This is a genomic window from Desulforhopalus singaporensis, from assembly GCF_900104445.1.
GTDB lineage: Bacteria > Desulfobacterota > Desulfobulbia > Desulfobulbales > Desulfocapsaceae > Desulforhopalus_A > Desulforhopalus_A singaporensis.
Genome location: NZ_FNJI01000010.1, coordinates 57,672 through 115,342, shown reverse-complemented (window position 1 = coordinate 115,342; position 57,671 = coordinate 57,672). Strand labels below are relative to the sequence as shown.

General features: G+C 51.0%; 48 protein-coding genes (2 of these 48 cut by a window edge). 23 read left to right on the top strand and 25 right to left on the bottom strand.

The annotated features are described in order from the left end of the window. A protein-coding gene (gene sppA, locus BLQ17_RS08940) for a signal peptide peptidase SppA (RefSeq protein WP_092221988.1) crosses the window boundary here: on the bottom strand, positions 1-554 show its 5' end (the start). 1,291 nt of this gene lie to the left of the window's left edge; the window shows 554 of its 1,845 coding nt (coding positions 1-554); its start codon is at positions 552-554; the stop codon falls past the left edge of the window. 169 nt (positions 555-723) lie between these two features. Next, the gene (dinB, locus tag BLQ17_RS08935) at positions 724-1,809 is read right to left on the bottom strand and encodes a DNA polymerase IV (protein ID WP_092222045.1); all 1,086 of its coding nucleotides are present in this window, start codon (positions 1,807-1,809) and stop codon (positions 724-726) included. 397 nt (positions 1,810-2,206) lie between these two features. Between dinB and BLQ17_RS08930 the strand changes: the two genes are divergently transcribed. The 5 genes from BLQ17_RS08930 to BLQ17_RS08910 all read left to right on the top strand — a co-directional run bounded on the left by BLQ17_RS08930 (position 2,207) and on the right by BLQ17_RS08910 (position 7,325). Then, positions 2,207-2,872 (top strand): Crp/Fnr family transcriptional regulator, encoded by a 666-nt coding sequence (locus tag BLQ17_RS08930; RefSeq protein ID WP_092221986.1) that lies wholly within the window; start codon positions 2,207-2,209, stop codon positions 2,870-2,872. Positions 2,873-3,145: 273 nt separating this feature from the next. After that, a complete protein-coding gene (locus tag BLQ17_RS08925) occupies positions 3,146-4,066 on the top strand; it encodes a glycosyltransferase family 2 protein (RefSeq protein WP_176761153.1) in 921 nt (306 codons plus the stop codon). 24 nt (positions 4,067-4,090) lie between these two features. Beyond that, complete coding sequence (locus BLQ17_RS08920; protein ID WP_092221982.1) at positions 4,091-6,145, top strand: HAD family hydrolase; 2,055 nt, start codon at positions 4,091-4,093, stop codon at positions 6,143-6,145. Next, positions 6,142-6,384, top strand: coding sequence for a hypothetical protein (locus BLQ17_RS08915; RefSeq protein WP_092221980.1), 243 nt, complete (start codon positions 6,142-6,144; stop codon positions 6,382-6,384). Before BLQ17_RS08920 ends, BLQ17_RS08915 begins: the two co-directional genes overlap by 4 nt. Before the next feature lie 56 nt (positions 6,385-6,440). Next, positions 6,441-7,325 carry a DMT family transporter gene (locus BLQ17_RS08910; RefSeq protein ID WP_092221978.1) on the top strand — a complete coding sequence of 295 codons (885 nt, stop codon included), beginning with the start codon at positions 6,441-6,443 and terminating at the stop codon, positions 7,323-7,325. A 34-nt stretch (positions 7,326-7,359) separates the two neighbouring features. Here the strand turns inward: BLQ17_RS08910 and lepA are convergent, their stop codons facing one another. Further along, positions 7,360-9,156 carry a translation elongation factor 4 gene (lepA, locus tag BLQ17_RS08905; RefSeq protein WP_092221976.1) on the bottom strand — a complete coding sequence of 599 codons (1,797 nt, stop codon included), beginning with the start codon at positions 9,154-9,156 and terminating at the stop codon, positions 7,360-7,362. Between the two features lie 272 nt (positions 9,157-9,428). Here lepA and BLQ17_RS08900 point away from each other — a divergent pair, with 272 nt between their 5' ends. The 3 genes from BLQ17_RS08900 to greA all read left to right on the top strand — a co-directional run bounded on the left by BLQ17_RS08900 (position 9,429) and on the right by greA (position 15,248). Continuing rightward, on the top strand, positions 9,429-10,448 hold the full coding sequence (locus BLQ17_RS08900) for a sigma-70 family RNA polymerase sigma factor (RefSeq protein ID WP_092222043.1): 1,020 nt from the start codon (positions 9,429-9,431) through the stop codon (positions 10,446-10,448). 217 nt (positions 10,449-10,665) lie between these two features. Then, positions 10,666-14,679, top strand: a complete 4,014-nt coding sequence (locus tag BLQ17_RS08895; RefSeq protein WP_092221974.1) for a tetratricopeptide repeat protein — start codon at positions 10,666-10,668, stop codon at positions 14,677-14,679. Between the two features lie 83 nt (positions 14,680-14,762). Further along, positions 14,763-15,248, top strand: coding sequence for a transcription elongation factor GreA (gene greA / locus BLQ17_RS08890; RefSeq protein ID WP_092221972.1), 486 nt, complete (start codon positions 14,763-14,765; stop codon positions 15,246-15,248). A 52-nt stretch (positions 15,249-15,300) separates the two neighbouring features. On the opposite strand, the gene BLQ17_RS08885 is transcribed toward greA, so the two are convergent. Beyond that, entirely contained in the window at positions 15,301-15,891 is a 591-nt protein-coding gene (locus tag BLQ17_RS08885) for a TetR/AcrR family transcriptional regulator (RefSeq protein WP_092221970.1), read from the bottom strand. Between the two features lie 182 nt (positions 15,892-16,073). Between BLQ17_RS08885 and purD the strand changes: the two genes are divergently transcribed. After that, positions 16,074-17,852: a phosphoribosylamine--glycine ligase gene (purD, locus tag BLQ17_RS08880; protein WP_092221968.1), complete on the top strand. Its 1,779-nt coding sequence runs from the start codon at positions 16,074-16,076 to the stop codon at positions 17,850-17,852. Further along, complete coding sequence (locus tag BLQ17_RS08875) at positions 17,839-18,477, top strand: L-threonylcarbamoyladenylate synthase (RefSeq protein WP_092221966.1); 639 nt, start codon at positions 17,839-17,841, stop codon at positions 18,475-18,477. The genes purD and BLQ17_RS08875 overlap by 14 nt, the downstream gene beginning before the upstream one ends. A gap of 80 nt (positions 18,478-18,557) precedes the next feature. Here the strand turns inward: BLQ17_RS08875 and ettA are convergent, their stop codons facing one another. The 6 genes from ettA to BLQ17_RS08845 form a co-directional block, all read right to left on the bottom strand. After that, complete coding sequence (gene ettA, locus BLQ17_RS08870; protein WP_092221964.1) at positions 18,558-20,243, bottom strand: energy-dependent translational throttle protein EttA; 1,686 nt, start codon at positions 20,241-20,243, stop codon at positions 18,558-18,560. 177 nt (positions 20,244-20,420) lie between these two features. Beyond that, positions 20,421-21,224, bottom strand: coding sequence for a 4Fe-4S dicluster domain-containing protein (locus BLQ17_RS08865; RefSeq protein ID WP_092221962.1), 804 nt, complete (start codon positions 21,222-21,224; stop codon positions 20,421-20,423). Between the two features lie 33 nt (positions 21,225-21,257). Then, complete coding sequence (locus tag BLQ17_RS08860; RefSeq protein ID WP_092221960.1) at positions 21,258-23,501, bottom strand: molybdopterin-containing oxidoreductase family protein; 2,244 nt, start codon at positions 23,499-23,501, stop codon at positions 21,258-21,260. 1 nt (position 23,502) lies between these two features. Continuing rightward, a complete protein-coding gene (locus BLQ17_RS08855) occupies positions 23,503-24,066 on the bottom strand; it encodes a TorD/DmsD family molecular chaperone (protein WP_092221958.1) in 564 nt (187 codons plus the stop codon). A gap of 316 nt (positions 24,067-24,382) precedes the next feature. Next, a complete protein-coding gene (locus BLQ17_RS08850; protein WP_092221956.1) occupies positions 24,383-25,690 on the bottom strand; it encodes a M18 family aminopeptidase in 1,308 nt (435 codons plus the stop codon). Positions 25,691-25,714: 24 nt separating this feature from the next. Continuing rightward, a complete protein-coding gene (locus BLQ17_RS08845) occupies positions 25,715-26,737 on the bottom strand; it encodes a hypothetical protein (RefSeq protein ID WP_092221954.1) in 1,023 nt (340 codons plus the stop codon). Between the two features lie 294 nt (positions 26,738-27,031). Between BLQ17_RS08845 and BLQ17_RS08840 the strand changes: the two genes are divergently transcribed. Then, positions 27,032-27,961, top strand: coding sequence for a manganese-dependent inorganic pyrophosphatase (locus BLQ17_RS08840; protein ID WP_092221952.1), 930 nt, complete (start codon positions 27,032-27,034; stop codon positions 27,959-27,961). 127 nt (positions 27,962-28,088) lie between these two features. Here the strand turns inward: BLQ17_RS08840 and BLQ17_RS08835 are convergent, their stop codons facing one another. The 13 genes from BLQ17_RS08835 to BLQ17_RS08775 all read right to left on the bottom strand — a co-directional run bounded on the left by BLQ17_RS08835 (position 28,089) and on the right by BLQ17_RS08775 (position 40,456). Next, the gene (locus BLQ17_RS08835; protein WP_143005473.1) at positions 28,089-28,919 is read right to left on the bottom strand and encodes a bifunctional UDP-sugar hydrolase/5'-nucleotidase; all 831 of its coding nucleotides are present in this window, start codon (positions 28,917-28,919) and stop codon (positions 28,089-28,091) included. A gap of 368 nt (positions 28,920-29,287) precedes the next feature. Then, complete coding sequence (locus BLQ17_RS22185) at positions 29,288-30,022, bottom strand: TlyA family RNA methyltransferase (RefSeq protein ID WP_176761152.1); 735 nt, start codon at positions 30,020-30,022, stop codon at positions 29,288-29,290. A 24-nt stretch (positions 30,023-30,046) separates the two neighbouring features. Next, positions 30,047-31,135, bottom strand: a complete 1,089-nt coding sequence (locus tag BLQ17_RS22180; RefSeq protein WP_176761151.1) for a tetratricopeptide repeat protein — start codon at positions 31,133-31,135, stop codon at positions 30,047-30,049. Between the two features lie 33 nt (positions 31,136-31,168). Next, positions 31,169-32,464: a PD40 domain-containing protein gene (locus BLQ17_RS08820; RefSeq protein ID WP_092221944.1), complete on the bottom strand. Its 1,296-nt coding sequence runs from the start codon at positions 32,462-32,464 to the stop codon at positions 31,169-31,171. A 24-nt stretch (positions 32,465-32,488) separates the two neighbouring features. Continuing rightward, a complete protein-coding gene (locus BLQ17_RS08815) occupies positions 32,489-33,340 on the bottom strand; it encodes an energy transducer TonB (protein ID WP_143005472.1) in 852 nt (283 codons plus the stop codon). Between the two features lie 35 nt (positions 33,341-33,375). Further along, positions 33,376-33,792, bottom strand: coding sequence for a protein TolR (tolR, locus tag BLQ17_RS08810; RefSeq protein ID WP_092221941.1), 417 nt, complete (start codon positions 33,790-33,792; stop codon positions 33,376-33,378). A 4-nt stretch (positions 33,793-33,796) separates the two neighbouring features. Further along, positions 33,797-34,498, bottom strand: a complete 702-nt coding sequence (gene tolQ, locus BLQ17_RS08805; RefSeq protein WP_092221939.1) for a protein TolQ — start codon at positions 34,496-34,498, stop codon at positions 33,797-33,799. A gap of 225 nt (positions 34,499-34,723) precedes the next feature. Further along, positions 34,724-35,167 (bottom strand): 3-hydroxyacyl-ACP dehydratase FabZ family protein, encoded by a 444-nt coding sequence (locus BLQ17_RS08800; protein ID WP_092221937.1) that lies wholly within the window; start codon positions 35,165-35,167, stop codon positions 34,724-34,726. 1 nt (position 35,168) lies between these two features. Beyond that, positions 35,169-35,909 (bottom strand): SDR family oxidoreductase, encoded by a 741-nt coding sequence (locus tag BLQ17_RS08795; RefSeq protein ID WP_092221935.1) that lies wholly within the window; start codon positions 35,907-35,909, stop codon positions 35,169-35,171. 76 nt (positions 35,910-35,985) lie between these two features. After that, on the bottom strand, positions 35,986-37,389 hold the full coding sequence (locus BLQ17_RS08790) for a phytoene desaturase family protein (RefSeq protein ID WP_092221933.1): 1,404 nt from the start codon (positions 37,387-37,389) through the stop codon (positions 35,986-35,988). A 30-nt stretch (positions 37,390-37,419) separates the two neighbouring features. Continuing rightward, entirely contained in the window at positions 37,420-38,811 is a 1,392-nt protein-coding gene (locus BLQ17_RS08785; protein WP_092221931.1) for a phytoene desaturase family protein, read from the bottom strand. 4 nt (positions 38,812-38,815) lie between these two features. Beyond that, complete coding sequence (locus BLQ17_RS08780; protein WP_092221929.1) at positions 38,816-39,067, bottom strand: acyl carrier protein; 252 nt, start codon at positions 39,065-39,067, stop codon at positions 38,816-38,818. Between the two features lie 153 nt (positions 39,068-39,220). Next, positions 39,221-40,456, bottom strand: coding sequence for a beta-ketoacyl-[acyl-carrier-protein] synthase family protein (locus BLQ17_RS08775; RefSeq protein WP_092221927.1), 1,236 nt, complete (start codon positions 40,454-40,456; stop codon positions 39,221-39,223). 444 nt (positions 40,457-40,900) lie between these two features. Between BLQ17_RS08775 and BLQ17_RS08770 the strand changes: the two genes are divergently transcribed. Continuing rightward, the gene (locus BLQ17_RS08770) at positions 40,901-41,905 is read left to right on the top strand and encodes a tRNA dihydrouridine synthase (RefSeq protein WP_092221925.1); all 1,005 of its coding nucleotides are present in this window, start codon (positions 40,901-40,903) and stop codon (positions 41,903-41,905) included. Positions 41,906-41,929: 24 nt separating this feature from the next. Next, positions 41,930-42,286, top strand: a complete 357-nt coding sequence (locus BLQ17_RS08765; RefSeq protein WP_092221923.1) for a phasin family protein — start codon at positions 41,930-41,932, stop codon at positions 42,284-42,286. Between the two features lie 12 nt (positions 42,287-42,298). On the opposite strand, the gene murJ is transcribed toward BLQ17_RS08765, so the two are convergent. Next, positions 42,299-43,897, bottom strand: a complete 1,599-nt coding sequence (gene murJ / locus BLQ17_RS08760; protein ID WP_092221921.1) for a murein biosynthesis integral membrane protein MurJ — start codon at positions 43,895-43,897, stop codon at positions 42,299-42,301. A 274-nt stretch (positions 43,898-44,171) separates the two neighbouring features. On the opposite strand from murJ, the gene fusA reads away from it, so the two are divergent. After that, on the top strand, positions 44,172-46,235 hold the full coding sequence (fusA, locus tag BLQ17_RS08755; RefSeq protein WP_092221919.1) for an elongation factor G: 2,064 nt from the start codon (positions 44,172-44,174) through the stop codon (positions 46,233-46,235). Beyond that, positions 46,225-46,758, top strand: a complete 534-nt coding sequence (locus BLQ17_RS08750) for a MogA/MoaB family molybdenum cofactor biosynthesis protein (RefSeq protein WP_092221916.1) — start codon at positions 46,225-46,227, stop codon at positions 46,756-46,758. The genes fusA and BLQ17_RS08750 overlap by 11 nt, the downstream gene beginning before the upstream one ends. A gap of 104 nt (positions 46,759-46,862) precedes the next feature. On the opposite strand, the gene purM is transcribed toward BLQ17_RS08750, so the two are convergent. Further along, positions 46,863-47,915, bottom strand: coding sequence for a phosphoribosylformylglycinamidine cyclo-ligase (gene purM / locus BLQ17_RS08745; protein WP_092222041.1), 1,053 nt, complete (start codon positions 47,913-47,915; stop codon positions 46,863-46,865). 193 nt (positions 47,916-48,108) lie between these two features. Between purM and BLQ17_RS08740 the strand changes: the two genes are divergently transcribed. The 8 genes from BLQ17_RS08740 to BLQ17_RS08705 form a co-directional block, all read left to right on the top strand. Continuing rightward, entirely contained in the window at positions 48,109-48,309 is a 201-nt protein-coding gene (locus tag BLQ17_RS08740) for a DUF2065 domain-containing protein (RefSeq protein WP_092221914.1), read from the top strand. A 229-nt stretch (positions 48,310-48,538) separates the two neighbouring features. Further along, the gene (gene mgtE, locus BLQ17_RS08735) at positions 48,539-49,927 is read left to right on the top strand and encodes a magnesium transporter (protein ID WP_245695072.1); all 1,389 of its coding nucleotides are present in this window, start codon (positions 48,539-48,541) and stop codon (positions 49,925-49,927) included. A gap of 328 nt (positions 49,928-50,255) precedes the next feature. Then, positions 50,256-51,260: a multiheme c-type cytochrome gene (locus BLQ17_RS08730; protein ID WP_176761150.1), complete on the top strand. Its 1,005-nt coding sequence runs from the start codon at positions 50,256-50,258 to the stop codon at positions 51,258-51,260. A gap of 1 nt (position 51,261) precedes the next feature. Next, complete coding sequence (locus BLQ17_RS08725) at positions 51,262-52,473, top strand: U32 family peptidase (protein WP_092221910.1); 1,212 nt, start codon at positions 51,262-51,264, stop codon at positions 52,471-52,473. Next, positions 52,470-53,915 (top strand): SDR family oxidoreductase, encoded by a 1,446-nt coding sequence (locus BLQ17_RS08720; RefSeq protein ID WP_092221908.1) that lies wholly within the window; start codon positions 52,470-52,472, stop codon positions 53,913-53,915. Before BLQ17_RS08725 ends, BLQ17_RS08720 begins: the two co-directional genes overlap by 4 nt. Positions 53,916-53,928: 13 nt before the next feature. Continuing rightward, the gene (locus BLQ17_RS08715; protein WP_092221906.1) at positions 53,929-55,389 is read left to right on the top strand and encodes an aspartate aminotransferase family protein; all 1,461 of its coding nucleotides are present in this window, start codon (positions 53,929-53,931) and stop codon (positions 55,387-55,389) included. Beyond that, positions 55,389-57,365 (top strand): efflux RND transporter permease subunit, encoded by a 1,977-nt coding sequence (locus tag BLQ17_RS08710; RefSeq protein WP_092221904.1) that lies wholly within the window; start codon positions 55,389-55,391, stop codon positions 57,363-57,365. The genes BLQ17_RS08715 and BLQ17_RS08710 overlap by 1 nt, the downstream gene beginning before the upstream one ends. Next, positions 57,358-57,671, top strand: partial view of a hypothetical protein gene (locus BLQ17_RS08705; RefSeq protein WP_092221902.1) — the 5' portion only. The gene runs 733 nt beyond the window's last position; 314 of the gene's 1,047 nt are visible here — the first part of the coding sequence; it begins with the start codon at positions 57,358-57,360; the stop codon falls past the right edge of the window. The genes BLQ17_RS08710 and BLQ17_RS08705 overlap by 8 nt, the downstream gene beginning before the upstream one ends.

The following is a 57,671-nucleotide window of genomic DNA, read 5'->3' as shown; positions in this document are numbered from 1 at the left end:
CCCATTCCGTGTATGTCTACCGCCCCCATTGGGTTTATTACGATGGTGTCGGCAAAGGAGGCAAGAAAATATCGAGATTGGGTATAGAGGTTATCCGCTACGATAACGAGCTTGCCCTGCTTTCTGAATTCGGTAAGCGCCGCTCCTATGGTTTCCAGCTGGCCAAGGCCGGCTGTGCCCATATTCCGCAGGTTAAGGAGTATGGCTGCGATACTGTCGTCTTTTTCGGCATTCTTGATAATGTCGAGGATCTCCTGCATGGATGTCTGCGGATTGTTCTGAGGGGAACCAAAAAGCGAAGTGGTAAATAATTTTTCAAAAGAGCTGATAATGCTTTTCTGCTCGACAAGATCCCCTGAAATGTCCAGCCGAACAATGGAGTCGGCGGGAACTCCCGGGCGGGGAGAGTAGGAATAATCAACGGGCAAAAAGGGTACGATGATCACGAGCAGTAAAAGAAAAAACAGAATATTGAGAATGCTGTTCCTGATAAATGTGAAGAATCTTCCGATATAGCGAAGAACGTTTATTATGGCCAAAAGCAGGTTTTTCATTGATTTTTCCGGGTGTTGTTTTTGATGGGTTCATGACTCTTTTGTAACTGATGGTATCTGTCAGGGGCATCCCGCTCAAGTATTTTTTACAATAATAATTTGTATATCAAGATGGTGATGAACCTGCGGTTCCTTAATGTTTGTTTTAACGGTTTGTTTTTTCGGGATTTTATCGATATCTGTCCATGAATGGGAGATAGAGCTGTACCGGCACCTTTTTTGGGCCGGTAAGTTTTGAAAGGGTCAGGCCGAGCAGTCTCACTTTCCTGGTTCCGGCCTGGGTGGCATGGAGAAGACGAGGCAGCAGGTGATCGATTTCATCCCGCCCCTGTATCGGCCTGGGCACCGTAACACTTCTGGTTATCGTTTCAAAATTGTCGTACCGAACCTTCAGGGTGAGGGTGCAGCCGCAGGTATGCTTGGTGTCCATGGCCCGGACCAGTTTTTCCGAGAGGTCCCCAAGAATGGTTGAAATTTCAGAGAGGTCGCTGGTATCGCTTGACAGCGTTGTCTCGCTGCCCAGTGACTTTCTCTGGCGGCTGGGTTCTACCCGCCTTGTATCTTTGCCCCGTGCGATATCATAAAAAAAGCTGCCGGCCTTGCCAAAGTGGAAAATAAGGGAATCCCGGGATCTTTTGGCCAGGTCTTCCCCGGTTTTTATGCCGAGCTTGACCATTTTCTGTTCCGTTACCCTGCCGACCCCGAAAAATTTACCAACAGGCAGGGTGTTGATAAATGCTATGGCTTGCTCCGGGGGAATCGTCGCTATACCGTCCGGTTTGTTGATCTCCGATGCCACTTTGGCAAGAAATTTATTACAGGAGACACCGGCTGAAGCGGTAAGGTTGAGTTTTTCCCGGATCTGCTGCCGGATCCGGCGGGCAATCAAGGTTGCTGAATCGTGATATGGGTTGTCGGTGACATCGAGGAACGCTTCATCAAGGGAGAGCGGTTCCACCAGGTCGGTGTATTCTCGGAAAATATCCATCACCTGGTTCGACACCTCCTTGTAACGATCCATTCTCGGTCTTACAAAAACAGCATGGGGACAGAGCGTTGCCGCCTTCCGGCACGGCATGGCCGAATGGACCCCGAAGGATCTGGCTTCATACGAACAGGCGGCGACAACTCCTCTTGAATGTGGGTTTCCGCCGACGATAACCGGTTTGCCGCGGTATGCCGGCGTGTCTCTTTGTTCCACGCTGGCATAGAAGGCATCCATGTCGATATGGATTATTTTGCGGTTCGGGCTCATGGCCTGCGGTGAGGTTCTGGTTCTCTTTGTTCCACGCTGGCATAGAAGGCATCCATGTCGATATGGATTATTTTGCGGTTCGGGCTCATGGTCTGCGGTGAGGTTCTGGTCCTGATTATTTCTGTCCGGCCACTTTTTCAGGAAGTGCGTGTAAAAAAGATAAAAAATAAGTATAATGTTTCTTTCTTGTGTCATGTAACAGTCTGTTCAGACAAAGAATTTTTGTTGGCGTCTGAAAAGTTACTGAAATTGCGCCTCCGGTGTTGTCGTGATATGCGGAGTTGACAGTGTCAGACAAGCTTTGCTGTCGGCTGAGATTATATGACCATGAGTGCGGCTCATTGAGCAATAAAAAGATGACTGCTTCCGGTATAAACTACTATTTCGTTTACCTGCAATGACAAAAAAAACAACCATTGAAAACAGCGGCTTCTTTGCCGGACTGCCGTCCTCCCAGATAGATGAGCTTGCGGCAATAGCCATAGAAAAGACCTACCAGAGGGGGGAGACAATTTTTTTTGAAGGAGATATAAGCGTCGGTTTTTACATGGTGGCCGAAGGCAGGGTCAAGATTTTTAAAATATCCCCCTCGGGCAAGGAACATATCCTCCACATCTTCGGTGCGGGGGAGCCCTTTGGCGAAGTTCCCGTTTTCCACGGTAAACCTTTTCCGGCCACCGCTGAAGCACTGCAAAACAGCCGTACGTTGTTTTTTCCGAGAAAAGAGTTCGTTGCCCTGGTTGAAAGAAATCCCGCCATCGCCTTGAACATGCTTGCCGTTTTATCAATGAGGCTGAGGCGATTCGCAACCCAGATCGAAAATCTTTCATTAAAAGAGGTTCCCGCACGTCTGGCCAGTTATCTTTTATACCTCAGTGAAGAGCAGGGCAGTGAGGAATCGGTTACACTTGATATCTCAAAAGGTCAGCTCGCATCTCTTCTTGGCACCATACCGGAAACCCTGTCGAGAATTTTTTCCAGGATGAGTACAGAGGGGCTTATTGCTGTTGAAGGACGGCAGATCCACCTGCTTGATCTTGAGGGGTTGATGGACAAAGACTGACAACCGTTAAGGCTCATGCTGACACGGCAGCCAGGTGTGGCGGGAAAGCGGCGTGTCTCTTATACCTGCGGGAAACCGGACACAACAAGTAACTCTTGACTTGATGCCGCTAATTCATTAGGTAGGGCGTGTCCGCAGTAATCAAGACCGGTCGGTGCAGAAGCGGTTTCCAGGCTCTCGAATACGGTCCCAGGAAAAGATGAAAACAAACCGTACCAGGGGGTAGTCGTTATCGTTTGGATGGGTAGTTTTGATGATTTGGAGGAAAAAACGGTGAAACCAGATTCGCCACTTATCTCGGTGATTATTCCGGCTTACAATCATGAAAAATTTATCGGCGAAGCAGTGGAGAGCGTCCTGCGTCAGACGATTGCTGATTTAGAGCTCATTGTGATAGATGACGGTTCGACCGACAATACCGGCAAGGTGGTTAAGAGCTACAGCGACCGGCGGTTGAGCTATTACCATCAGGAAAATCAGGACGCCTACAACACTATTAATCGCGGTCTCTCGATGGTGCGGGGAAAGTACGTCGCTATTTTGAATTCCGACGATGTCTATACCCGGGACCGGTTTGAAAAAATAGTGGCTTACCAGAAAAAAACGGGGGCCCAATGTGTAATAACCGATGTGATTCCGATTTCCGACGATGGACAGATCTTTCAGGATCCTGATTTCGGCTGGAACCGGTGGCACAGCGGCAACAGAAAATGCTACTTTGAGTCGGGCGACATCTATGCCGCTTTTTTAAACGGCAATTTCATGGTTACTACCTCCAACCTGTTCATGACCGCGGAGGCTGCGGAAAAAGTAGGAAAGTTCTGTTCTCTGAGGTATCTGCACGACTACGACTACATCTTCAGGATGATGCTGGCCTATCCCGAGTCGGTGCACTACATGGCCGATGACAAACTCCTCTACTACCGGATTCATCCCGGCAACACCCTTGGCGAGGCGGCTATTATAGGCCGCGAGCAGGATCAGCAGCTGATACGTAAATATATGGCGGCCAAGGTCGGGCAGCAAGACCGGCTTTACGCCGAAACCGGCGGCCAGAGGCTCATTGACCTGGGCAACGAACTGCATGACGTCAGGTCCCAGCTGGAACCGGCGGTCATGCCGGGAGTCCGGCCAGCGTTAAAAACACTGATCATGAGTCTGCGGGCGTGGCTGGCCAAAAAACTGCCCTCATAACAACAAGAGGCTCTCGTTACATCTATGGCTTTTGAAACACACTATTCCTTACGTTCGCTGATTGGTGCGGGAAAGAACAGAAGTGCACACAAGAAAGTTTTTTCCTTTGATCTTTTCGACACCCTGCTTATTCGCAGAATTCATGATCCTGACCTGGTCAAGCTGCCGGTAGCAAGATATATCTCCCGGCTGGCAGCACGGGCGCGGATTTCCGTAGGCTGGCAGAGCGTGCAGCGTCAGAGAGATCAAATAGAGGCCGCCCACCGTGCCCGGACGGGGCAGCAGTTTGACGATCACGAGGCTTGTTACCCACGTTTTATGGGCGAACTGCTTGAACAACTTTTCGGCGACAGCTACAGTCCCGGTCTGCTCGGTGAGGTGACCGATTTTGAGCTGAAGATGGAAAACAGCATGCTGGTGCCTCGCCTGGAGCTGGTGGAGTGGCTTGAAACGCTTTGGACAGCCGGCAAAGAGATCTATATAATTTCCGACATGTACCTGCCGGCTACCCATCTGGAGAAGCTGGTCGAGCATGCGGGGCTGTCTGGCTACGTAACCGCCGTTGTTTCTTCGGCCGATACTTTCCTGGCAAAGGCCTCCGGGAGGGCTTTTTCCCATGTTGCGAAAAAATTTGGCATAGACCCGCAGAGTTGGGTCCATATTGGTGATAATCCGATCTCGGACGGACTGAGGGCGGCGGAGTTTGGTATCGAATCGCTGATCATTCGCGATCCTGCAGAAGAGCAGAGAAGATCGATTGTCAAGAGATACTACAACTACAGTGACGGCAAGCCGTTCTGGCGCGGGAGGCTGCTCCAGCAGCTGATGGCTCCTCACGAAAAGGAAAACTCCAGGCGATCGCCTCTTTATGTCGAAGGGTACAATTTCATCGGACCGCTGATCGGTCTTTTTGTTCAGAGGGTTGCCGAGTTGTGCCTGGAAAACGACATCAAGAAGATCTTTTTCCTCAGTCGTGAAGGGTGGACTTTCAAGAATTACTGGGAAAAAGCTGTCCCCATCCTCTACGCCGGGAAAAAGGTTCCGGATATCGAGTACCTGTATGTGAGCAGGATGGCGCTGGCCCCTGCGGCATGTGCTGTTCAGGGACTCACCAAGACAAATGCAAGTATCGCCTTTCTCCCCCCCGGCAATCGCGATTTTCGTGATCTTTGCAGGATTTTTGGCCTTGAGGCGGAAAAATTTAGTGGTATCCTCGCCAAACACGGCATCGGCGAGGATACCTGCCTGAGCCATATACACGACGGCTATGATCCGCAGAACAGAAAACGTTTTGAAACCATGCTCGAAGATGCCGAATTCCAGGGTGAGGTGAAACGGCAGACCAGAGACAGTAATCTTGCTTTGCAGCGGTACCTCGAAGATATCGGTTTTTTCCATCACGATAAGGTTGCCGTGGTGGATATCGGGTGGCTCGGTTCGATCCAGAGGTTTCTTTTTGAGGCTGTAAGTCACAGGGAAGATATTCCGCAATGTTTCGGCTACCTGTTCGGGGCAACCCGCGGAATTCCGTACCCGGTTGAAGAAAAAAACCGTATTGCCGGAGTGGTTTATGATCGGGACAGGTTCGATCTTGCGGCTTCAACTCTGTTTTACGCCCGTGATATCTTTGAAGAAGCGTGCAGGGCTCCCCACCCGACCCTGAACGGATACGAGTGTGATGGCGACGGCTATAAACTGGTTTTCCGGAAAACCGACGATGAGATAGGCAGGGCGGAGCTGGAGCAAGACAGTTATTTTGCACCCCTGCAACAGGGAATAATAGATTCGGCGGAACGGTTCGGAGCCGCAGCGGCTCTCTTGGGCTATGAGTTTGCCGATTATAAACCGTGGATCAATTCCGTTCTGGTGAACAAGCTGGCGTTTCCCGCAGCCCGGGAAGTGGCACAGATAAGGCACCAGCATCATCTCGACGATTTCCATGGACAGAAGAAACCGAAAGCGGATTTTGCAAAAGGTTTTACCCCGCTCTGGGACCGGTCTCAGTTGCAGCTGAAATTCGATCCCTTTATTCGTGCAAGAGCTTTTTTCCGCCACCTGCGTGAGAGGATTAACGAGTGAAAAGAGTACAGAACAGTCGATTCGACCTTACCGGGAACGGGATCATAAGGGTGATGAAGCTTGCCGCCTTCGGCAAAATCGTTCCGGTGGGTAATTTGCGCGGAGGTCCTGGAATCAGGTGCCTGGTTGTTGTCGGTCTCCTGCATTTCTTCGGCTACCCGATCTATTACATCAACGCCAGATACGGCCATCGGCTGGGTCCCGTAAAGCGGATTGTCGGCAGAGTCAGGAAGCGATGATCCGGTCGTAGTTCCAACAGTTGCCGGCAAAAAGACCAGGGGTGGAGAGAGCGACCATGGACAACCAGAAAAAGTCGTACCTGCTCGCGCTTACAACGGTTGGCCTGTGGTCAACCATTGCAACGGTGTCCAAATTGACCCTGGGGCTGCTGACGGTTATCGAACTGCTGTTTTACTCTTCAGCAGTATCTCTTTGCGTGCTGTTTGTCATACTGGTTGTCCAGCAGAAACTGGTGTTGCTGATGGCCATCTCCCCCAGGGAATTTCTCGTCTCGTTCGGCTTCGGCTTTCTGAACCCCTTCAGTTATTATCTCACTATTTTTGCCGCCTATGATCTTTTACCCGCCCAGCAGGCCCAGATAATCAATTATACCTGGGCAATAACCATGACCGTTTTGTCAATTCCGATTCTCGGTCAGCGGGTCTCGCGGAATCAGTGGCTGGCGGTAGCCGTCTGCTACGCCGGGGTGCTTGTGGTAGCCACGAGAGGGGACCTGTTGTCGCTGAAATTCGACACCCCCAAGGGCGTCGCCGTTGCGCTTTTGTCGACTGTCATCTGGGCGTTGTACTGGCTGCTTAACGCCAGGGACAAGCGAGATCCGGTGGTCGGGTTGTTTTTAAACTTTCTCTGCGCCCTGCCTTTTACCGGCTGTTATTTTCTATGGACCGGCGGCGGGAAAATTTCCGTAAAGGGGTTTGTTGGCGCCGCCTATATCGGGTTTTTTGAAATGGGAATTGCGTTTGTCCTGTGGCTGACGGCGTTAAAGTTGACCAGCAGTTCGGCAAAGCTGGCCAACCTTATCTTCATCGCTCCGTTCCTCTCTCTTTTTCTGATTCATTTCCTGGTAGGGGAAAAGATTTTCATTTCATCACTGGCGGGCCTTCTCCTGGTCGTAACAGGGCTTGTTATACAGGCCGTTACAACCAGGAAGCAGAAATAGGAAAGGCAGGCAGTAGCCTGCAACAGAACAACTTTTACTGGTGATCCGATTTCAGCACCGCCAGGAAAGCGTTTTGGGGGATATCCACATTACCGACCGTCTTCATGCGTTTTTTCCCGGCTTTCTGTTTTTCAAGAAGTTTGCGCTTCCGGCTAATGTCGCCGCCGTAACATTTTGCTGTAACATCTTTTCTCAGTGCCGACACATTGGTCCTGGCAATAATGGTGCCGCCGATGGCCGCCTGGATGGCGATCTTGAACATCTGTCTGGGGATCTCCTGCTTGAGCATTTCACATGCGTGGAGTCCCCGTGCTCTCGCGTTGCTTTTGTGAACCAGCTGCGACAGGGCGTCAACCACTTCTCCATTGACGAGAATGTCAAGTTTGGCCAGGTCACTCTTACGGTAATCGAGCATCTCGTAATCAAAAGAGCCGTACCCCTGGGTAATGGATTTGAGCTTGTCGTAAAAGTCATAGATTACTTCGGCCAGGGGCAGTTCGCAGTTGAGTTCGATGCGACCGGGGGTGGGGTAGTGAAAACTGGTGTTTTCGCCCCTTCTTTCCATGCACAGGGTCATAACCGGTCCCATATATTTTTCAGGCATCAGGATGGTAGCCTTGATGAAAGGCTCCTCGATCTTATCGATATGGCCGGGGTCCGGATAATGGGCGGGGTTATCAACGGTAAGCCGGGTTCCGTCGGAAAGGTAGAAGATGTACTGAACTGAAGGCACGGTGAGTATCAGGGAGATATCAAACTCCCGTTCCAGCCGTTCCTGGATAACCTCCAGGTGGAGCAGGCCGAGAAATCCGCACCTGAATCCAAAGCCGAGAGCCGCCGAAGAATCTTTCTCGAAAGTGAGGGCGGCGTCATTGAGTTTGAGTTTTTCAAGCGCTGCGGCAAGATCTTCGTATTCATCGGTACTGATAGGGTAGAGCGATGAGAAAACCACCTGCTGGATCTCTTTGAATCCGGGCAGAGGAGAGGCCGCTGGTTTTGCCGCGTGGGTGATGGTGTCGCCCGGTCTGGTGTCGGCTACGGTCTTTATACCGGCAAGAATATAACCGACCTGCCCTGCAGACAGCTGCTTTTGTGGTTCTTTACGCAGTTTGAAAAGCCCGACTTCTTCAACCCTGTACTGCTGGTTGTTGGACATGAACTTGATCGTCTCCCCCGGCTTGACTGTTCCGTTTATTACCCTGACGGAGATAATGGTCCCTCTGAAAGGATCATAATTGGCGTCGAAAATAAGGAGCTGGAGCGGAGCATCCGGGTCTCCTTCGGGCGGGGGAAGCAGGCTGACTATGGCCTCGAAAATGTCCTCGACTCCGGCACCGGTCTTGGCCGAACAGAGCTGGATGTCGGAACTGTCGAGGCCGAGGTCCTCCTCGATCTGCAGCGCGACTCTCTCAGGTTCTGCCGACGGAAGATCGATTTTATTGATAACGGGAATGATTTCCAGATCATTTTCCATCGCCAGATAGAGGTTTGCCAGTGTCTGCGCCTCGACCCCCTGGGCGGCATCGATGAGCAGCAGCGCACCTTCACAGGAGCTGAGCGCCCTGGAAACTTCGTAACTGAAGTCGACATGTCCGGGAGTATCCACGAGGTTGAGGAGGTAGGGCTTGCCGTCTTTTGCCGTGTATGGGAGACAGATGGTCTGGCTCTTGATGGTGATGCCGCGCTCTCTTTCAATGTCCATGTTGTCGAGCAGCTGGTCTTTGAATTCCCGCTCGGTGACAAGGTCGCAAAGTTGGATCATCCGGTCGGCAAGGGTCGATTTTCCGTGGTCTATGTGCGCAATAATACAAAAATTTCTGATGTTTTTCATGGGTTGTGATAGGGTGTGGCGCAATGGCAGGATAGTGTTCCTAAAACATAGGGGTACTTGTGTTTTTCATTGGTTGGCAATCTTAATATCACATTGGGAAGACTATTAAAATATAATTTTCTACTTAAAGGTACCTGTGGTACAGTTAAGCTAAAGGAATTAGCAAGTTTTGAACCTACGATTTCACGATAATGATTGAATTTTATGGTTCATTGAGTACAATATAAGTTTTTCTGAATTTTCTGGGCGTAATTTTCCGGAGATAGATGTATATGACCGATAATACGATAATCGAGCCTGATATAGAAGCAGAACCTGTCGACAACGCAAAAGATGATGGCGGAGATGAAATAGATACCGGATATGAAAATCCGCTGGTCTCCGTATCTGACGATGAAAATCTTCCTGCCCTCAGTAATCCTGCGCTGCACAGATACCTGCAGGAGATCAGCCAGTACGAGCTGCTGTCCAGGGAGGAAACCGACGAACTGGCGATCAGGTTCCGCGAGGAAGGGGACCAGGACGCCGCCTATCGGCTGGTAAGTTCCAATCTGCGCCTGGTGGTGAAAGTAGCCATGGATTTCCAGAAGTACTGGATGCAGAATTTCATGGATCTGATCCAGGAAGGCAACGTGGGACTGGTGCAGGCCACCAAGAAATTTGACCCGTATCGGGGAGTCAAGTTCTCCTACTATGCAGCCTACTGGATAAGGGCCTACGTCCTCAAGTTTATCATGGACAACTGGCGGCTGGTGAAAATTGGCACCACCCAGGCCCAGCGCAAACTCTTTTTCAGCCTGAACAAGGAGCGAAAACTGCTTGAAGGCCAGGGGTTCAAAGCGGAACCGAAACTGCTTGCCCAGCGGCTCAATGTCAAGGAGAAGGAAGTCGTTGAAATGGGTCAGCGCATGGACAACTGGGACGTGTCGCTGGAGAGTCCAGTCCGGTCTGACTCAGACGATGAGCAGAAGAATTTTCTTCCGAGCAACGGACCCGGTATCGAATCGACCGTGGCGGGCAAGGAGATCAAGGTCAAGCTTGCCGAACTTCTTGAGGTACTGAAGGATAAGCTCAACGATAAAGAGAAAATGATCCTGGAAAAACGTCTGCTTACAGACGAACCGATGACGCTGCAGAACATTGCTGACAAGTTTGATATCTCGCGGGAACGGGTTCGTCAGATTGAGGTCAACCTGCTCAAGAAGATGAAAAAATATCTTGAAACAGAGATGCCCGATATCGTCGATTATTTCGATGGTGAAAAAATTGTAATAGATTCTTCACCCGAGTAAAGAGTTGGTGCAGCGGTCTGCATGATATTATTACCCGCCGTCGACGTGCGCTGGTTTTTCCATTCACGTTGGCGGCTGTTTTTTTGCCGCATCGCCAAATCGTTTTGTGCAGCTCAAGAAGCAGAACCTTGCGCTGTTTTGTTGGTAACAAGATACCATGACAGCTCAACAAAAGACTGGTGATAATGCCTGAGTCTATGCAACAGCAATGCAAATCATGATCAGTCTCAGACGAAGGATAACTGTAAGCTGTCTTCTCCTTTTTCTCCTTCCTGTACATGCGTCTTTTTCCGGCGCCGCCGAGGAGATAGGCCCCAAGAGAAACATTTCCGTTATAAGCAGCTCTCCGGACACCCCGGACTGGAAATATTACTGGGACCTGGCACGGCAACTGGCCGCTGACGAAAAATATGAGCAGGCCGGCCGTATCTATGGCGAAATGTTCAAAATCAAGAACAACATTGAAGAGGCCAACTGGGAATACTGCAAGGTTCTGGAAAAAACAGGCGATCTGGAAAGGATTCAACCGGTGCTTGAGAGCTTGATGGAGCTCGGGCCGAAAAAGATTGACTACCAGCTGATGGCCGGCAGGGTCGCCTTTAAAAAAAAGGACTACAGTGCCGCCGTTGAGCGGTTCGGCGCTGTTTTTGCCACCGACCCTGCGGGAGAGCTCGGAGAGCAGGCGCTTGAAGGTATGGTATACGCGCTGCGGGCGGGTGGTCAGAAACGGTTGGCGTTTCCCCTGCTGGAGCAGCTGGCGGTGCGAAAACCTGACGACCCGGTTATTGATCGAGATCTTGCGTTCGACAGTGCGGAACTCGGGTTCACGGCTAAGGCCGGATACTTTTTTCGCCGGCTGTTAGCCGATGAAAATGTCGGTGACGCAGTTCTTGTCCAGGCTGCCGCCCTGTTCAGGAAAACAGGAGCCGAGCCCGAGCTGGTCGCCGTTCTGACCAGGTATATCAAAAGACATCCCGACGTCGAGGTGTTCAGAAAAGAGCTGGTGGAGCTACTGGAAAAACAGGGCGATTACGAAGCTGTTTTCGGCCATCTGCTCTACCTGTCGGATAACGCACCCGAGCCTGGCAGTTACCTGCTCAGGGGTGGGGACATCGCACTTAACCGGCTGGACCGTCCTGACAAGGCGCTCGGATTATACGAGAGATACCTGGAGCTGCATCCGGATCAGCATAAGGTGGCAGAAAAGATAGCGACGATCCGGGAAGATCTTGCGAACGAACTGGTGGTCCTGGTGGAAAACGGTGCCGGTGATTTTCTGTGGGACGATCTCAGCCGGATCACCGGCAAACGGGAATCGATTTTTGTCAAGATCGCATCCAACCTTGAAAAAAGAAAAAAATATCCGGAATTACTGGTCGTGCTCAATCTGCTGCGTACCACCTCATCAGAAAAGGATGGTATCACTCTTCGCATCGCAAAGCTTAATTTTCTGCTCAAGCAGTATGGCCAGACGTTGACTGAGTTGCAAAAGATAACAAAGAATGGCTGGACCGGGGAATACTATGGTTTGAAAGCCGAATCGCAGCTGGCCATCGGTCAGGAAACAAGTGCGCTGGAATCGTTTTCCAGGTTACTTGCCAAAGACCGAGACGACCAAAAGGTGCGCATGCGGTGTGTAGAACTTGCAGGAAAGCTTGGGCTCGCTGGTGACCAACAGGCTTTCTTCGACTATTTCCTGCACAATGAGAACAGCGCAGTATCCGGCGACTCAATACTTACCCACGTACGGTTGCTGGGGTATAATTATCTGGTGAGCGAAGCGTTGAAAGTCATCGCCTGGGCTGAGAAGGGGAACCGCCTGTCGGCAAGGAACAGGATCGCGCTTGAGATTGAAAAAGCCAGAATTTACTATCGGGTCGGCAATAAACAAAGAGGAGAAACGGTCCTGAGAACCCTCCTCAACGAGGGTCGGACGATTGACCTGGTTATGTTTGAACTCGCGGAGCTGGCCATCGTTTCCAGGAGATACGATGATGCCGATAAGTGGCTTTTTTCTCTCGCCAGACACGGGTACGCATCTGGGTTTTATTATCCCGAATCGGTATACAATATTCGCCTGCATCTGATGCGCGGTAAATTGTTCAGGATGCGCTTTATGTATGAGCGGGCCATAAAAGAGCTGCAGCTGGCCGAGGCTTTGCGTGCAGACGCTATGGAAGAGGCCGGCCACTATCTCGGTCTGCAGAAAGATATTGATATTGAAAGGTTCTATCGGTTTTTTCTGACCAGAAATTACGACAAGGCCAATGAACAGCTGCAAACCAGCCTCAAGCGTAGCGGATTTGATCCCGATATGGCGATGCTGCAACAGCTTCTGAACGAAAAAGTTGTCAACAATAACGCCTTACCAAGCGCAGATCTTGGTGGGCAGCTGTACAGTGGCCCCAATCCGATTGTATCGAGGATGCTGGCGCTTGTCGAAAGGGAGATTGGCTTCCTGAAATATCAGCAGGCAGGAGTTTATTTGCAAACAGTCCTGGAGAAGGTGCCGGGGTCGCTGTTGGCGACGGTGCTCAAGTCGGAGTTGCTGGCAGCTTACGGCAAGACGGAAAATGCCTTGAACAACCTTGCCAAGATACCCGGGAAATATCGCCAGGATGACTATTTTTGCCGTGAGCGGATAGAGCTGGCGCTGCAGGGCGGACAGTATGAGCAGGCCATAACCACCCTTGAGCAGTGTCGTCTTGCGGGCCCCTCGGATCACCACCTCGCCGAGCGCCTGCTGGAAAACGGTGATGTAGAAGGGGCTCTGATGTTATCGCGGATCCTGTGGGCCGGGGGAAATTATGACAGCGCCGTGGAGCTTTATGAAAAGATGCTGTCGCCTACGATTTCAGAACTGTTACGGAAACAATTTTCCCGGGAAAAGGTGAACCTGGAGGAGCTGGTCCCGGAAAGGGGGGTGTGGAGTTCGTTGTCCCAGCTGTTGGATTCGGAACCGGAAATAGTCGACGAGATTATGGAACCGGGTTTTCTGGTCAACAATCTCGGAACCAAGACGGGGGAGATCGTTGCAGAGCAGTTTGAAAAGTACAAATATCACTGGCTGATCGCAAACGAGTATAATGCCAGAAAAGCCATTTTTGCCAGAAATTACCGGTTCGCCGCGCAAAGCTACAAACGCCTTCTGCAGGAGGAAAGTCGCCGTGAAGCGATGGTCGATCTTGCATCGATCTATGATCGCATGGGGGAGTATCGAAAAGAGGCACAGGTCTATGAAAAAATGAAAAGCAGCGGAATCGATATTTCCGGTTATGAGAAAACCATTGAACGGAGCGCCCAGAAAATAAGCCCGCAAAATATTATCGAGACCAATTATCTTGAAAGTGAAGGACGAGCAGGGTTCAAGGATATGGAGAGTTTGTCGGTTGGGACTCTGTTTACCTTTTCCGGAGAACTGGATAAAGAATTTGCGCTTGGCTATCATCACAACAGATACGATGCAAGAGACGGTGAAAACGGGCTGGACACCAATGATTTTTCAATATCGTCGATTTTTGAGATTACCGATAACAACGAGCTTGCGGCAGGGTTTGGATTTGAAAAAATCAGCGACCAGAATGATTCGTTTCTGTTGACCGATATCAGGTTTAAATCCCAGTTTGATGACCATGTCTCGGGGTTTGTGCAATATGTCCAGCAGCCGATAACCGACACTGTGGTAAGTTTACGGGATGAACTGTACACCAAATCTTTTATCACCGGGCTGGGGCTCGATACCTCATTCGGGATGCAGTTTGGCGGTGATTTCAAGTATTCGCTGTACAGCGACGACAACAGGCAGAACAGGGTTCATGGGTACAGCGTCTATTCGCTCTACACCGAGGCGATGCAGGTGGATTTCAGGTATGACTACACATGGCTGGAAAATCAAGATACCAATCCGGTTGTCCTGGCGCCGGAGGAAGCTTCGCCAGCTACAGTTGTAACTTCATATTGGAGCCCCGAGCAATACACCGAACACCGGCTGGGGCTTTTCTTTAAGCATAATTTTCTCGGCTACGAAAAAGGCGGAGACCGTAAAATGAGTTATTATAGTGTTGACGGAGCGGTGAGTGTGGAAGATGATAACAAGTTTGTTTATAGTACCAAGTTTGATATTTTTCTTGAAATGAGCCCCCATTTTTTATTAAAAGGCAATTTTAATTATATGAACGGCGATAATTATCGGGAAACCGGTATGTCGCTGGGTTTGCATTATCGCTGGTAGTTCTGTGATAGTATTTAATTCTGATTCCTGTTTCAGGTTAGTGCAGCCTTTTAGCCTGGCAGGAATTTTTTATGGAGGAGTAGATGGTCGAACGAATTCCCATGTCTAAAAGCGGCAACCAGAATCTTCGTGAAGAGTTGCAGCGTCTTGAGCGTGTTGAACGTGGCGAGGTGGTAAAAGCCATAGAGGTGGCAAGAGAACATGGCGACCTGAAGGAAAATGCCGAATATCATGCGGCCAAAGACCGCCAGGGGCACATTGAGGGCCGGATTCTTGAAATCAAGGATAAACTGTCCAGGGCCGAGGTGATAGATTGTGCCAAAGTGACGACCGAAAAGGTGGTTTTCGGCACCGTGGTGGAGCTTATTGATCTGGATACGGAAGAAGAGGTGACGTATCAGCTGCTGGGACCTGAAGAGGCGGATGTCAAAAAAGGTTCAATTTCGGTGCTGTCTCCCATAGGTCGAAGCATGCTGGGCAAGGAGCAGGGCGACGAGGTGCTTGTGAATACACCCGGGGGAAAAAGAGAGTTCGAAATCGTCAATATCAGATCGAGCAGTTTCTCCTGATAGCGCAGAACAAAAGAAAAGCTGCACTGAAAGAAGATGAGGCGTCAGGGGGTTAATTATTAGCGACCATGATGCCTCTGAGAAATATCGTCAAGACCTGGTCGGCGACTTCTTCGACCGTATAATGGGTCTCAAGCGTTACGTTCCAGACCCTTGAAACCTCGTCAAGGGCGCCGAACAGGATGCGCTTGCTCAGATCAGGGTGAATGTCGGAACGGAACACACCCTTTTCCTGGCCGAATTGGATTATAGTGGTTATTATTCCTGTGTATTCACTGAATTTTTTGTCCCGGTACTGCTTGATTACCTTGTTGGTCTGTCTCAGCTCGATCTGGATGACTTCGGCGAGATTTTTGTTCTTTCTCATTGCTGTAAGATGCTCGATCACGTAAATCCTGAGCATCTCGACAGGGTCGTCATTGGCGGCTAAGAGCTTTTGAGTTTTGCCAAGTATCTTACCGACGCCTTCTTCAAAAACGGAGAGGAGAATGTCATATTTATTGTTGAAATAAAGATAAATTGTCCCATCAGCAACCTTGGCTTCTTTGGCGATATCGGATATCCTGGCCGTAAAAAAACCTTTTTTGGCAAAGACCTTGGTTGCTGCCGTAATTATTTTTGAATGTTTGTTTTCTGCTTTCATTCCTGAAGGGAAAGGATGATTAACGGTAACGTTGAAAACATGAATGACTATTCATTCATGTAATATCAGATCGTCGTTTTGTCAACGATCAATAAATTTACAATTGCTGCCGTGGGAGAAAACAACGCTTTTACATGGTGGTTAACATCACGCTAACTATGAAAAAAAGATTGGAGTAATCTATGAAAATTCTTGTTGTCGGCTCCGGTGGACGTGAACACGCCCTGGTCTGGAAAATCAAGCAGAGCCCGAAGGTTGAAAAGATCTATTGCGCTCCCGGCAATGCTGGAATCGGGCAGATTGCGAATTGTCTCGAAATCGACGCGACAGATATTCAGAAACTGCTCAACTTTGCCAAAACAGAAGGCATAGACCTGACGGTGGTCGGTCCTGAAGCATCGCTTGTGGCCGGCATCGTCGATGTTTTTGAAGAAAACGGATTACGAATCTTCGGTCCCACCCAGAAAGGTGCTGAACTCGAAGGAAGCAAGGTGTTCACCAAGGAGTTTCTGAAAAAATATAAAATTCCCAGCGCTGATTTCGGGGTTTTTGACAGTCGGGAAAAAGCGAAACAGTACATCGACGAAAAGGGTGCCCCCATTGTGGTGAAGGCCGACGGATTAGCGGCCGGCAAAGGTGTGATAGTCGCGCAGACTGTTGAGGAGGCGAAAAATGCCGTCGACGTGATAATGGCGGACAAAGCGTTCGGGGAGGCCGGAAACAAGGTGGTTGTAGAAGAGTGTCTGAAGGGGGAGGAAGCTTCCTTTCTGGCCTTTACCGACGGCAAGACGGTGCTGCCGCTGCCGACATCCCAGGACCATAAGGCGGTATATGAAAATGACGAAGGGCCCAACACCGGAGGTATGGGGGCTTATTCCCCGGCACCGGTTGTCACCGGCGAAATAGCCGAGTTTGTGATGAACAAGGTCATGTTGCCGACCATCAGGGGAATGAAAGAGGAAGGACGTCCCTATAAGGGGATGCTGTACGCCGGGTTGATGATAGACGGGGACAAGGTCAACGTTCTCGAGTTCAACTGCCGGTTTGGTGACCCTGAGGCTCAGCCTCTGCTGATGCGGGTGAAAAGTGATATCATCGACATATTTGAGGCGGCAATAGACGGCAGGCTGGACAAGATCGACATGAAGATCGATCCCCGGCCGACGGTCTGTGTGGTAATGGCCTCCGGCGGATACCCGGGAAGTTATGAGAAGGGGAACGTTATCAGGGGACTGAAAAACGCTTCCGCCATCAAGGGAGTGGAGGTTTTTCATGCAGGTACCGCCAAGCAGGATGACAAAGTTGTCTCGGCTGGTGGTCGTGTCCTTGGCATAACGGCGGTGGGTACAACCCTGCAGGAAGCGATCAATAAGGCTTACGAAGGCGTGGAGGCGATTTCCTGGAACAACTGTTATTTCAGAAGAGATATCGGAGCCAAAGCGTTGAAGCGTACGGGGGGCGGGCAAAAAAAAGCGGTCCAGGTCGGTATATTGATGGGCAGCGATTCTGATCTGCCGATAATGCGTGGCGCATCCGATTTCCTGGTATCCATGGGGATCAGTTGTGAAATGACGGTGGCTTCGGCCCACAGAAGTCCGGAGAGGGCGTTTACCTATGCGTCCACGGCCAAAGAACGCGGCCTGAAGGTGATTATCGCCGGGGCGGGGATGGCAGCTCATCTTGCCGGAGTGATCGCCGCTCATACGGAACTTCCGGTGATCGGGGTGCCGCTTGACGCTTCGCCTTTAGGTGGGATGGATTCACTGCTCTCCACGGTGCAGATGCCCCCGGGAGTTCCGGTGGCCACCATGGGCATAGGTAAGGCCGGGGCGAAAAACGCCGGAGTGTTCGCCTTGAAGATACTTGCCCTCAGTGATCCTGAGTTGGCGGAGAAACTGGTGAAAATGCGGAAGGATATGGCCAGCGAAGTGGAAGAAAAAGCCAGAAATGTCCAGGTCTGATCACCAGTTAAAGAGTCGTATCGGGCGATCGGTTTCCCTTGCCGCCGAATATCTAAGGCAGGGGAAAGTGGTCGCCTTTCCCACCGAAACGTCCTACGGCCTTGCGGTCGATCCGTGTAACGACAGAGCGGTGGAGAGGCTTTTTAGTCTCAAAAAAAGAAGCGCGGATAAACCGATACTTCTCCTGGTTCAAAGGTGCCAACAACTCAATCAGCTGGTCTCAACAATCCCGGACGGTTACAGGGACCTGATGTCCAGGTACTGGCCGGGACCGCTCACGCTTATTTTTCCGGCTCTTGACTGCGTCAACCCAAAATTGACGGCAAACACCAAAACTGTCGGGATCCGTATCAGCCCGCACCCTGTCGCCAGGAGCCTGCTGGCGCATTTCGGCGCCCCGGTAACCGCAACCAGCGCCAACCTCTCAGGGATGGAGGCGGCAGCGTCGGCCGAAGAAGTCCTGACCGTTTTCGGCGACGCTGTCGACTATATTCTCGAAGGCATAGTATCCGCCGGACCGGTCTGGTCGACCATTGTAACCACAAAAAATGGACGTCTGGCCGTTATCAGACAGGGGGAGCTCAAGATAGACGACCAGTTACTGCCGGACGACGGCAGTAACTGAAGGGGAACAGAGGCCTGCATAACTACCCAAGAGCCGGTCACCGGCCGTTAGCGGGTATGCAGGACAAACCGTGTTGAGGCTTAATCCCTGGTAAGACTTCTGTACTTGATCCTGTGGGGCTGATCGGCCTCACTGCCAAGACGGGCTTTTTTGTCTTTTTCGTAATCGGAGTAATTGCCCTCGAACCATACCACCCGCGAATCTCCCTCAAACGCGAGGATATGGGTGGCGATCCGGTCGAGAAACCAGCGGTCGTGACTTATAACCACAGCGCAGCCGCCGAAATTTTCCAGCGCTTCCTCCAGCGCTCTTAAGGTATTGACGTCAAGATCGTTGGTGGGTTCGTCGAGCAGCAGGACGTTTCCGCCCTCTTTCAGGGTTCTTGCAAGATGAACCCTGTTACGCTGTCCTCCCGAGAGAATTCCGACCTTTTTCTGTTGATCGGACCCGGAAAAATTGAACTTGCCGACGTATGCCCTGCTGTTGACCTCCCTGGTGCCCAGCCATACGGTGTCCTGTCCGTCGGATATGGCCTCCCATATCGATTGCTCGGGGTTGAGCTGGTCCCTGTTCTGGTCGACGTAAGCGAGCTTGACGGTCTCACCGACCCTGAGCTCACCGGAGTCGGGATTCTCCTGACCGGTGATCATTTTGAAAAGGGTGGTTTTACCGGCACCGTTTGGTCCAATGACCCCCACAATTCCGCCGGGGGGGAGGGTAAAATTCATATCCCCGACCAGCAGCCTCTCTCCAAAGCCCTTGTTTACCCCTGTTGCTTCGATGACAACCTTGCCAAGCCTGGGACCGGGCGGAATAAAAATTTCAAGATCCTTGGCCAGCTTCTCCGTTTCCGTACCCAGCAGTTTTTCATAGGAGCTTATGCGCGCCTTGGACTTGACCCTTCTGCCCTTGGGACTCATCTTGATCCACTCCAGCTCTCTTTTCAGGGTCCTCTGTCGATCGGACTCTTTCTTTTCCTCGAGGGCCAGCCGTTTCTGCTTCTGGTCAAGCCAGGATGAATAGTTTCCCTTCCACGGGATTCCGACTCCTCTATCCAGCTCAAGAATCCATCCGGCGACGTTGTCGAGGAAATAGCGGTCGTGGGTGACGGCGATGATAGTACCGGGATAGGATTGCAGGTGATGTTCCAGCCAGGCGACCGATTCGGCGTCCAGATGGTTGGTCGGCTCGTCAAGAAGCAATATATCAGGCTGCTTCAAGAGTATCCGGCAAAGAGCCACTCTTCGTTTTTCCCCACCGGAGAGGACCTTGCATAATGTATCAGACGGCGGGCAGCGCAGAGCGTCCATCGCCATTTCGAGGCGGCTGTCGAGATCCCAGGCGTTCAAGGTGTCGAGCCTGTCCTGCACCACGCCCTGTCTGTCGATGAGATCCTGCATCTCTTCGTCTGACATGGGCTCGGCGAATTTTTCGTTGATCTCGTTGAACTCATTGAGCAGGTCGACCGTGTCCTGCACTCCTTCTTCGACAATCTGTTTCACGGTTTTTTCCGGGGAAAGCTCCGGTTCCTGTGGCAGATAATCAACCTTTAGCCCGGGGGACAGGTGGGTCTCGCCGTTGAATTCGGTATCTATTCCGGCCAGAATCTTCAACAGCGTACTTTTGCCCGAGCCGTTGAGTCCGAGGACACCGATCTTGGCGCCGTAAAAATAGGAGAGTGAGATATCTTTTAAGACAGGTTTGTTGTCATAATATTTACTCACTCTGATCATCGAGTAGATAATCTTTTTGTCATCTGTGCTCATAATATGAACCTTGATTATAGGGTAATATACAGTGGGTGATGGTTAATGCTCGCCCGGCGGGAAACCCTGGCGCCGGAGTGCAGATAATACAAAAAAAAGCGTGATAATCAAGCAAATGATTATCACGCTTTCTGCCGGAGTCAGAACCAGGCGGTCTGCAAGCCTTGTGTTGTGGTCCTATTTATCTTCCGAGAGTTTTTTGGCGACCAAGATACCAGCGGCGCCAAGCAGTCCGAGTCCCTGAAGCTGTTTTACCGCCGGTTTAACCAGTGATGCTATCATGGCGCGTCTTCTCACCTTATTCATATCGGCCAGCTCTGGGGTGTAGCTGTTGAAAAGAAGAGCCATGTCCTTTTTCTTGCCTATATACCTCGAGTTCGGTCCCAAATCCCCGCCTTCAGCCTCAAGTCCCTTGGCGCCTTTTTTGACATATTTGGCCACCTCCGAGTTCGGATCGTCGAGATCGCCGAAAATACGCGCCCCGGTTATGCAGGTCTGGACGCACGCGGGCTCCAGGCCGGCCTGCAGACGAGGCTGGCAGTAGGTGCATTTGTCAACCTTGCCGTCTTCTGAAACGTCGTCGGTCAGGTCCGGGTTGACATAGCGGGCATTATACGGACAGGCGTCGGCGCAGGCGCCGCAACCTATGCATCTGTTCTTGTCCACCTGTACGGTTCCGTCGAAAGGATCCTTCCAGGTTGCCGCAACCTCCATGGTAACGGTTTTGCCGGTCTTGGGATCGGTAAACGTTACGTCTTCGGTGTCGGCCGGACATTCGGGAACGCATACCGGTTCGGTGCAGTGGTTGCACAGTCCGGGATAGTAGGTGGCTGCAATCTCATTGCCCACCTTGCTTGGGCCCATGCGATAGACCCAGTTTCTGTTAAATTCTACGGGGACCTCCCACTCTGCTTTGCAGGCGATGGTACAGGCGTGGCAGCCAACACATCGTTCAAGGTCGATAATCATTCCATATTGCATTGTATCCTCCTGAATTTACCTTTAAAGCTGAATTTAGGCCGAAGTGGGAATATCGAGAACCTTACCGTCTTTGACGAGCTTGACGAAGTTGGTCCTCATGCCGTGCGCCCCGGTTTCCTCATCAACGGTAATTTTGGTGATAAGGCTCTGGTCGTCGACCCCGGCGTCTGCACCAACAGTCAGCAGCGGGTTGGCCGAACCGTAGCCGTGGGCCATGTAAATAGCATCTTTTCTGATGCCGGGGGTGGTCTTTACCGTGGTGGTTGTACGCGATGAAAAGCCGTCCTGGTTGACCAGACCGACGGTATCTCCGTCGGACAGCCCCATCTTGGCGGCCAGTTCATCATTGATCCACACCGGATTTTCCGGCATCGCCCTGTTGAGCCATACGTTGTTCTGGGTTCTGTTGAATGTATGGACCGGTACCCGGCCGTAGAGAAGACGGGTGTAGCCCGCAGGCGGTGGCTCGGTCGGTTTGTAGGTTGGTATTCCAGGAAATCCGGCGTCTTCGATGTCCTCATTGTAAAACAGTACTTCGAAATCCTCCGGCATGGCGTACGGGTCTTTGCCCGGACGTGTATGGATACCGCCCTCTTTTCTGACCTGATCCAGGGTAAGACCCGCAACTTCCAGGTTCTTCTCCACCATCTCCATGGCGGATGATACGGGGATCTCTTTTTCAAACCCCATGCGCCTGGCTATTTCGTTGGTTATATACACCTGGTCTTTTCGTTCGAACATTGGCTCGGCAAGCGGCATACGCGGAGCGATGAACTGGAGGTGGTTGTCGGCGAAATCCCACTGGGTTCCGGTCTTTATATAGTCGTATCTTTCCAGGTAACTTACTTCAGGCAGCAGGATGTCGGCCCACATGGTCACATCGGTTGGCATGACATCCACGCACATGACGAAATCCATCTGCTTCAGGACCTCTTTCATCTTGTCCTGTCCGGGAATGGTCTGGATCGGGTTCTGACCCCAGATGACACATCCTTTTATCGGGTATGGTTTACCCGTAAGCGCCGCATCCCGGATCAGTTCCGTCGGGGTGCCCGGAGGGGCGTAAGGGTAGAGACGTTCCTCATCTTCGTTCATGTTGAGGTTGTGCTCATCGCCGTGATCATGCTTGGCCCAGCTGATAGCACCGACTTTGGGACCTTTACCCGGAACCCAGCCGCCCTTGACGTAAAAGGCTCCGAGCAGACCGGTGAGGCAGGCCAGGGCGCGCTGGCGCTGAAAATCGTTGCCATACCAGGATACATGGCGTCCCGGATGAATGGAGACGTTTGGCGAGTTAGCGGCAAGAAGTTCGGCAACCTCCTTGATCTGAGCGGCAGGGATGTCGCATTCAGCGGCGGCTTTTTCAAGAGTCCACTGCTTGATCCCTGCCTGCAGTTCTTCAAGGCCATCGCCATACTCATCGACGAACTCCTCATCGTATTTTTTGTTGATGATGAGGTAGTTCATGATCGCCAGCAGAAAGGCGGTATCGGTACCCGGCTTTATACGGACCCACACGTCGGATTTTGCTGCCGATGCTGAAAACCTGGGGTCCACCACGATAAGTTTGGCCCCGTTCTCGAGCCCTTTGATGTACCGCTTGATATGGCTGACATGAACATTTTCGCCAAAATGACCGCCCAGGAGCATGATGACCTTGGCGTTGGGCATATCCACGTTTTCTCCGGGAGCTTTGCCGATGGTGGCTAGGTAGGCGGTGTCGCGGATACCGCGGCACTGGTAGAAGGACGCCTCGCTCACATTGTGGGTGCCGAGGGTACGCTCCATGAAGTGCATCGGATATTTGGCGCTGGAACCGTGCGGGAACATGCACAATCCCTGGGCACCGTATTTTTCGTGAACCTGCTTGAGCTTGGTGCCGCACTCGTCAAGTGCTTCCTGCCAGCTGATTCTTTTCCACTTCGGGTTGCCCCTTTCGCCGACATTCTTGAGGGGGTATTTCAGCCTGTCCGGGTCGTAAAGAAGCTTGATACCCGCATTACCACGGGCACAGATACTGGTTCCGTTATCGATGGACTTCGGGTTGCCTTCAAGCTTTATGAGGCGGTCGCCCCGTTTCTTGCCGACCAGCTGGCAACGCCAGAAACACATCTCGCATACCCCGCCAACGACCGTTTCGTCGCCGAAGGAGCCGGTGCTTTCAAGGGGTGAACGCTGTATGGATGTTTCAGAGGCGATTGCTTCCGAAAGTGGTAACGCAACTGCTGCCAGTGAGGCAGATTGTAAGAATTTACGCCTCGTTAAATTAAACGCCATATTACTCTTCCTCCTTTGTGAAAAAATCAATAAGGCTAATTATGATACGATAAAAGGGATGTTGAGCCGTTTGTTTTACCCTTTCTGCAAAGGCTCGAAACCAGGGCAGAAAAAAGCGGGCAAGAAACTCGCGCTCGATTTCCACGTTTCTGTCTTCTGCAAGAAACGAAAGAAACTCCAGTTGATGCACTATACTGTCGGGAAGGTCCGCGCCGACACCCAGGTCAAACCCATGAGACCTGTAGTAGAGCAGTATGTTTTCCGAATATTTTCCCCGCAGGGTTTTTTCCAGGTAAACCGAACCATAGGGCGGAGCCGCCACGTGTGGAACACCGTTGATGAAAAGCCGGGTGTGTTCTACCTGCAGATCTTCGAGAGCGTCGCTGCTTGCATCCACAGCCTGCATAAGCGACTTTTTCTCTTCACTCGCACCAAGGTGGTCTAGCAGCAGGTAAAGAGAGCTGTAATAGTGTTCGGTGAGCCACTCAGCCGATGGATACTGCATGCTCTGGGCACAAAAACGGTAAATGGTTGCGACATGGTCGGCGGCGGAACTGTTTTGCATTTAATGTTCAGGTCGTGAGAAGGCTGAATGGAGAAAACGGCGGATTCTCGTAAGATGAATGACACCACTAAGGTACTACAATGTAATTGAATCATATTCTACTTACATGAAGTGGGTTTGTAAATACCACAATGTAGTAATGGGCGCTCTTTTGGTTCTGTGCAGCTTATGATTAATATTTAGTAAAATATAAAAAAAACAGAAAGATAAGCAGCGCAGCAACACAACAGGAGAATGCAGATAATAAATTAAAAGCTAAAATAGATCGGGCTGTCTATTGCCAGACTGCCGGTGCTCTGCTGGCAACGGCCAGGTTTCAGCTGCATGATCGGGGCAGGTCCGAGGTTAAAAATGTTACCAGCGGCCTCTGGAAAAGCAGCGGGTCCCGGCGTCCGGTGAGTTCACGAATGGAGTGCATGCCAAGGGTCGGGGCCCCGACATCAACGCCGTTAACGCCGAGCCTGGCGGCGGTCATCGGACCTATGGTAGAACCGCAGGCGAGGTCGCTGCGCATAACGAACTCCTGGCAGTCGACAGCGCAGATCCTGCAAAGCTGTTTGTAAACTGCGGAACTGAAACCGGAAGAGGTGTATCTCTGGTTGGCGTTTATTTTTATTACCGGGCCCTTGTTGAGATGAATTTCATGGCCGGGATCGGTCTTCTCTGGATAATTGGGGTGGGTGGCGTGTGCGTTGTCTGCCGAGATCAGAAAAGATGAGGCAAGGGCCAGCCTTCTTTCACCGTCTTCGGGGATGATTCGTTCCAGGACAGCCGAGATAAAGGATCCCTGTGCTCCGGCCGCAGACAGCGAACCGTTTTCTTCATGGTTGGAGCAGAAGAGGATGCTGTTTTTGGTCCGGTCGGTTTGGATAAGAGCTGTCAGGCCGGCGTGGCAACTCAGCAGATTGTCAAGTCTGGGGGCGGAGATGAAGTCGTTATTCACCCCGGTATAAATTGGGCCCTGGTGATCGTAACAGAAAAGATCGTAGCCAAGGATCTCCCGCCCGGACGCTTCCGGATGTTCTCTTGCCATTTGATCCTTTAAAATCTCGGTAAAGTCCGGCAACTGTTTTGCTACCGACTGGCCGATGATGGGGGGCAGGTGTTTCTGCTGGTTGATATCCGGTTTTGAATTAGCCTCCCGAAACAGATGAATGGCGATGCTTGGAATGGTAACGAGCGGCCTTGCAAAATCGACGAGAAAAACGTCTATCGACCCGTCGTCCCGGGCTACGCATACCCTGCCGGCAATGGAGAGGTCCCGGTCAAACCAAGGTGCCAGCAGGCTTCCTCCGTAGACCTCGACCGCTAGCTGGTGAAAAGATCCGGTCTTCACATCAGGTTTTGGCTTAAGCTGCAGACATGGACTGTCGGTGTGGGCACCGATTATCCTGAAGCCGTCGGTGATCTTCTCGTCTGTCCCAAGGGTAAATGCGGTGATTGCTCCCTGTTGCCTGACGACATAGTACGATCCCTTGGACAGCTGCCCCCATGACTGTTGTTCTCTGAGCCTTGTAAAGCCGTGTTGCTGCAAGATGCGGCTCATCTGCGCGACGCAGTGAAACGGGGTCGGGGACGCAGACAGAAATGAGAACAGTTGCTGGTTGTACAGACTGGTATCCATGATGAATCCCTTTGCAATCGTTTATCAGTTATATTTTTCCTCAAGGGTGTACAGCTTTTCGAGATATTCCTGGCGGAACTTGAGGCGTTTCCCGCCGTTTTCCATCTCCTCAATCAGAGACGAGATGGCGGGACGCAGGTCTATTCCGTGGCGGCTGTTGCCTTCGTCGTTGGCCCTGTCTATGACCAGGATCGCATAAAAGGTGACAGCCATGCGCGAGCTGGAGTCCCTGCGGAACAGATACAGCCGTCCGCCCATGGTGTTGATGAGAAAGCTTGCGTAATCGTACAGCGGTTCCGATCGCAGGTTTATGGAATATTCGCTGCGCAGCAACTGCGGTTGACTGGTCAGTGCATAGAAGGACTCGAGCATGGTTTCAAGGGAGTCTTTTTCCCGATCGAGGATCCCCTTGAGTACGACGATATTTTCCTTGCCGAGGATCCGGAAAAAATGTGCGGTGTTTTTCAACAGGGTGAAAAGGTCGTCTGTTTCCCGGGTCACGGTTGGAGGATGATCGATCAGCTGCTGGATCAGTCTTGAAAAATGGATTTTACTGTCTGCAGGCAGGTTGAACTCCTTCATGTAGGGTTGGCGGTCGAGATGGTGGTAAAACTCGTTGAGCGTCTTCACATGATGAAGGTACTGATAATCGAAGGAAATTGTGTCATTGTCGTCTCCAGAAGGCTGTGAGGTCTGGGGTTGCCTGGCAACTGCGGATGGTGCAGCCTGTTCGTTTGCCTGGCCGTCAGAGTCTGCACCACCGGGATCTTGCCCGTTGTCTTCGTTGACCTCTTTTTCCGGCGCCTCCTCACTATTTCCCGCTTTAATTTCTATTCTTCCCGTATCCGCTTCCGGCGTGATCTCCTGCATCGCCTGGCCAGGAGAATAGGGGGCGACAACGTCGCGGCTGGATTTCTTCAGGTAAAAATAAAAACCAAAACAAATAATAATTACAATGAGTAGTATGGATTTGACCGGAATGTTGGAGCGTCTCCTGGTTCTTGACTGGCGAACGGGCTTTTCGTCCGTTTTGTTTTCTTGACTCATCGGTACCATAGGTTGGGGTGGTTGAACAGTTTGTTTATTCACAAAAAAATAATCTATTCAAAGTATAAAGTCACGAAAGTTTAGACCATTAAACCAACGTCACCGCTTAAATACAAGGTCATCTGCCATGGAGGATTGTGGTCAGGGTATCGCCTGCGACTTGTAATAATGCTTGACTAGGATGGCGGAACACACTATTTTGAAACCGCAAAAATTTACATATTCTTCGTTATTTCAATATATATTTTAGTACATTTTAGGCATTACAAGATTAATTCAATTTGGAGGCAAAAAATGGCAATTTGCGTAGTTGGACACTCGAACCCCGATACCGATTCCGTTACTGCAGCAATCGCTCTGGCGGCTCTGATGAATGCTCAGGGAAAAGAAGCAAAGGCCTGTATGCAGATCGCAGCTGACAATCTCAACCCGGAATCCACCACGGTGCTGAAACGGTTCGGCCTTGCAGCGCCTGAACTGCTTGAGGACGCTGGCGGAAAGGAAATTGCTCTGGTCGACTTCAGCGACCTGGCGCAGGGGCCGGCAAACCTGGATAAAGCAGAGATCGTCGCAGTCGTTGATCATCACAAGATCGGTGACATTACCACCAACAATCCTATTCTTTTTCGTGCCGAGCCGGTTGGCTGTACCGGTACCGTCCTGAACAAGATGTTCAAGGATGCAGGTGTTGCAATACCAAAAGACGTTGCCGGCGGTATGCTTTCGGCTATCCTGAGTGATACCGTGAACTTCAAGTCCCCCACCTGCACCGAAGATGACAAGGTTGCCGTTAGTGAACTCAAAGGCGTTGCCGGCGTTGACGACACCGACGAGCTGTTCATGGAAATGCTCAAGGCCAAATCCTCTGTAGACGGAGTTCCGGCAAAAGACCTGCTGTTCCGCGACTACAAGGATTTCGACATGAACGGTAACAAGGTAGGAGTGGGCCAGCTTGAACTCGCTACTCTTGACCAGGTAGCCGATATCCGTGCAGACCTGATGAAGGCGATGGAACAAGTAAAGGCCGATGGTCGTCACTCGGTACTTCTCATGCTTACCGACGTGGTCAAAGAGGGGACCGATCTCGTTGTGCTTTCCGATGACCCCGCACTCATTGAAAAAGCCTTCGATAGCAAGCTCGACGGCAGCTCAATGTGGATTCCGGGCATGATGAGCCGGAAAAAGCAGACCGTGCCGAACCTGCAGAACGCGTTCGGCTGCTAACAAAAAAGCTCAGTTATCAAGTGCATCCCTGCAAGGGGATGCACCGAGTAGGGCGGGGAAATCAGCGTAAGCTGGCTTCCCCCTTTTTTTAGCGGTTTTCAAAACGGCGTCGTTAGTTTTGTGACGTTTAAAAGGAGGCGTCAAGCTTGTCAACGATGTCGTCTATCGCAGATGACTCTGACACCGGCCTGATCTTGTGAAAACTAAGGGCGAAGGTGTCCCGTCCCTTTTCTGGTAGCATTGTCTGTGTCTGCTGCAACTCTTCGATCCGATCCGTTAAGCTTTCTTTCTGTTTGCTGAGTATGCTGATCGTCTGCTGTATTGACTCCTGATTACTGCCGTTGCTGCTGCGCAAATAAACGGCTAGTGACTTTTCAACCTGTGCCAACCGCTTTTTCAAGCGCGTGACATCGCTTTTTTTCTGTTCTGACCATTGTCCGTGAGAGCCATAATCGATATCAAGTTGGCCGAGATATTTGCCGCGTGATGTTGTCTGGACCAGGAGGGTGTGGCTTTCGAGGATGGTTTTGGTGTTCCCCTTGTTCGGTGAGCTTCCGAGTATAAGATTTATTTTCGGAAAATTGCGGGCAAGCTCCTGTTCCTCTTTAGGGGAAAGAGTCGAGAGAACGATAAAAAAAGTTGCCTTCGACCCTATATCATCCAGGCATGATCTCAGAGACGCTCGCCAGTCACCAACGGTGAAATCGCTGGGTAAAAGTGCTGTTTTCCCGGTAAGGCCGATGATCGCGAGGGTTGCATCACCGAACTTTTTAATCAGGTAGGGTTGAAAAAAAGGGACTCCGCCATTGAGCGAGACATTGGCAGAGAGCCAGGTGAACGAGGCGGCCTCTTCAGGTTCGCCCGTAAAAAACTCGGCACCGGCGGCGAGGTCGTGCGGCGACAGACAGACTGCGTCGTAGCCCATCAGGCTGTATGACCGGACAATGGCCCGGGCCACCTGCAACGATCTTTCGGGGATACTGGGTCCTGGGGTTTTTGAAAACAGCAGGTTACCGGAGTCGAGCAGTAACGGTGGCCTCTGGTCTTTTTTTGCGATAAGTGATGTAACAAGAGATGCTTTACCCGGCAGCCCGCCAAGTTTGCCGGAGCCTCACCCGCAAGGTTTGTATTCTCCGGCGACGTTGGCGGAAAACAGGATCGAAAAATTGTCTGCGGCAGCACCAAGGGAAGAAAAAAACAGGAGCATCGCGGCTACCAGAAGCATAAAAAAAGATCTTTGAATCACAGACACCTCACATCGGTAGGTATTTTGATTACGAAAATCCGGCCGACAGGCCGGGGTCGAGACGCAATGTTTTGATGAGATCAGCTTTTTCGGTGAAGGTAAATGAGAAATTCCCTGTTCCCTTTCTGACCGAGAATCGGCGAGGTTACAATACCTTTATTTTCAAGGCCGAGGTCTGCTGCAAATAATTCAATCCTGTCAATCGCTTTTTGATGCAGTTGCTTGTCGGTCACGATACCGCCGGGACCAATCTCTTCTCTGGCAAGCTCAAACTGTGGTTTGATGAGGGTGATTATAGCTGCAGAAGAGGTGAACAATTCAAGGAGCGGCGGAATTATTTTGGTGACGGAAATGAATGACACATCCATAACCGCAAGGGAAATATTTTCACAGTTGATATCTTCTCTGCCAATATGTCTGGCGTTGAACCGCTCAAGCACCTCCACTCTCGGATCTTGCCGGATTTTCCAGGCGAGCATGCCGTAGGCGACGTCCACGGCAAAAACCTTGCCGGCTCCGTGCTGCAGCAGACAATCGGTAAATCCCCCTGTGGATGAACCTATATCGATACAGGTAAGTCCTCTGACGTCTATCTGGAAATAATCGATGGCTTTTTCAAGCTTCAACCCTCCCCTTGATACATACGGGCAGCGTTGCTTGGCACGGATGAGAGCCTCGGAATCGACCAGAGTGCCGGCTTTGTCAACCAGGATGTCGTCTACGTGGATCTCTCCTGCACCGATCAGGGCTCCCGCCGTTTTCAGGTCGGGAGCCAAACGTTTGTCAACCAGCAGCTGGTCTAGGCGAACCTTCAATGGAAATCCCCTGCAAAGGTTTGCTTATAGTTTGTCGAGCTTTTCCTGTGCGGTTACAGCTTCAGGGGCAGCACCGTGTTTTTTTAGGAGTTTTTTGTAAATAACCTTTGCCGTATCCTTATCCGCCAGTTTTTCAAAGGCCATTCCCTGCTTTAACAGGGCTGCCGGAACTCTGGCGTGTGTTGCGTGCTGGGAAATGATTTTCTGATACTGCATGATCGCCTTGTCATATTCTTTCTGGTTGAATAGGCTTTCCCCCATCATAAACCGTGCCTCAACATTCTGGGCGGCAGTGGGGTTGGCTGCGATCTGCTCGAAGATATTGTACGCTTCATCAAATTTCTGGCTCTGAAAAAGGTTCTCAGCCTTTTCAAAGCTACTCTGGGAACCAGCAAGTACCGGTGCGGCATCAACGGTTTCCACTGTCCCGGGGGATTCCGTTTTGGCAATTGCCGGAGTCGGTTCGCTTGCTGCCGGCTGGGATGTTACCGGCTGAGATGTTTGCTGAATGGGGGGAGCGACCACGCTGTTCTTGACTTTGCGCTTGGTTGCACTGATCGTTTTCGCTGTTCCGGTGGAGCCGGCAGCGTTACTGACCGATGATGAACGTTTCTTGGCAAGTTCAGCCTCAATGGCCGCTTCTTTTGCCCTTCGTTCGGCTTCATTAATACGCGCTTCCTGAATGGCTTTCACGCTTTGCTGCTGCATGAGGATTTTATTGTTCAGTTCCTTGAGCCTGAGTTCTTTTTCCTGCTGCTGCTGTTCCAGCCTGGCAAGGCCTTCCTCGCGCTTGGCCGCTTCCTCCTTGGCCACGGAAGATATGGTTGCCTCAAGTTCCTTGTTCTGCTCTCGTAACTTCTGGTTGAGATAGTAGGATTCTTCAAGCTGACTCTTGAGTTTGAGAATATCCTGCTCCAGCTGGTCCATGTGGCCAAAGGCAGCAGCCTGTCGCTTCTGGATCTGCCCCACTGTGGTCGATTTCATGTCCTCTATTTTCTTGTTGACGACCCGAAGCTGATATTTGAGCTCCTCAACGTCACCGGTGGAGGCACAGCTGCTGAGCAGAGCGGTAGAGGAGAGGCAGATTAAAAAATTCCTGACTGATTTATTCATGATAAATTGCTTAAAGTTGAGAGTTCTCGTTGACTATCTGGCCCATTGTGGATACGACTGACTCCCGGGCATGGTAAACAGCCTTCTTTGAAAAGAGCCATTTTTCATTATACCGTAAATCTGGTGTCTTTTGCCATCACGTTTTGCAAAGATTATCTGATTACCGTCCGGCGACCAGTTGGGGGATTCATGATGGCTGAGATCGTTGGTTATCTGCATTACAGTATCCGGCTGAAGGGGATTGACGACGCAGAGCTGGTAGACGCCGTCTCTTAGACTGGAATATACCACCAGGTTGTCTGTCGGCGACCAGTCGGGTTCGGCGTTTTCCGAGCCTTCAAAAGTTATTCTCTGAACTTTCCGGGTCCGCATGTCCATGTGGTAGAGTTGTGGTCTGCCGCTGCGGTCTGAGACAAAAACCAGATGGTTGCCGTCCGGAGAAAGGGTCGGAGAGACATTGATACCTGCCCGGTCGGTGAGCTGCTCTATGATCTGGCCCTTGTCGTCAAGGAGATACAGGTCGGGATTTCCCCGCTTGGACAGGGTTAGGATCATCTTGCTGCCGTTCTTGAACCATGCGGGGGCCAGGTTGAGCCCTTTACGCCTGCTCAGGGCACGGGTTGTCTTGTCCTGGCGCAAATCGGTGATGTACAGGTTCTGGTTGCCCGTATGGTATGAGGAGTAGGTCAGGTTATAGGAATCGGGCACGAACCTGGGTGATACGGTGAGGTGCTTGTGCCGGGTAATCTGCCGAACATTACGCCCGAGAATATCGGTCAGATATACTTCCTTGGCGCTGTCCTGGTGGTTAATGAAGGCGATCCTGGTATCGGCAACTCCGGGTATGCCGGTCAGGGTTTCGACCACAGAGTCACAGTATTTGAACTGCATCCTGTCCTTCTGGTTGACAGAACCGGAGAACGATTTTCCCATGATAATCTTGTTTTCAGCCACATCGAGCAGCCGCATCTCCAGCGCAATCGAGTCGTTCTCTTTTTTATAGCGGCCGAGCACAACATAGTCGGCTCCCTTGTCTTTCCAGTCGGCATGCTGCATTCCCCCGTATTGTTCGGTGGGGATAATCGATATTATTCCATGAAACTTGAGCGCCTTGGCGAGGGTGTCGGCCAGATCCCTTGCAAGCAGGTTGTTCGTCTGGCTCGAACCGGCGGTTTCGAACCAGGGAACCGCGATATTGATCTTCCTGGTTGCAGAGGTGCTAATGTCAAGGTAGACCCGGTCGGAACCTATCGCCTGGTATGCAGCGCCAAGACAGATCGCAAAAGTTGTCAGAATAGCAAGGAGGATGGAGAAATATTTCTGTTTCATAAAATGATTGTTGGCTGTCAGGGATTATTGTACACCGCCGGGTCTGAAGACCAGGCCCACCTCAAAACGTTGTTTCTTCATGGCAGGTGGAATGGGCGGAAATGGAGTGGCTGTTTCGAGGGTACGGGTGACGAACTGGTCAAACAGTCTGTCGCCGGACCTGCTTTCGAAAAACATATCGGCCACCGCACCGTTCTGCTGAATCGTCACCACAACGGTTGCCGTTACTTTATTATTTTTCTCGATATTCTCAGGCAGGGCCCAGTATTGGTGCAACCTGTTGATTATCGAGGCATAATATTGACTTTCTATAATATTTGAAGTTCCGCCGGCCGCCCCGGAAGTTCCGTCGCCCCGCACCACGCCGCCGCTTGGTCTGGCGACAGCTGGTGGCGATGAGTGGGTGAGGAGCTGCCGCTCTTTTTCGAGAGCCTCCCTGGCAAGACGGGCTTTCTCCGCCAGCAGCTCTTCCTCTCTGATCGCCCTGGCAAGTTTTTCCCTTCTCTGCTTGATCAACTCGTCATTATCGCTGGGCTTTGGGGGTGGGGTTGCTTTCTTTTTCTTAATCTTTAGCGGCTTCAGGGAGACCGCCTTGGCGGGTGCAACCGAAGGTGCCGGTTTTTTAACAATATCCTCAATAGGAACAAGCTTTTTGTTGTTGTCTGGACTGGCTTTGGAAATCGTCTCTGCAGCTTCAGGCTCTGACGGGGTCTGAGCGACGGCTCCGGGTTCTGCGATATTGACAATGGAAACGGTATAGATATCGGCGAATTTCGGTTTTACCTTGAATATTCCAGGCAGATAGAGGGCGCTGATTAATACCAGCAGGTGCACCCCGATGGCGATATTTAACGGGATTTTCCAATCATTTGACATTATTGAACTGATGCTGTAGCTGTTATCCACGGGAATTATTCTTGTTCCTGAGGTTTGGTGATCATCCCGATCTTGTCAAAACCTACCTGTTTAATGGCTGCCATAATCTGCACTACGTCGCCGTAAGGTACATTTCTGTCCGCCCGTAAATAGACCGGTTGATCCTTGTTGGCGGCATAATTTTTTTTCAGCTCTTCAAGCAGCAGGGCTTTGACCATGGGAATGGAGCCGATACTGATACCGCCGTCCTTACTTACCGTAATAACCAGGGGCTTTTGTTCCTGCCTCAGTGATTTTGCCGTTGTTTCCGGGAGGTCTACATTAAGCCCCTGGGTCATCATCGGCGCGGTCACCATGAAAATAATAAGCAGTACCAGCATAACGTCCACCAGCGGTGTTACGTTGATTTCAGATACCAGCCTTTTGTTGCCTCTTCTGTGCGTCGGTCCCATCGTATTACACCCTGCTCAGCAGATCCCTTTCTATAAGATTGAGAAAATCCGTTGAAAAAGTGTTCATCTCGCTTTCTATATCATCGAGCTTGTTGGAAAAATAGTTGTAGAATATAACAGCCGGAATAGCAACGGCAAGACCGGCCGCGGTGGCCACAAGCGCTTCCGATATTCCAGGAGCTACGACGGCAAGAGAGGCGGAGCCGCGCTGGCCGATATCGTGAAAAGAGACCATGATTCCCCAGACTGTTCCAAAAAGTCCTATAAAAGGAGTGGCGCTGCCGGTGGTGGCAAGAAAGGAGAGGCTGCTGCCGAGATCGTTGATCTGCTGGTTTTCCGCTTTTCTGATGGCCCTTTTCAGATTGTCCATTGTTGCCAGGTGGGTATCCAGGGTTTCGACGACCTTGCCCTCCTCGTTGCGGCTTCTCATCTTGTTGATTTTCTGCAGTTCAGCAAAACCGGATGTGAAAACCGATGCGCTGGGCGAATATTCGAACTCAGCCGCTGCCTCATGGGCTTCGTTGAGGTTGGCTGAGTGCCAGAAAGTTTCGAGAAAATCTTCGGTGTCAAGGCGGACCTTCTTGTAGAGTCTTGCCTTCATAAAAACAATGGTCCAGGAAACCAGGGAGAATACCAGAAGAGTCAACATCACAAACTGGCCCACCGGACCAGCGTGGAAAATCATATCAGAAATTGAAAGCTGCACGTTATATATCCTGTCTGTTTAGATAAGAATCCTGGCAAGACATCGGTAGCCTGGTGGTCTTGCCTGTTATATCAAAGAAAAAAATGGAGGTTGTATCTTTTATAGGTTGTGAAAACCGGGCCTACCACGAATGGTATCTTACCTGTTTTGAACAAAAATTCAATAGCTCAATTCAGGTATGAGAGATGGCTTTAACATGATGAAATCATAAATAAAAGATAACATTCATGCAGGTCGATCAGCCATGGCGCAGGCAAAATCCACCTGGAGCGCTGTCTTGCCGCAGGACTTGAGGACGCCTTTTAAAAAAAAGACCGACGCGACTTTCTCCTTGAGTTGAACCTTGATCCTGACAGTGTCGCCCGGATAGACTCCTCTTTTGAATTTGGCGCCGTTTATCCGGGTAAGGACAGGAACTTTGCTTTGCTCGTTTGCAGGCGGCGGATGGATTTTCGCCATCAGGACCGCCCCGCTCTGGAAAACAGCTTCGCACAGAAGCACCCCGGGGGTGATTGGATTGTTGGGGTAGTGGCCCTGATAGATATCAAGGTCTTCGGAGAATGTTTTTTCCGTGACAATGGTGTCCTCTGAGCAGGAGATAATTCTGTCCACCCAGAGGAAAGGAGGTCGGTGGGGGATAAAAGAGATGATTTCTGCTGGTACATCCATATTACAGTCCTCCGCTGATCTCCAGGACGGTACCTGTAATATAGCCGCTTGTTTTTCCGGCTAAAAACAAAACCGCTTCGGCGACTTCCTCAGGGGTTCCGAATCTTCTGACCGGCACCATTTTTTTATATTCCTTGAGCTGCTGTTCGGGAAGATCCCGGATAAAATCGGTATCGATAAATCCAGGTGAGATACAGTTCACGGTAATCTTTTTCCGCGCCACTTCTTTGGCCAGAGATTTGGTCATTGCCACCTGGCCCGCTTTGGATGCGGCGTAATTGGCCTGGCCGGGGAACCCCAGGCGTCCTACGGGGGAGGTTATGTTTATTATGCGTCCGTATTTGTGCTGCATCATAAGCATGACAGCCTGTCTGGACATCAGATAGGTGCCGTTCAGGTTCGTATCGATTACGCTTTTCCAGTCCTCCGGTTTCATAAGGGCCAAAAGGCCGTCCTTTCTGATGCCGGCATTGTTGACAAGCACATCCAGGCGACCATACTCGCGTTCGATGTACTCAAACAGTGAGACAACCTGTTTTTCGTCCTTTATGTCGCACTGATGCAGGCTGATACGACCACGGTATTGATGGTTTTCCCTGACGAACTCCTCTGCAGCTTTGGTGTTGCTGCCGTACAGGCCGATCAGAGCGGCGCCTTGTCCAAGAAAAGCTTTGGCAATGGCACCTCCTATCCCTCTGGTGGCGCCGCTTATGAGTACTGTCTGTCCAGCAAAATTGCCCATTTTGATAAAACTCCTGTAGGTTCCTTGGTTCCAGTTGGTAATGAACAACTCGTCGCAACGGTGGGGAAAACTCCCGTTAGCTGCGAAGGTATCCGTCAACGTCGTTGGAAACTATTACTCCGTAGTTGATCGCGCCGAGCCAGCCGGACATGATAATACCCACCGATCCGACATGAAAAAGCCCGCCTACTTCTTTGAAAATAGTCCGGGATATGTCGAGTCCCTCGAATTTGGTACCAAAAGAGGTGCCGCGGGTGTGGAGAGTATACCTGTTGAATGTTTTCGGGGTGGCGGCTTCGGTCCAATCGATTTTTTCCGTTATTCCTGGAAGATAACGTTCAAGATCTGTCAGTGACCGTTGAATCAGCGCGTCTTTTTCCTGTTGGTACTGTTTTGGTGTCAAATCGTTCCAGTCCTCGAACCGGCTGTTCATGGAAGCGACCACGGTGTACCTGTCCAGGCCGGGCCGGGTTTTCGGATAGTAAATCGAGAAAGTCTTCGACCTGGTTTTCATGCTGAGAAGTTCTTCAGAATCAAATTCCGGGGCAGTGGAAGTGAAAAGGAGATCTCCCACATCGTCGATCTGCTGCCTGTCTTTTATCCCGAAATAGACCTGACAGCTTGAATTGTTAACCCTTATGCTGGAAGCTTTCTCAAGAAATTCATCGGAGTAATGCTGTTTGTCGGTGAGGTTGAATATGGTATTGGTGATGCCGCTGTTGGAGACAACCGCCCGCCCCTGTATGTTTTTGCCGTTTACTAAAACGCCCCGGACTTTGCCTTTTTCCACCAGGACTTTATCGACTTTTGCCTTGGTACAGATGGTCACGCCGTTCTTTTCAAGCTCTTCGGTCATCATGGAGATCAGCTTGTCCGTTCCGCCCTGAAAGGTGAAGACCCCCTTGTTCATGAAATTGGAGAATACGATCCCGTAGGTAATGGCTGGATCATCCAGGGTGGAACCGTTGGCGTAGGTGATCGGTTCCATGAGCAGACGATGAATATCGGTTCTTCCCGGGAAAAATTTTTCAAACAGTTCCCTGGTCGTCATCGACCGGTCGTCGTAGAAATTCATCTTGGCAACCGTGGCGAAAAAACTGTCGACAACCGATGGGCTCACCTTGAAGTGCGACTGGAGCAGGTTGGTGAAATCGTTTTTGTCAAAGGTCGTCTTCAGGGAAAATTGAGGGTTGTCGAAGACGATGTTGGGCAACTGGACAATAGAGTTCATAATCTTCTTGTTCCAGTACTTTTTACATGTCTTGACCATCCCATAAGGGAAGCCGTGGAGGGAGATGTCGAAGATATGCCCCCGCCTCTTGAACCAGGTGGAAAGTCCGCCAATGCGATGATGGTACTCCAGCAGCAGCACGGAGTGGCCGCAGTAGGCGAGTCTGTTGGCGGTTGTGAGCCCCCCCAGTCCGGATCCTATGATTATAACGTCGTAATTGTCTTTGAGTTCTGAAAATAAAACAGGCATAGGTGCAGTCTTTGTGAGGTTATCCCTAAACTAAAGTTTTGGCAGGACGTGATGATTGACGATGGTAACACCGCTTAACATGGAACCGATGATCCCGAGAAAACCCTGGTCGGTGCCGGCGAGAAAAAGATTGTTATAACCGATATCGCCGCTTTTTATCTTGGTTGGAGCGCCGTAAAGAGCACCTCGTATCTTTGAGGTATAGCGCTCGATGGTAACCGGCGTAAAGGTGTTTTCCACCACTATATTGTCTATGGCGCATCCAAGCAATTTTTTCATGGTGTGCAGGGATGTAATGGCGCAGTTCTGTTTCTGCTTAAGATATTTATCGGGGTGGCGGGAAATATCTTTCCAGGAGTCGTAATCCGCCAGATGGGTGGTGCGGATTTCCATGGTCCCATCGGGTTTTATCCCGTTGAAATTTTGCGGAAAACAGATCACTCCGCTGTTCAGGTCGATATAATCGTCTGGCGATCTGTAGCTCAGCCTGCCACCGTTGTTGTAGAAGATTATGGTGTCCGTTGGCCTGTTTTTGTCAGCGTCATCGGTTCTCCGGGAAAAGATCGACTCAACAAACCCAAGCCGCCCGGATGGAGAGTCGTTGTTGGTGGGACTGTTTCCAAGCAGTCCGAGGGTTTCCTGGTAGCCGATAGTGGAAATGACCTGATCGCATTCAATTTCCTCGCCGCTTTCAAGAACAACGCTGAGCGCCTTTTTGCCCTCTGTAACTATTCTCGCCACCCCGCACTGTTTTCTTACCTGGCCGCCAAGCGATTCAAGCTGGCTGGTGAGCATCTCAAGAAAATCTCTGATGGTGCCTTCAGGGCGGAAAAAACCTTGCTGATAAACGGATGCGAACATGATCGCGAATTGGCTCAGGTCCATGTCGTCTTCATAACCGGAGCCGTAGTACAGCAACGGACACAAGATCATTTCGGTCAGGAGCGGATCTTCAAGCATCTCGGCCAAGAACAGCCTGGTAGACCTGAAGGGTTTTATGGTAAACGGATCATACTCGTCGAGAAAATTCAGAAGACGGGTGAAACTGTCTATTGATCCGGGGAACTTTTCGTGTACGTCTTGGCGAAATGTTTCAAAATTATTTGTAAATGTCAGTGTCTGCCTGTTGCTGAAAATGATTTTCGACTGGTTCTGCTGACAGAATGAAAGTGCTTTCCTCTTTATTTTAAGCTGTCTCAGCAGCAGGTTGAGAGGTGCCTTTTTATTTTCCGGCTCTGCATAGTTGGTAATGGCGTGCAGGCCTGTTTCGTAGAGTTTTTTTCGGCGGTAGAAATAGGAATTGAGCCCTCCAAGGCGGGAGTGCTTTTCCAAGAGAAGGACAGCTGGGGAAAATCGGGCAATACGGATTGCGGCGGCCAATCCTGAAAGACCGCCGCCAATCACCAAAACTGGAAATTTCACAACCTCAAGCGTCTTTTAGAAGGGGTTCCAGATAAGTTACACAGCTGTTGAGAGTGGCGAGATTGGGGTAATCCTCTTCAGGAATTTGCAGCTGATGGCGCTTGCGAAGCTCCATTACGATGTCGAGAAAATCCATGGAGTCGAGATCCAGCTGGTCTCTTAACGGTTCATCGGGGTTGAGCGAATCGAAATCCGCTTCGTCATCGATATCTTCTATAATTTCTAATATAAGGTCCTTGATTTCAACACTTGTCATGTAATTCTCCGCTTTGACGTGTGAGCTGTAACTGTGGTATAAAAAAGCACCAGCCTGTTAACCGGTGCTTAATGTTGTTGTGGGCAAAACTCTTCCTATAACATACCTGAGAGATATTGTTTATACTTATTTACATTTATTGGTGAAAAAATCTCAGTCGGTATATTTTTTGACGATCACAGTCGAGTTGATGCCGACCATGCCGAAAGAGTTGTTGAGGATCGTTTCAACTTTATTCACCCTGATCGATTTATTGATTACCAGGTTAGGCAAATTGCACTCCGGATCGAGGTTTTCGATATTGATTGTCGGGTGAATCATGTAGTCGTTGAAGGAGGGAAGGTTTCCTGCCAGTTCCAGCACGCCGGCCGCTCCCATGGCGTGGCCGATGATCGATTTGGTGTTGTTGATATAGGTCGCACTGGTATCGCCAAAAACCTCCCTGATCGCCTTGCATTCTTCAATGTCACCCTGTCTGGTGCCGGTTGCGTGGGTGTTGATCAGGTCGATATCCCCAGGCGCCAGGTTGGCGCGCTGCATGGCCAGCTGCATGCACTGGGCCTGCCGTTTACCGTACGGAAGAACAAAATCTCTGGCGTCAGAATTCATTGCGTAGCCGACGATTTCACCGAGAATGGTCGCCCCTCTTTTTATAGCGTTTTCCAGAAATTCGAGGACATAGATACAGCCCCCTTCGGAGATTACTATGCCGTTGCGATCCCTGTCAAAAGGCCTGGTCGCCATCCGCGGGTCATCGGCATGGCCCAGCGCGTTCTGCGCCTTGAAACTGGCAAAGATGCCGAATGACCCGACCGACTCGGAGATTCCCCCGGCAAGCGCCATATCGATCTCACCCAGGCGCATCATCTGCACCGCCTGGATGAGGGAGGCGTTTCCCGCGGCACAGGCTGCCCCTATCACATAATGCGGTCCGGTAATGCCGAGGTTCATGGTGATCTCACCGGCGGGATTGTTGAGAACCGTCCTTGGGTTGTGATGGTGGGTCCAGTAGTTTACGTCGTAATCGTAATGGCTTATGTTGTACACTTCATTTTCGGTTTCGACCGTACCGTGTTCGGTGAGTCCGAGGTATACGCCTATCCTGGACCGGTCGTAGTCAGCAAGATCAAGATCCGCGTCCGCTATGGCCTCGTTGGCGCAATAGACACCGATACAGCCGGCCCTGGTCCCTTTTTTGTTCTCTTTTTTCTTCCGGTATTTGGTCTCGGCAAAGGAGCAGACGCCGGCCGGCGCCTTGCCGAAATACCTGAGCTCGATTTCTTTGATTTCGCTGGTGCCGCTGAGCAGTTTTTCTCTGAATTCCTTAGCATTTGAGGCATTGGGGGCGGTAAGGCCGACCCCGGTAATAACTATTCTGGGATATTGCATATCTGGAAGGTCTAATTTATCTGATGTCGAGTTGCGGTATCGGTTTAATCTATACTTGTGGCTGAAACGACCATATGCCCGGAACGATAGCAGTACGACCTGATATTCCGTGCAATGTACACTCCTGATTCTCTCTGGTGCAAAAACGTTCAAATGTAGAACATATTGACGCAAAATTCAACACTCTTGAACCCTGAACTTCAGATGATTACGCTGTAAACAAAGTTCCGGCAATGGCTGGAAAAGAAATTGCGACAACAGCCCGGTTTACCCTGTCCTGCGGTTTATGGTAGTTATCGGCGCTGAATTCTGGTAAAAATCGTCACCGTAAGCCAACGTTTTTTTTCGCTGTTATACTGCCACCTGACATGGCGGGTGCGAAGCTGGACTTGAGGCGAAACCGTCTGAAAATTAAAAAAAATCCTGTAAGGTTAAAGGTTTTTCGTGGCAGATTCAAAAAACATCGCTACCGTAAAGGTAAGGACTCTTTCCGTCTGGCCTCCCGTGGCCCTGGCACCGATGGTGGGCCTGACCCATTCGGCGCTCAGGTCGACGATTCAGGCGATCGGAGGGGTGGGACTTTTTTATACCGAAATGCTCGCGGCCAAAAGGCTTCCCAGTGACAATCCCCGGTGCTCGCCGCCGCTGATCAGGGCGGAGAATGAAAGACCGCTTGTTTATCAACTCGTCGGAGCGGATCTTCGCTATATAAAACCGGCGATTGACAAGATCCTCACCCTGGAACCCCAGGGAATCGATTTCAATCTGGGGTGCCCTGCGCCGATGCAGAAAAAACAGGGAGCCGGCTCTTCCCTGGTGGACAGCCCGGCAGAGATGCGGGCCATCCTGGAAGAGATCCGTAAGGCAACGGAATTGCCGCTCAGTGTTAAAATACGGTTAGGTCACAGCGAGGATGGTTTGAAATTGGCCGAATTCTGTAAGATACTTGAAGGAGAGGGGGTGGACCTCATTACCGTCCACGCCAGGTTAATAGGCGAGAAATTCTGCAGAGTGCCGAGGTGGCATCTGGTCAGACACGCCAAGAAAGCAGTACGGATACCGGTGTTTGCAAATGGAGGGATTTTCACCGTCGAAGACGCGAAAAATTGTCTCGAACAAAGTCGTGCCGACGGCATAATGATCGGTAGGGGAGGGGTAACGAACCCATGGTTGTGCGCTGACATAGCAAGAGAGCTGTTTGGTTTTTACACCAACAGCGGGATCAGCAGCAAGGCGGAGATGTACGAACGTTTCATCACTCTTTTAGAACAGCGGTTTCCCAAGGAACGCAGACTGGGACGACTAAAGAAGTTCACGTCATACTTTTGTCAGTCGTTTTATTTCGGACACCATTTCGGTACGACAGTGCAGGGGTGTAGTTCCGTTGAGGAAGTGAGGCATAAAGCAGCTGAGTTTTTTGCAACCGTCGATTTGGATCAGCTCAGCTAAAACAGAACAGGGGAGTCTCTTGATATGATTGAACTTATGAAAAAAATTGCTCTTGCCGGTATTGGTGTGGCAGCAGTAACCGGTGAAAAAGCCGAGAAAATGGCCAGGGAATTGATCGACAAAACGGAAATTTCGGAAAAGGAAGGCGAAAAATTTGTTCAGGAGATGATCGGGCGTGCCGAAGAGTCCAGGGACGCCATGAAGAAACAGACCGAACTCTTTGTCGGCAGGGCCCTGGAAAAAATGAATCTGCCAAAGGCGGAGGAACTGCAGGCATTAAGGGAAGAGATCGCCCAGCTGCGTCTTGAAATTAACTCCCTGAAAAGCGACAGGGAAGATAGTGGTGGAGAAGGAGCCGAAAAAAGTTCGGAAAAAAAATAGGGCTGGCCGACATCACCTCTTTGCCGGGATTATCTTGGCAAAGACTCTCCTGACAATTACATCAAGCTCGGGAAGTCGCATCAGCTGCAGGACAAGACCGTAGCCTATGGCGGCGGTGAATATCAGGAAAAAAAGCGCAACTGCCTGCTCGATGAGATTTCCGGCCAGCCAGGGAGAAGCGAGCGGCAGAAGTGCAACAAGCACCAGGCAGAGAAAAAGTGTTGAGGTAACTATTTTGCCGAGCCCCTTGAGAAGATACCTCACGGAATAACCTCCCATACTGACATACAGTACACCCATCAGGAAAATGAAATTGATCAGCATTGTGCATGAGGTGGAAAGGGCGATGGCGAGATGTCCGAGCCGGTTTATGGTTAAGGTGACGATGACCAGGTTGAAGCCGATCGCCAGGAAACTGGCAATGACCGGATAACGGGTCTTGTCGAGCGCATAGAAAGCAGGAACCAGGACCTTGTTGGCCGAATAGGCGAACAGGCCGATGGCAAACAGCGCTAGGGTCTGTGCGGTCTGTATGGTGTCTGTCGCGGTAAAGGCGCCATGCTCGAAGATCAGCCTGATTATCGGTTCGGCCAGGATGATCAGTCCGGCGGTGGCCGGAAGGGTAAGGGCGAAAACCATGGTCAAAGATGAGATCATGGTTTCCTTCATCTTTATAACCTCTTTTTGCGCCGCCTGTTTGGCAAGCACCGGTAGCATCGCAATTGACAGTGCCACTCCGAAGAGTCCGATCGGCAGCTGTACCAGACGAAACGAGTAATAAAGCCAAGAAACCGACCCCTCGGCACAGGAAGCGGCGAAGTTGGTGTTTATGAATATGTTGATCTGGGTTGCAGATAGCCCGACGGTTGCCGGAATCATGAGTTTGAGGATACGGTGCAGGCCGGCGTCTCTGAGATTGAGCCCGAAACGGTAGCGAAAACCGGTCTTCCACAGGGTCGGCAGCTGGACGCAGAGCTGCAGCAGCCCTCCGATAAGTGTACCTACAGCCATTCCGACTATGGCCGGCTGACCGTAGCGTGGGAGCAGCATTGCCAGGCTTGTTCCACCGATAATCGACCCGAGATTGAAAAAACTTGACGCCAGGGCGGGAATGAAAAAGCGGCCCCTGGTGTTGAGAATCCCCATCACCACGGCGGAAAGTGATATGAGCACCAGAAACGGCAGCATGATCCTGGTAAGCTGTCTGGTGAGTTCAACCTTGCCCGCAACAAGGTCAAAGTCCGGGGCCAGCAGCATGACGATGTCTTTGGCAAAGTATATGCCACCAAGGGTCAGTAAAGAGAGCAACACCAGAATGAAGGTGAGCACATTGGACGCCAGCCTGTAGGTTTCTTCCCTGGTTCGGGTGGCGTCGTAATCGGAAAAGACGGTGACAAAAGCTGCGGAAAGCGCTCCTTCGCCGAACAGGTCGCGCAGCAGGTTGGGAATCCTGAACGCGACGACAAATGAATCGTAGGTGAATCCCGCGCCGAAAAGTCCGGCGAACACCTGTTCGCGTATGAGTCCCAGTACACGGCTGCACATGACCGCCACACCGACGGCTGCAGCGGAACCCGCAATAGTTTTTTTGGTTTCGGTCTGTTTGAGCAAGAGAAAAATCCGGGAAAATTGAGGGTGAAATTACGCTGTGCAATGTTACAACGATTGCCAGAATTTCGCTACAACTTCGTGGTTTTGATATTAAAAGATGGCAGGGCTCATGGATATTGCCTGCAAACACGGCGCCTGTGCGGTTCTTGCTTGACTTTGTATTTTGAAATTGAATATATGTTACTGTCTTGGCTGATATACGCAAGGTAGCGGTGGGGTCTATTATTAATGATTGCTTAGAGCATTGACTAAAACAGGCGTTGAGGAGATTCAGATGCAGGATACCGATACAATAAGAAATATAGCAATAATGGGTCATGGCAGTTGTGGTAAAACTTCACTCGCTGAGGCGATTCTTTATACCGCCGGAAAAATCGACAGGCTCGGCAAGGTAGACACAGGTCATGCCGTTATGGATTATGACGAAGAGGAGATTAATCGTAATATTTCCATCAGTGCCAGCTTTCACAACTATACCTGGAAAAAACACCACGTTTTTATCAGTGATACACCGGGCGACGACAATTTCATCAATGAGACTTCCTTCGCCTCCTATGTGGCTGACGGAGCACTGTTTGTTGTCGGTGCCGTGATTGGCGTGAAGGGGCAGACAATAAAGTTCGCCAATATGATCAAGGACCGCAACATGCCGACCATTATAGCCATCAACAAGATGGATCGGGAAAGAGCGAACTTTGCCAAAACGGTGGATGAAATCAGGGAAAACCTGCCAATTAACCCCGTTGTTCTGCAGGTGCCGATAGGGGCTGAAGACGATTTTAAAGGCTATGTCGACGTGCTGAGCGGGAAAGCGTACCTGTTTGACGGGGATAAAGGCAAGGTCACGGAAACCGATGTTCCCGACGAGTTGGCGAGCGAAGTTGAGATGCTGCGGGAATCCCTTATGGAAAATGTGGCTGAGACCGATGACGATCTCATTGAAAAGTTTCTCGAAGAAGGGGAATTGACCGCAGAAGAGCTGACCAACGGGTTGAAAGTCGGAGTAAAAGAAGGTGTCATCGCACCTATCTGTGTGTGTGCGGCGACCCTGAACAAGGGGACCGCGCCGTTGCTCGATGCCATTAACAGTTATATGCCGAGCCCGGCAGAGGCCAGAACCAGGGAGGCGATCGGTGAAGACGGAGAGACGGTCATCGAGCTCAAGCAATCGGTAGACGAACCGTTTGCAGCGCTTGTCTTCAAGACCATGGCGGATCCTTATGCGGGACGGTTGACCATCTTCAGGGTGTTCAGCGGCAAGCTCGACGGCGACACCTTCTATAACGCCTCCAAGAAAACCTCGGAGAGGTTCGGACAGCTCTACCTGCTGGAAGGCAAGGCGCAGAAGCCTGTGGACGCAGCTACACCGGGGATGATTGTCGGCGTAGCAAAATTAAAGGAAACCACCACCGGGGATACCCTGTGCGCTCAGTCCAGGCCGCTGATAATCGAACCGCCCAAGGCGCAGACGCCTGTTATATCGTTTGCCGTCAGTGCGAAAAAAGGCGATGAGGAAAAAGTGTTTTCTTCCATCACCAGAATGCTCGATGAGGATCCGACCCTGCGTCTGGACCGTCAGGTTCAGACCAAGCAGGTCCTGCTCTCTGGTGTCGGCCAGGTACACCTCGATGTTACCGGGTCGCGTATCAAGAGAAAATTCGGGGTGGAAATGGAACTTTCCGTGCCCAAAATTCCTTACATGGAAACTATTCGCAAAAGCGCACGTGTCCAGGGAAAACACAAAAAACAGAGCGGTGGGCGCGGCCAATACGGTGATTGCTGGGTGGAAATTTCTCCCCTGCCGGGAGGCGGATACGAGTTTGTCGATCAGATTGTCGGCGGAGTCATCCCCCAACAGTATCGGCCAGCGGTGGATAAAGGTATCCAGGAGGCCATGGAAAGAGGTGTCCTTGCCGGATATCCGGTAATTGATGTCAAGGTCGTGTTGGTGGATGGTTCGTTCCATAACGTCGACAGTTCGGAAATGGCCTTTAAAATAGCCGGATCTCTGGCGTTCAAGAAAGGCGCCCAGGAGGCCGGGCTGGTACTGCTTGAACCCTATATGGACATGGAAATCAGGGTCGGCAAAGAAAACGTCGGAGACGTGATGGGTGATCTGAACTCCCGGCGCGGCAAAGTTATGGGGATGGATTCTGCCGACGGCATTGAGATAATCAATGCCCAGGTGCCCCAGTCGGAAATCCTTCTTTACGCCAACGATCTCACATCCATGACCGGCGGACTCGGAAGTTTTAACATCAGCTTTTCACATTACGAGGAAGTGCCGGCACAGCTGGCGGAAAAGATTGTTGCCGAGACCAATGTCGATGAGGAATAACCGTCAAGAAGCCATGGATGCCGCAGATTTTGACAAAAGCTTTGCCGTTCTGACCATGAGCGACAAAGGATCTCAGGGAAACAGGGAAGATACAAGCGGCAGGTATCTGCAGGAGAAACTACTGGAACAGGGGTATGTCCTCAAAGACTACAGGATAATCCCGGACAGGAAGGAACTTATTGTAGAGACCCTGATCGAACTGACCGATGTTCAGCAGAACGCCTTGGTCGTTACCACCGGAGGGACAGGTCTTTCGCCCTCCGACGTAACCCCGGAAGCGATGGAAAGGGTGCTTGAAAAGGAAATTCCCGGCATGGCTGAGGCCATGCGGAGCGCCAGCCTGCAGAAAACATCAAGAGCAATGTTGTCAAGAGGAAAGGCCGGGGTGCGCGGTAAATCTCTTATTGTCAATCTGCCGGGAAGCCTGAAGGCCGTAAGGGAAAATCTGGAAGTGATTCTCGATGTGATTCCCCATGCTCTTGAAAAAATTCAAGGCGGACAGGGGGATTGCGGTGGTTCCTGAAAAAGCTGCCGAGTAACTCAACTGTTTATGTAAAAAAAAAGCCCGGATGCTTTTAAAAAGCATCCGGGCTTTTTTGTATCAGGGACATACCCTCGTTTTGCTGTTTAGATTATCGTAACCGTAGCGTTTTCATCTTCTTCAAGGTGAGCTATTTCACCGATAACAAAGGCCTCTTCTCCGACCGCCTTGAAATGATGACAGATATCATTGGCATCGCTCTCCGCCACGACGGCCATCAGGCCAATGCCCATGTTGAACGTTCGGTACATCTCTTCTTCGGGGATCGCACCTTTTTCCTGGAGAAAGGGGAAAATCGGGGCAACGGGCCAGCTGCCTTTGTTGATTATCGCCTTGCACCCCTTGGGCAGAATGCGCGGGATGTTGTCGATAAACCCCCCGCCGGTGTTGTGGACCATGCCGTTGATCGAAAAGTGCTTGAGAACGTTCTGCACCGCCTGCACGTAAATCTTTGTAGGGCGAAGAAGCTCTTCGCCCAGGGTGCAGCCAAGCTCCTTGATGAAATCATCGACCTTCAGCTGATGATCGGTAAAACATATTTTCCGGACCAGTGAATAGCCGTTGGAGTGCAGCCCGCTCGAGCTTAGGCCGATAATCTTGTCACCTTCGCGAATATCGGAACCGTCAATAATGGTATCCCTGTCTACTATACCGGTGACAAAGCCGGCGAGGTCGTAATCCTTGTCCCGGTAAAGACCCGGCATTTCCGCGGTCTCGCCGCCCACCAGGGAACAGCGTGCCTGTTGGCATCCTTCGGCGATGCCTTTTACTACGTCCTTGGCAATTTCGAGGTCGAGCTTGCCTACTGCAAAATAGTCAAGAAAGCAAAGTGGATTTGCCCCGCCGACAATCAGATCGTTGACACACATCGCCACCAGGTCGATACCGATCGTGTCATGCTTGTTGCACATATGGGCTATTGCCAGTTTTGTGCCGACTCCGTCGGTTGAGTTGACGATAACAGGTTTTTTATATTTCGTGGTATCGATGGCTATATGAGATGAAAAACCGCCGATACCGCCAAGCACGCCACGTTGATGGGTTGAGGCGACTATATCCTTAATTTCCTCGACAAAGGCATTACCCTTATCGATGTCAACGCCGGCCTCGCTGTATTTGCTTTGAGTTGAGTTGGACATAAAAAGTGTATGGAAAGATAAAAGTTCTGAAAGATTAACGGAAGTTTCGTTGAACAAAGTCTGCTTTATAATATTAAGCCTAAAGTCAAATTGCAATGCAATATGGCTTTGACGTGGGGAAATCTTTGCCGGGTTTATTTTATTGTGTCCACGGAGTTGAAAAAAAACCTACTCTTTGTTACAAACGCTGACTATGAAATTATTTACATTGCTCATAGGCCTTGTTCTGGTCCTGGAAGGTCTGCCGTATGTGGCTGCGCCTGAAGCAATGCAGGAGTGGTTGAAAAAAATCAGCGAACTGCGACCTGCACAGTTGCGGGTCTTCGGGTTGGTGGCCATGGGAGTCGGGCTGCTGATCTGTTTCATTGTGCAAAAAACATCGATGTTCAGATAATAATCCTATTTTCCCTGAGCCATTGACAGATGGCTTTTCAGGCAGTTCGGTTACCGCCCCTTCAATCTTTTGTTTTATTTAAAAAAACGTTTTTGCAATTCGGAGGTTGGCGATAATTTATCGATTGACCTGATTAATCGGAATTATGTACACTGCCTTGTCATGTGTACGGAAAACTTCCGCACCGGAATATTGTTGTACGTCAAAACATATCATCAGTGTGATCGCTATGGCTATGGAAAACAAAGCTAAAAGAGAACTCGTAGGCAACGAGGGTATGGTTCTGCTGGATATGGTGCGCCGCCTGAACAGACGGGGTGCCAATGAACACCTGATGAAGCTCATCAATAAAACGCATCCGGCCGATATGGCATGGGTGTATCGCCACTTGACCGAGGACGAGAGAACCGCGGTTTTCAGCATAATTGTCAAAAATAAAACCATCGGATCATTCTTAAGTGAACTCGATACTGCGCTGGTGACGGAGCTGGTCAAGGATCTCACCCCGCAGTATATGGCCGAGATCCTGTCGGATATGCCTTCCGACGATGCTGTAGACCTCATGGAGATTATGCCCGATGAAGTTGCCGGGGAAATCCGGGAACATATGAAGAAGAAAGATCGTGAGGAAGTTGAAGAACTTCTGCAGTACGATCCGGAAAGCGCCGGCGGGTTGATGTCTCCCGACTTCATGTGTCTTGATGAGGAGTTGACCGCAGGTGATGCCATCAAGTCGATCCAGAAAAGAAGTGAAGAAAAAGAGATGGTGTTCTATCTCTATATCACCCACGGCGACCTGAAACTGTCTGGGGTTATCTCACTTCGCGAGCTGCTGCTTCATCCCGCCGGTCGCAAACTCAAGGAGATAATGAATCCCAACGTGGTCTCGGTCAATACCGATACCGACCAGGGGGAAGTCGCCCAGGTTGTTGCCAGGTACAATTTTCTTGCGGTTCCCGTAGTCGACAGCAGCTACAGCCTGGTAGGCATTGTTACGGTCGACGATATCATTGATGTTATAAGGGAAGAAGCCTCGGAAGAGTTCCTGCAGATGGCCGGTGCCGGTAAGGATCGGGAGATTCTGCTCAAATCTATCAGGCAAAGCGCATTTATCCGCGCCCCGTGGTTGTTTGCTTCATGGATCGGCGGGATTATGGCCATGTTCATAATCGGCGCGTTTGAGCAGGAGCTGGCCAAGGTTCTGGCTCTGGCCTCCTTTATTCCTGTTGTTATCGGCATGGGAGGCAATATTGCCACCCAGTCGTCGACCATTGTCGTGCGCGGTATTGCAACGGGCAGGATCAATCTGGGGGAATCCTATCGCGTTGTCTTCAAGGAGATGCGGGTCGGGTTGATCCTGGGGTTGATTTACGGTCTTTTCCTTGGAGTTGTCGCCAGTTTTGGCGTTGATGAGCCGGGACTGCTCGGAGTGGTTGTCGGACTGTCGGTTTTCTTCTGTATGGCCATGGCGGCAACCCTTGGTACGATGGTTCCCCTTATTTTGAAAAGATTTGATGTGGATGCGGCGATTGCCACTGGGCCGTTTGTTACAACTTCAATCGATATGCTGGGAGTTCTGATGTATTTTTCGATTGCAAAACTCTTTCTGAACCTGTAGCAGCTGACTCCACCGCCCGCGGTAAAGGGTGACGAACGGCGTTTTTGGCATAAACCAGAGTGGAGCACGGTGAGTCGGGACACCACAATGAAGCGATCTGGGATGTTTACCGGGCGTGGAATTGTTCAAAAATAACGTATCATTGAAGGTGTTAAGAGTACCTGGAATGACAGCTGGTTTCCCTCGCCGTTTTTCGTCGATGTGGCCTTGGATTTTCATGGAATTCGCGGCTTGTTTTTCATATTCTGCTTTGCTAATATGGCCTCTAGCTCTTGTAAATGCTACCTGAATCTGAATATCGAAAAGATGTTCCACAAGGATCGCAAAGTTGAAAAAATCCCATGTACTGTTCACCCTGCTTCTTTCGTTTGTCCTGGTAATTTCCGGATGTACGCCGTTTTCGTACCTGACACATGTTGACGACGATACCGGAACCGGGCCGACAGCTTCAGATTGTGGATCGTGCCACATACTTCAGTTTGCAGAGTGGTCGCTTTCCCTCCATTCCAGATCTTTCAGTAATCCCGTTTTTCGTGACCAGTATATGGATGCCGGGGATGAAGAGTGCCTCACCTGTCACGCGCCTGTCGGAATCCGCGCAAATTTGCTGCAACCGAGGCCTTACAACAGAGAAGGGGGTATCGATTGCATCAGCTGCCATTTTTCCGCCGGAAAAATGTATGGGCCTCATGATTCTTCAGCATTATTTCAACCGCATCCCATAGAAAAAAACGACCGCTTCTATCGAGGAAACGGTATCTGTTCAGGGTGTCACCGGGAAACGGCGGATGAGTACCCGGATAAAAACGATGATACAGTTTCGCCCGGTTGCATCACATGCCATGCAGTACCCGTTACCCGCACCGTCAGCCAGGGAACCGGTATTTTTACCAGAGCTCTTGTCTCTTTCGAAGACCGCGTAAAAACGTATAGCCATGAAATATCGTTGCCGGTTTATGCATTGAAAAGCAGCGATATTTCTGTTGTCGTTGAAGATTCCGGGCCGAAATCTGTGGAGTTGACCATTACCGTGACCAACAGGTTGCCTCACAATCTGCCTACCGGAACTTACGGGGAGAAAAAGATCAGCCTGCGTGCAGAATTTTCCCTCGCCGGGGAGGTTGTAGAAGAGTTATCACGGGAAATAGCCGATGAAACGAAGCCGTTACTTCCCGGCGCCGCAAAAACTCTACATTTCAGGATTAACCAACCTCCGGGTCGAAAAACGGCTGTCCGCATCTTGCTCGAACGAACGGGTGGCGATGATTCTTCGCGTATCGTTGCAGAAACCGCAGACCTTATGTTTTTTCAGATCGCAGAAAAAAATATGTAACATGAGAAAATTTAGCGTTCCAACCCCTTTTACCTCCGGTTTTATAGAACAACTGGCCGAGCTGAATGAAGAATTTGATGGCAGCGGAGGACGGATATTTGAAATTTACGGTTCATTTCAGAGCGGCGCCTTCCACTCTGCCAGACCGGCAAAATATCTTCCTGCAATAGACAAAAACCAATTTCGCTCCCATGTCGGCAGGGGGCGGGAGAAAGGGATCCGATTTAATTATCTGCTGAATGCCCCGGCGTACGCCAACCTCGAATACACCAGTGAGGGAAGGAAAAAACTTGAGGAACTGCTCAGTTTTCTGGTCGATTCGGGGGTTGCGTCGATAACGGTTGCCGTTCCCTACCTGGCGGAGATCATCAGCAGATGTTTTCCCCAATTGGAGGTGGTGGTCTCGACAATCGGTTATGTAAACAGTCTGGCCGGAATAGGGCAATACCGCGACATAGGCGTTGGCCGGATCGTGGTTGACGTTGAAGTCAACAGGGATTTTCGGTTTTTGGAAAAGGGCGTTGCCGAAGGCCGAACTGACCTGGAAGTAATTGTCAACCCGGTCTGCATAAGTCAATGCCATTTCAAATACAATCATTACTGTGTCGCTTCAACCGGTGCCCAGAGTTTTCTTCATGGCGGTGCCGGTGCGCCATACAATCAATATTATCTCAACTGGTGCTTCTTGAAGAAACTGCAAAACGGGGTGGAAATCCTGAAAAGCCCATGGATCAGGCCGGAAGACATCGGGGTGTGGCAGGAAACGGGAATCTCGTTTTTCAAGATTGCCGGCAGGGGACTTGATGACACCAGGATAGTGCAGTTGTGCCGGGGATATCTTGAACGAAGATTTTCGGGAAATCTTCTGGATCTGCTCGGCTGGCCGCACTGGCTGACTTTTCGTGAAAATCCCGACGGGACCTGTCTTGAACCGCTTGAGATCATGCTGGACAACTCCATGCTGGAAGGTTTTCTCAAGTTTTTTGCCGAACACAAGCCACAATGCAGGTACGGTTGTTCCGGTTGCGGCCATTGTGAGCGGTGGGCCCGCAGGGCGCTTCGCTACAACGACCGCAAGCTTCTTGATTTGTATAGTAAAAACATGGAAGAAAATCTCAGCAGCCTGGTAGCGCAGATACCGTCCGGGATGCAGACGGTTGAAGCCGCCGAAAAATGGCGGCGACAAGCGGGTGAACAAAGGGTGGACGGATGAGCGAAACCGTTCTGGTTACCGGCGGAACCGGAGTGGTTGGACGACCTCTGGTCGACAGACTGGTGCGGTCCGGAAAACATGTCGTCGTCCTGAGTCGCGGCAGGACAGGTTGCGGTCGCAATCTTTTGCCAAATGCCGAGTCGCTAAGTGGTGATGTTTCGCTTCCTGACCTGGGGATCGGTTCAAGCGCATACGAGAAACTTTGCAGGACGGTACGAACGGTTTACCATCTTGCCGCAAGAACCGATTTCAAGGGTAGAGATGTCCATGATTACCAGCTGGTTAATATCGACGGTGTACGTCATATGCATGCGTTTGCCTTGCGGGCGCAGGCCCACCTGCACCATGTCTCCACGGCGTTTGTCTGCGGCGGACAACACGGTCTTGTCCAGGAAGACGATCCTGCCGACTCCGACACCGCCTTTCGCAACGGTTATGAAAAGAGTAAATTCTTAGCAGAGCAGTATCTGCTGAGACAAGCGAAACAGCATGGCACCCGATTAACCATCTATCGGCCGTCGATTATCCTTGAGAGAAATCCAAACCCGGCCTCTGTCAAAAGATTTGGGCCATTCGTCTTTCTGGACGCAATATTTCGTATCCTGGTAAGCCCGGCCTATCAGAACCGGAGCAATAAACCTATCAGGGTAGCCGGCAACAAACATTGCCATCTCCCGTTTATTTTCGACGACGATGTGGCTGAGGCATTATTTAGGATTTCACAGAGGCAGGAACAGGATGATTCAGGCCTGATCTATCATCTGGTATGTAAAAAATCGTTTGCAAATGGAGCGTTGGAAGATATCTGCAACAGGGCGTTTGGCGGTAATGTGGCGACCATGGTCGATGTCGCCAGTTTCAGGGAGTTACCAAGGAGCAGGGTTGAGGAAATCTTGGCACGCAAAACCGCAATGTATGCCCCGTACCTGGATCTTACGGTGGAGTTTGACCGGCAACGACTCGACGAGATGATGGGTCGGGATTTCTGCGTCGAGGTTACAGAGGATGAACTTCTGCAGGCTTTCAGCTTGTTTCTTGCCGCAAAGGGAAAGAAAACTGTGCAAACAGGTGACAGCGATGGGATCGAACGATACTTCAGCGAATTCTTGCCTGCAATCATAGGCCGCCGGCTGGTGCCCAACCTCATGTCACTCTCCTGTGTCTTCTGGATACAGGTAGATGGCGTTGCCTGCAGAAGTCTTGTCGTCAGGGACGGTTGTCTTGAGGAAATCAAGGTCGGCCGCCGCGGAGAGTTTGGCTACTCGGTCAGTCCTCATGTCTTCATGGAAGTAATTTGCGGCAGGCTCTCTCCCCAGCAAGGTTTTTTTGATGGCAACATAACACTGGAAGGAAGCAACATTGACGCCTTGAAGACAGCGGTAGCCCTTGAGGAATTTTTTCACAAAAGACCTTTTGGCTCACTGGAAGAAAAACTGATCTGAAAAAGGACATGCTATGCAGGGAAAATGGATCTCCGTTGATGAAGTGGCCGGTATACCCTATAAAGAGTGTGTCAACTATTTCAAGACACTCATCAATCCCGGGCTGGTGGCTCTCCTGGAGATGGGGGAATACACCGGAGTGCAGCCGCAATCGGCCGCCGGTTCAACCATCATCGACACCAGTGGCCGTAGAATCCTCGATTTTGTCTCCTCCTACGGGGCGCTTAACCTCGGCCACAATCATCCGGAGGTAAAAAAGGCGATGCTCATGGTTCTGGAGGAGGAGAGAGTTGACCTGTCAAAAGAGCTCCTTTCCCCGTATGCCGCCTGTTTGGCCCATAACCTCAAGCTGCTGACCCCGGGCAACCTCAATCGTTTTTATTTTTGCAATTCCGGTACGGAAGCGGTGGAAGCGGCGCTTAAACTTGCTGCACGCTATTTCAAGGGCAGACGATCCAGGTTTATTTATGCCGAAAACTCACTCCACGGTAAGACTCTCGGGGCTCTTTCCGTCACCGGCGGGCAGAGGCTGCGACAACACTTTCCGTTGCTGCCCGGGAAAAGAGTTCCCTATGGTGACGCAGGCGCCATTGAACGGATACTGCGTCACAACCCGGACAAGGGAGAAGATGCGGTGGCCGCAGTTATCCTTGAGCCAATACAGGGTGAGGCGGGGGTTATAGTTCCCCCTGATGGGTATCTGCAGAAGGTGAAAAAGCTATGCGAAAGATTCGGTGTCCTGCTTATTCTTGACGAGGTGCAGACAGGGATGTGCCGGACAGGTTCGTTTTTTGCCTGCCAGCATGACGAGGTCATCCCGGACCTGCTGGTTATTGCCAAATCCCTTGGCGGCGGCCTCGCTTCAATCGGCGCTACTATCGCGACCACCAGGGTGTTCGACGGGGCATACAGTAATCCCCACGACTGCTTGGTGCAGACCTCAACCTTTGGCGGCAGGTCGACCAGCTGTGCCGCAGCCATTGCCGCACTTGAAGTCTGTTGCAGGGAAAAACTTGACGTCAGGGCCCAGACATTGGGCAGCCGCCTTATCAACGGGCTGCGCCAAATACAGATGAAATATCCTGAGTGGATCAGGGAAATACGGGGGAGGGGGCTGATGGTCGGCATTGAGTTCAACGAAGATATCATCGACAGAACCCAATATCTTCCTGCCAGAATTCCAGGCTTGAAAAATGTCTTAAAAGAGCATCTTCCCGGGATGGTAGCGGCCGCTCTGCTGAAGCACCACTCGATTCTCGGCACCCTGATGCTTAATAACCGGTCGGTGTTGAGGGTATATCCCCCCTTGATTGTGACAGAAGAAGAGGTTGACCGGTTTCTGGCCGCGCTGGAAGATGTTTTGAGCCGGGGGGCGAAAATGCTGGTCAAGGATCGCGTCAACCACGCGATCGGTTCTTTCGGACTGAAATTTATCACTCCCTGGGTGGCTTCGCTGGGCAGGGACAAGCGCTGATGGTTCAGTTTTTTCGGGCCGCAGCTTTGTTCCTGAAAAGGCGTAAAGCCGGTTTTACTCTGTTGATAGCAACGGTTACGTTGCTTGGCGGCCTGTCGTCTTTGACCAGCCGCGTGGATAATTCCCTGCCGGTCTGGCAGTCCGAAGACGATCCCAACTGGCATCACTATCAGCGGTTCATGACCCGCAATTCCATCTCCGATCCACTGGTGATCTATCTCCCGGCAACCGACATCAGCCAGCTCCGCAGCATCCGGGGACGGATCTCTGAAGAAACCGAGACTTCGGTCGCAGGAGTCATGGCCGGCGGCAAGAATATAGGGGAAAAAGGGGTCTTGCTGGTCAAACCCGCCCCCGACCTCGAGCCGGTGGAGCTGGCAACGATTCTGCAAAAGTCCAGGAAAGTGCTGGATGACAGCGGAGTGTCGTACCATTTAGGTGGAGTCTGGTACATCACCGCCATGCTCGATCGCTTTTCAGCCCAATCCACCAGAACACTGTTTCCCGTGGTCTTATTCATTGTTGGTGTGGCAATCTCTATCTGTATCCGGAGCAGAAACAATGTCCTGCTGGTGCTGGCCTGCGGCATGGCGCCAGCGGTGCAGGTGGTGGGAGTCATGGCGGCTGCCAACATGAAACTCAATATGGTGCTTCTCGCCCTGCCGCCGTTGACCATGATCCTCGGTACCGCATACGCCGTCCATCTGGTGGCCAAGATTCCCGACAGCGACAAACAGACCGCTGCGGATCTGTACATCGTTGTGGCCAAGCCCTGCCTGCTCTCCGCCGTCACCACTTCCCTTGGCTTTTTGTCACTCACTTTTTCCGAGTATTTACCTGTTAGACAGCTGGGCGTATGGGGTGTTGTCGCCACTGCGCTTGCCCTTGTCAATGCCTTGGTTTTACTGCCGATATATTTCAGGCCGGCGCCCCGTCAGCCGTACCGGATTCCGCAAAGTCTTGCGCGCATGCTTTTTGGCTTTCGCTACCTGTTGCTGCTTGTTTTCTTTTTCTGCTGCGTCGGTGGTTCTCTTGGGGTGGCCAGGCTCGGGGTCGGAACATTGATCCTCGATTTTTTTGCGGACAATTCAGAGGTCCGCAACAATTATCAGGCAATTGAAGGCGTCGGGTTGGGACTGACGCCTTTCGAAGTAGATCTTGAAGGATGCAGGGCCGACAAGATGCGGATACACAAAACTTTGCACGAATTTGCCAGCAGCTACCCGGTGGTGACACATTTTCTTTACTTTTTCCCCTCCGGCCAGGTGGTTACCGAGGCTGCGCCGAACGGGCTGGAAATTGATTCTGCCCAGCAATACAGCTACACCCTGGCCGCACCTCATCGCGTCTCTGTGTTGCTGCGGACGCTATCTTCGGAAGATACCCTCAAGCTTGCCGACGAACTCGATCAATATCTGAAAAAGAACCTGGGCGCGTTATCCCACCCGTATGTTACCGGAGCTGTCCCGCTCTATGTCCGGGGACAGAGAGCCCTGTTCGACTCTTTGCTGAAAAGCTTCGGTTTTGCGTTTTTCTCCATTTCATTTATTATCGGCATGGCGCTGCGGTCGATACGTTATGGTCTGCTTGCAATCATACCCAATATCCTGCCGGTGTTCTTTATTGTTGCCGCCATGGGCTGGCTGTCGATACCTCTGAGTGTTTCTACCGTCACGGTGGCAAGTATCGTGTTTGGCATTGTCGTGGATGATTCAATACATTTTCTTTATAGATTACGGGAGGAGGCAGGATCGAACATGATCCGGCGTCTGCAGCATAGCCTTGATCATGTCGGCCCTGCCATTATTATCACCAGTCTGGTTGCCGGTCTGGGCTTTCTCGGGTTTTGCGTATCGCCGTTTATCCCACTGCGCGATTTTGGCTTTATTGTAGCCTGCGCCATGGTACTCGCCCTGATCTGCGATCTTTTTCTTTTGCCGACTCTTCTGCTCGTTGGGTACAAAGACGATGAATAACAAAATAACAGATATCCTGAAACTTCATTTCGACCGGCAAGACGGAACGCCGTATTGGCTAGACAGGCAGAGACAGCTCGGGTTTGACGTTGCCAGCGAAATAACTGATACGGCTGAACTCTACCGCCTCGGACCGATGGATCTACAGGCTTTACGGACCAGGCCCATCACCGATTTCATTCCCCGCTGTTTCCACCAATCCCTCTCCTCTATGCTGCTTTCCGAGACCGGCGGAACGACCGGTGATCCGTGCAGGAGAGTATATTCACAAAACGAATTTCATGATGCGTTTGTCGGTCCCTGGCT

Coding starts and splice junctions, on each gene's coding strand:
- BLQ17_RS08725 (WP_092221910.1), top strand. CDS start 51,262: ATGAGAAAATTTAGCGTTCCAACCCCTTTTACCTCCGGTTTTATAGAA.
- BLQ17_RS08775 (WP_092221927.1), bottom strand. CDS start 40,456: ATGCAATATCCCAGAATAGTTATTACCGGGGTCGGCCTTACCGCCCCC.
- BLQ17_RS08795 (WP_092221935.1), bottom strand. CDS start 35,909: ATGGGCAATTTTGCTGGACAGACAGTACTCATAAGCGGCGCCACCAGA.
- BLQ17_RS08865 (WP_092221962.1), bottom strand. CDS start 21,224: ATGCAATATGGAATGATTATCGACCTTGAACGATGTGTTGGCTGCCAC.
- BLQ17_RS08740 (WP_092221914.1), top strand. CDS start 48,109: ATGAAATTATTTACATTGCTCATAGGCCTTGTTCTGGTCCTGGAAGGT.
- BLQ17_RS08855 (WP_092221958.1), bottom strand. CDS start 24,066: ATGCAAAACAGTTCCGCCGCCGACCATGTCGCAACCATTTACCGTTTT.
- BLQ17_RS08900 (WP_092222043.1), top strand. CDS start 9,429: ATGACCGATAATACGATAATCGAGCCTGATATAGAAGCAGAACCTGTC.
- BLQ17_RS08750 (WP_092221916.1), top strand. CDS start 46,225: ATGAGGAATAACCGTCAAGAAGCCATGGATGCCGCAGATTTTGACAAA.
- lepA (WP_092221976.1), bottom strand. CDS start 9,156: ATGAAAAACATCAGAAATTTTTGTATTATTGCGCACATAGACCACGGA.
- BLQ17_RS08820 (WP_092221944.1), bottom strand. CDS start 32,464: ATGAAACAGAAATATTTCTCCATCCTCCTTGCTATTCTGACAACTTTT.
- BLQ17_RS08860 (WP_092221960.1), bottom strand. CDS start 23,501: ATGGCGTTTAATTTAACGAGGCGTAAATTCTTACAATCTGCCTCACTG.
- ettA (WP_092221964.1), bottom strand. CDS start 20,243: ATGAGCACAGATGACAAAAAGATTATCTACTCGATGATCAGAGTGAGT.
- BLQ17_RS08845 (WP_092221954.1), bottom strand. CDS start 26,737: ATGAGTCAAGAAAACAAAACGGACGAAAAGCCCGTTCGCCAGTCAAGA.
- dinB (WP_092222045.1), bottom strand. CDS start 1,809: ATGAGCCCGAACCGCAAAATAATCCATATCGACATGGATGCCTTCTAT.
- BLQ17_RS08895 (WP_092221974.1), top strand. CDS start 10,666: ATGATCAGTCTCAGACGAAGGATAACTGTAAGCTGTCTTCTCCTTTTT.
- BLQ17_RS08765 (WP_092221923.1), top strand. CDS start 41,930: ATGATTGAACTTATGAAAAAAATTGCTCTTGCCGGTATTGGTGTGGCA.
- BLQ17_RS08885 (WP_092221970.1), bottom strand. CDS start 15,891: ATGAAAGCAGAAAACAAACATTCAAAAATAATTACGGCAGCAACCAAG.
- BLQ17_RS08850 (WP_092221956.1), bottom strand. CDS start 25,690: ATGGATACCAGTCTGTACAACCAGCAACTGTTCTCATTTCTGTCTGCG.
- BLQ17_RS08875 (WP_092221966.1), top strand. CDS start 17,839: ATGTCCAGGTCTGATCACCAGTTAAAGAGTCGTATCGGGCGATCGGTT.
- BLQ17_RS08715 (WP_092221906.1), top strand. CDS start 53,929: ATGCAGGGAAAATGGATCTCCGTTGATGAAGTGGCCGGTATACCCTAT.
- purD (WP_092221968.1), top strand. CDS start 16,074: ATGAAAATTCTTGTTGTCGGCTCCGGTGGACGTGAACACGCCCTGGTC.
- tolR (WP_092221941.1), bottom strand. CDS start 33,792: ATGGGACCGACGCACAGAAGAGGCAACAAAAGGCTGGTATCTGAAATC.
- BLQ17_RS08710 (WP_092221904.1), top strand. CDS start 55,389: ATGGTTCAGTTTTTTCGGGCCGCAGCTTTGTTCCTGAAAAGGCGTAAA.
- BLQ17_RS08930 (WP_092221986.1), top strand. CDS start 2,207: ATGACAAAAAAAACAACCATTGAAAACAGCGGCTTCTTTGCCGGACTG.
- fusA (WP_092221919.1), top strand. CDS start 44,172: ATGCAGGATACCGATACAATAAGAAATATAGCAATAATGGGTCATGGC.
- greA (WP_092221972.1), top strand. CDS start 14,763: ATGGTCGAACGAATTCCCATGTCTAAAAGCGGCAACCAGAATCTTCGT.
- BLQ17_RS08780 (WP_092221929.1), bottom strand. CDS start 39,067: ATGACAAGTGTTGAAATCAAGGACCTTATATTAGAAATTATAGAAGAT.
- BLQ17_RS08815 (WP_143005472.1), bottom strand. CDS start 33,340: ATGTCAAATGATTGGAAAATCCCGTTAAATATCGCCATCGGGGTGCAC.
- BLQ17_RS08800 (WP_092221937.1), bottom strand. CDS start 35,167: ATGGATGTACCAGCAGAAATCATCTCTTTTATCCCCCACCGACCTCCT.
- mgtE (WP_245695072.1), top strand. CDS start 48,539: ATGGCTATGGAAAACAAAGCTAAAAGAGAACTCGTAGGCAACGAGGGT.
- BLQ17_RS08840 (WP_092221952.1), top strand. CDS start 27,032: ATGGCAATTTGCGTAGTTGGACACTCGAACCCCGATACCGATTCCGTT.
- purM (WP_092222041.1), bottom strand. CDS start 47,915: ATGTCCAACTCAACTCAAAGCAAATACAGCGAGGCCGGCGTTGACATC.
- BLQ17_RS08910 (WP_092221978.1), top strand. CDS start 6,441: ATGGACAACCAGAAAAAGTCGTACCTGCTCGCGCTTACAACGGTTGGC.
- BLQ17_RS08790 (WP_092221933.1), bottom strand. CDS start 37,389: ATGCCTGTTTTATTTTCAGAACTCAAAGACAATTACGACGTTATAATC.
- BLQ17_RS08720 (WP_092221908.1), top strand. CDS start 52,470: ATGAGCGAAACCGTTCTGGTTACCGGCGGAACCGGAGTGGTTGGACGA.
- BLQ17_RS08920 (WP_092221982.1), top strand. CDS start 4,091: ATGGCTTTTGAAACACACTATTCCTTACGTTCGCTGATTGGTGCGGGA.
- BLQ17_RS22180 (WP_176761151.1), bottom strand. CDS start 31,135: ATGAATAAATCAGTCAGGAATTTTTTAATCTGCCTCTCCTCTACCGCT.